This is a genomic window from Jejuibacter sp. L23 (assembly GCF_050815825.1).
In the GTDB taxonomy this organism is placed as follows: Bacteria; Pseudomonadota; Gammaproteobacteria; order Enterobacterales; family Enterobacteriaceae; genus Jejubacter; species Jejubacter calystegiae.
Genome location: NZ_CP138199.1, coordinates 3,099,879 through 3,150,425, shown reverse-complemented (window position 1 = coordinate 3,150,425; position 50,547 = coordinate 3,099,879). Strand labels below are relative to the sequence as shown.

Here is a 50,547-nt window from a genome sequence, read left to right as displayed (position 1 = left end):
AGGCCACAAAAAAATATAGAGCAGCAATGAGTATTACTGTTGATCCATTAGTCTGATGTTTTTCACGATGTCTTGCATGATATCGCTATCAATGGCTGATAACTCATCAGTAATTACTTTTCTCTTCTCCGGCATGTGGGCAAGAATACACATTAGGACATTCTTTATAGCCACAATTTCAAGCGCTGTATGAGTTGGGATTTCTGGTGACATCGTGAATCCGAAATTAACAAATTTTTTATCCATTTCTAATCCTTAATCAGAGGTAATCAGCCATCCCTCCTTTTGCTGTGTGCGCCCATGTGTCGGCATGGGCGGGCTGAGTCCTTACCTTATCCAGGGATACCTAAAAGCAACATCCTGATATTCAAACAGTGGCCACCCATGCGGTGGCCTTTTTTATGGGCGCAATATGGCTACAGCAACTGCTATCAAAGGCCGCAAAGGTGGCGGATCAAAACAGCGCACACCGGTTGAACAGCCGGACGATCTCCAGTCCGTAGCAAAAGCAAAAATTCTCCTGGCGCTGGGTGAGGGTGAATTTGCTGGCGCGTTGACGGCACAGGATATTTACCTTGACGGGACGCCGCTACAAAACGCGGATGGCTCTGATAATTTCGGTGGGGTAGCTTGGGAGTTTCGTGCTGGTACGCAGGCACAAAATTACATCCAGGGGATACCCGGCACAGAGAACGAAATAAACGTCGGTACTGAGATATCAAGTGTTACTGCATGGACGCATACATTTACGAATACCCAGCTATCTGCGGTGCGGCTGCGCCTCAAATGGCCGAGCCTGTTTAAACAGGAGGATTCCGGGGATCTGGTTGGTTACTCCATCAACTATGCCGTCGATTTGCAGACCGATGGCGGTACCTGGCAGACGGTGCTGAATACATCCGTAACAGGCAAAACCACATCCGGTTATGAGCGTAGTCACCGTATCGATTTGCCGCAGGCTGGCAGCACCTGGACTATTCGCGTTCGCAAAATCACGGCAGATGCCAACAGCGCCAAAATCGGCGATAAAATGTCCCTGGAGAGCTACACCGAGGTTATCGACGCGAAGCTGCGCTATCCGAACACTGCATTGCTATACGTCGAATTCGACTCCAGCCAGTTCAACGGCTCCATTCCTCAGATTTCGTGCGAGCCGCGCGGGCGTGTAATCCGGGTGCCGGATACCTATGACCCGGAAACCAGAACATATAGCGGAACCTGGACCGGTAATTTTAAATGGGCGTGGACTGATAACCCCGCCTGGGTTTTTTACGATCTTGTTGTGTCTGGCCGGTTCGGCCTGGGTAATCGCCTCACTGCTGCAAACATCGATAAATGGATGCTTTACCAGGTGGCGCAGTACTGCGATCAGATGGTGCCGGATGGGAAGGGCGGTAGCGGCACAGAGCCGCGCTATACCTGCAATGTGTACATTCAGGACCGCAACGAGGCATATACCGTTCTGCGCGATTTCGCCGCGATATTTCGCGGCATGACGTACTGGGGCGGCGATCAGATCGTCTGTCTTGCTGACATGCCGCGTGATGTTGATTTCTGCTATACCGCAGCGAACGTTATTGATGGCCGCTTTACATACTCCAGCAGCACGACAAAAAGCCGCTATACCACGGCGCTGGTTTCCTGGTCAGATCCGGCGAATGCCTATGCAGATGCCATGGAACCGGTATTCGAGCAGGATCTGGTACGCCGGTACGGTTTCAACCAGCTCGAAGTTACGGCTATCGGGTGTACGCGCCAGTCAGAAGCGAACAGGAAAGGACGCTGGGGGGTTCTGACGAACAATAAAGATCGGGTGGTGACGTTTGATGTGGGCCTCGATGGGAACATCCCGCAGCCGGGCTATATCATCGCCGTATCAGATCGCAACCTGTCCGGAAAAGACCTAGGTGGACGCGTATCCTCGGTCAATGGCCGGTCAATTACCCTGGACAGGGCGCCGACGGCGGGCAATGGCGATCGACTGTTAATCAACCTGCCCAGCGGTGTATCTCAGGCGCGCACGATTCAGGTCGTATCCGACAACGTTGTAACGGTAACTACTGCCTATAGTGAAACTCCGGCCAATGGCGCTGTGTGGGTGATTGAGTCGGATGCTTTGTATGCGCAGCAATATCGCGTCGTGACTGTCACCGATAACGATGACAACACTTACACGATTACCGCCGCATATCATGACCCTGACAAATACGCCCGCATCGATACCGGCGCGATTATTGACGAGCGACCGATCAGCGTTATTCCCCCGGGTAACCAGTCGCCCCCGGCAAACATCGCCATCGGTAGCTATTCGGTCGTGAGCCAGTGTATCAGCCTTGAAACGATGACTGTCACCTGGGACAAGGCCGACAATGCTATCGCATACGAGGCTCAGTGGCGCCGGAACGACGGCAACTGGGTGAACGTGCCGCGCAGTTCTACAACGTCGTTCGAGGTTCCCTCTATCTACGCCGGGCGTTACCTGGCGCGCGTGCGGGCGATTAATGCCGCTGAAATATCGTCAGGATGGGGATACTCGGAAGAGAAGACGCTGACCGGGAAAGTAGGCAACCCGCCGAAGCCGGTCGGCTTTCGTGCCTCCGAGGACGTCGTGATGGGTATCGAACTGAACTGGGGATTTCCGCCCAACACCGCGGATACGCTGAAAACTGAAATTCAGTACAGCTATACCAGTTCAGATGAAGATGCGATGCTGCTGACCGATGTCCCGTACCCGCAGGCTCGCTACCAGATGATGGGGCTACAATTCGGCCAGGTGTTCTGGTTCCGGGCGCAACTGGTGGATAAAACCGGGAATGAATCAGGCTATACCGATTGGGTTCGCGGCCAGTCCAGCGCCGATGCCTCTGACATCCTGGATGTTATCGGCGATGACATAATGACGACAGAAACCGGCCAGCAACTGGTAGAGCAGATCAACACCAACACCGACGCGATTATCTCCAACGCTCTGGCGAACGACGCAGATATCCAGCGCTGGCGAAAACAGGCCGGTAAAGCCTGGGCCGAAATACTGGAAATCCGCACTGTGCAGGCGACAGACCAAAAGGCCTTTGCAGAATATCAGCAGCTTGTTACGGCGCAGTTCAACGATACCAACGCTGCTGTGCAGACGACAGCATCAGCGCTGGCCGATCTGGATGGTAACCTGTCGGCGCAATATAACGTTAAAGTCGGCGTTACCTCCGGCGGTGTTTACTATGCAGCGGGGATGGGGATCGGTGTTGAGAGCACTCCCAGCGGAATGCAGACGCAGGTTGTATTCCTGGCCGATCGTTTTGCTGTTATGTCTGATGTAAACGGCACGCCAAAAACGTTTTTTGCGATTCAGTCCGGCCAAACCGTCATTGCAAATGCATTTATTGGTGATGGCACGATTACTAACGCAAAAATCGGTAGCTATATTCAGTCGAATAACTACGTAGCTGGGAAAACAGGATGGAAGCTGGATAAAAATGGAACGTTTGAAAATTATGGTAGCGACTCATCCGGCGCAATGAAGCAGACTAATACCAATATTTCGGTTCGTGATGCTAACGGAAGATTGCGTGTCCAGGTTGGTAAAATCACAGGAGCTTGGTAATGGCTTGGGGTATTCAAACATGGGATGCAAATGGTAATGCCAATAACTATGGGATAAATCCCGTTAACGTTGTTGGCACATTTCGTCTTAATAAAAATCAAATCACCGGGGATTATAAATTTACGGTCCCGCTTGGCTGTAAACTTGATGTAATGCCAGTGAGCCTGAATTTTGCATTTGATACAACTGCGCGCCGCCGGTTCGTGATCAGTGGCGGAACGGTCAGCGTCAAGGATGGTGCTGGATATTATGGCGTTGATGCGGATCAGGCTTCGGAGGTTTTTTGTCTGGTAATTGCTGTGAGAGTGTAAGTGATGAGTTTTGGAGCATACCTAACAACAGTAGACGGCGGGGTGTTTGTCACCCCTGATTCTATGCCTCTTTCCCTAATCGAAAAGAAAACCCTTGCAAATGGTACGTTTGAGGTTGCTGTTAACTATGACGCAACTCGCCCAATGATTCCATTCATCACCCACAACCGGGCAGCACCAGAAACAAACACCGCATCCACAGCCATCACTGCTTCGCTGGATAATGGCGTTTGCACGCTAAGCGCGTACTATTTGGGTGTCGAGGGCGGAACTATAGATGCGTATTTTTTTTCTGTTGAGCCTCAGACACCACCAGAATGGGGAATGGCAATCTGGGATTCTAACGGGGTTTGTATATTGACTAATGAAACAAAGGTATTAACTGATGTTGAGGCTATCGGAGATCCTTCTAATGAAAATAATAGTGGGACAAAGCTTGATGTAACTAAATCTGGGAAATGGGCCGTAATGCCACGAATGGTAGGTTATATTATTGGCATGGCCGGATCAGCCCAGCCGATACCATTTCAAACAATACAAACATCAATGGCGTACTACTCAGGAGGCAATACAAGAATAAAAGCCGTTGTAGGCATATCACCAGGTTCCGGGTTACTTAACCCAGGTTATATTAATTACCGAAACAGATATTTAATTACTGACGTTTCCCGCTATTAAACAAGATTGATCGATGAAAACGATCAATCTTGGCCCATTGATCTACCAAACCAATTGGATGAATTCGTGCCTGGCTGTTAATTTCGTATGAAATAACAGAATAAGGAACTACCGTGAGAGCGATTATTTTATCTCTGGTGATTTTTGCTGCTGGTTGCTCGTCGCTTGTAGAGCAACAGACGCCGGTATGCGATGCGGTCGCGATGATTGGCGGCCAGCACACGACTGTGCACATTTACGGCGTCCGCAGCGTGGCGAACCAGACGCAATACAAGGCTGGCTACCCATTTAACTGGCGATGGGTGAGCAGGGGTAATTTTGTCAGTTCGACATGCCAGAAGTAACCGAATTCTGACCCGCTACGGCGGGTTTTCTTTTTTCCAAAAACGACCGTTTTTGCAAAGCCTCCTTCGCGGGGCTTTTTTATTGGGAGAATTTCACTATGTCGATGTATGAAACCGGCACCGTATCCGCGACCGCCGACGCCACCACGATCACAGGTTCCGGTACGAAATGGGCGGACCAGAAAAACGGCATTGGCCCGCAGTGCACAATCGCGATTTACGACGCCGGGACCGTCGATTTGTACGCTATCGCCAGGGTGGACAGCGATACTCAATTAACGGTAACGCGTCCGGTATCAAAGGCGTTCTCCGGCGCCGCTTACGGCGTCATGGTGGCCGAAACCCAGTCGGTACAGTACTGGTCAAACATGCTCGCGTCACAGCTCGGCTACTACCAGTCACAGATGGACGGCTGGCAGGAAATCATGACCGGCACCGGTGAGGTGACCATCACAGCGCCGGACGGGCGGGAAGTTACGATCAGTTCGTTCAAGAAATTAACAGACGACATGGCCGGGAAAGCGGGGCTGGTTGACGGCGCCGTTCCGGTTGCACAGGGCGGGACTGGGGCAAAGACTGCAGCTGACGCTCGAACAAACTTCGGTTTAGGAAACAGCGCAATCAGGGACGTTGGCGCAGTGGCGGGAACGGTCGCCGCCGGCGATGATGCACGCCTAAGTACGGTGAACGGTAAAACTGGAGGTACGATTTCGTCTGCTGTGACAATCAAAGGTGTTGGTGGCGGAGCAACTGACTGGCATACAAATGCCGGTGGTGGTTTAGGTGTTAGGAAAGGAAATGGAGGTGACAATTCCATTGAGATGAACAATACGACAACGGATTCATCTCAGGGGAATTATGTAAACCAGATAGTCGGTAAGTGGTATAGCGGCTCCTGGGCGTTTGGTGCAATACGTAGCGGCTCAACCCAACTTGATCGTGTTCAGTTAAATGTGGTGGCAGAATCTGGAGGGGCTGCAGCATCTTTTATGTTTTACCCGGATGGGCGTGGCACCGGTGGTCAATGGGTATCACTCTCAGATGCGCGTATCAAAAAAGACATCGTGCGCATATCTGACCCACTCGTAAAGATGAGAACTATTAAGGGCTGCTTTTGGGAGCGTATTGACAATGAAACAACAGGTTACGGCTTTATTGCCCAAGACGTTGAGCAAGAGTTTCCCGAAGCGGTTAAAGGCGGCTATGACATTTCCCTGAAGGATGGCACAGTGATTTCTGATGTGAAAACTGTCGATACTTATGGGGTTGCTGCAGCTCTTCACCATGAAGCGATCCTTGCTCTCATGGATGATATTGAAAGGCTTAAAGCACAGGTCGATAACTTATGACGTTGCCGTATGTACGCTTTATAAAAAATTCCCCGCTTCAAAACAGGCTTAAATCTGCTCACATAGAGTTGCGGACATAAAATTTACAAAAATCATAATTCGAAGCGACATAGAAACTTAGAAGCGAAGCGGCGAACCTTTAAGCAGTGACGGTAGGGCCTGTATCTTGCGGACACTTACAAATAAAACTACTGTATATAAAAACAGTATTTGAGGTGTGTGCAATGGAATTCATCAGGCCAACAGAACTGCGAGAAATTATCGCTCTCCCGCTTTTCAGTGACTTAGTACAGTGTGGTTTCCCAAGCCCCGCAGCTGATTACGTTGAACAGCGTATCGATCTCAATGAGTTACTTGTCGCTCATCCGAGCTCCACCTATTTCGTCAAAGCCGCAGGTGATTCAATGATCGAAGCCGGGATTAGCGATGGTGATCTGCTGGTGGTGGACAGCTCGCGCACAGCTGAGCACGGAAACATTGTCATCGCCGCGGTGGAAGGGGAATTTACTGTTAAACGCCTGCAGTTACGCCCGACAGTCCAACTCATCCCAATGAATAGCGCCTACAGTCCGATTGTTGTAGGCAGCGAAGATACGCTGGACGTTTTCGGCGTTGTTACTTTCATCGTCAAATCGGCGAGCTGAGTATGTTTGCGCTCTGTGATGTGAATTCGTTCTACGCATCATGCGAGACCGTATTCAGGCCTGACCTGAGAGGGCGCCCGGTTGTCGTTCTCTCGAATAACGATGGCTGTGTAATCGCACGCAGTGCCGAGGCTAAGGCCGCTGGAATTACAATGGGAGAGCCTTTCTTCAAGCAAAAGGACTTATTTCGGCGCGCTGGGGTTGTTTGCTTCAGCAGCAACTACGAGCTGTACGCAGACATGTCGAACCGGGTAATGACGACGCTTGAGGAAATGAGCCCCCGCGTAGAAATTTACAGCATCGACGAAGCTTTTTGCGACCTCACAGGCGTGCGTAACTGCCGGGTGCTCGAGGAGTTCGGTCACGAGCTGAAAGATGCGGTGCGCAGGAATACCGGCCTGGCCGTCGGCTCGGTGAATGAAGTAGGGCTGTTTTTTGTCGCCGTCCTTCTTCCACTCGAACCATCCATCCGCAAAACAGATCGCCCTGCCATGCTGCCAGAGAGGTTTAAACATTCGGCTTGTGGACGCAGTCTCGACGCGCGCGTTAATCAGTGGTGCCTTGTCCCACCACCCGGGCGCGTATGACCACAGGACCGGATCGAGATGCAGTTGCTCGTCTCGTTCGCTCAGTAGCAGGACTTTTGTACCGGGCGCGACGTTGTACTGGCCTATGGGTTCCGGGTCGTATGCGATGTCGCGATCGGCTTCATCGGCCAGGTAAGCCAGATATTCTTCACGGGTTTGGGCTTGTGCAAAACGTCCACACATAGAAACCTCCAGCCAGATATCAGACTGAAAGTATAGGGCAGGGAGAAAAAAACAGGTGCGCACCGAAAGTCTATGATTTTGAAACATGGGTATGATGATGGAAGTCAGCAAGGCGGTAAATCGGGGGTTTGCGAAACTGGAAGGAGCTACGCAAAGTTGGGGAGGTTGTGGATCGAACTGATCCCGAAGTACACTCGTCGACCACTCGAAAAACGTGGCAACGGTTTGATCTTGAATGGATGTATTGGTAAGCATTGAAACCCGTTTTTAACGGGTTTCTGATGTGTAAGTGCCTGAATGGTATCAAGAAAGGCAGATTGTAGCGGAAACAGGAATCGTATTCGGTCTTTTTTTATCTGTATGTTTTTAAACGTGTTTTTATCGTCTCTCACGAAAGGACACGAAAATCTCCCGAAATCTTCATATCCTGTCTAAACCATATCATACTCAGCACCCCTGGAGTCCAGGTATTTTTGCGTCATTGTTAAATTCTTGTGACCAAGAAGTTTCCTTGCAAATTCTTCCCCACGCTCCCTTTCATACAACCTACTGGCGAGACTCCTGATTTCGTGGAAAGATGGCGGGTTGGGGCCAAATCGCAATCCTGACATGTCCCTCATATCAGAAAAAGCCTGGGTCAGTCCATCTGGCGTTAGTGGCCCTGGCTTTCTTCCTCCGCGACGCACCGCTGAGTAAATCATATAGTCCGATGGGTTGTTAGTACGACATTGGTCTATGACATCCTGCAATACCAGCCCTGCGGAGTCTAGTGTTAAATCAAGGGGAATCGCGAGTTTGTGGCCAGTCTTCTCCTGCTCTACAAACAGACGCCCATCTTTTATGTGGCTGAATTGAAATTTGGCTACATCTTCTCGCCTCTGCCCTGTTACCAGCGCCAGATTGAAAGCGTTGGCGGCCCAGGATGAGTTTCTGATGGCTGCATCCCTGATGATTATGAATGGCTCAAGAAGAAGTCTCTCCCTCTTAACCTCTGGCGTCGGAGTTCTTGTCGGCTCTACAGGATTTCTTTCAAGATGGCCTTCCACCATCGCCTCCCTGAATATGTCCATCAGAACAGATCTGAGACCGGCAGCCATGCTTTTCTTCCCGCATGAGACGTATGACTCCAGAAATTCAGCGATGTCCTTTGTCGATATTGCGGACAGAGGAAACCGGCCAAATTCATCATCTATGGTTTGTAGTTGATTGTTCCTGACCTTCATCGTGTTGGGCTTCAATTCACGGCGCTCCAGAATGACCCTGTACCGCTTGAGCCATTCAGTCACTGTGAATGTGGGGACATCTTTGATGCGGTCGAGCAGTGTGGAGGGGATGTAGTTCTGCTCTATATAGTTGTTGGCTTCAATAGCTTGGGCGATTGCATCCTTGCGTGAGATGCGCCCCAGTGATATCTCTTGCTCGGTCATCGGATTGCGCCATGAGTAGATTTTGTTGCGTTTACGATAGGTCAGGTTACGGGGTAAGTTAGCGTCGTAACGGGCTGGCCTGTTCGCCATGTTTTAATCTCTCCAGTAGCGTGCCTTTGCTCGGCAGTTTCACATGTTTTGGCTTGAGGTTCTTCTTGCTAGGGTCCACATACACCGCATCATGCTGAACCTTATACTCCCTGCCATGCAGTTCCGGGGCGGGGTAGATACGTCCCTCCCTGGTCCATCGCTGCAACGTTCTCAGTGAGGGTGGAGTTTCATAGTGCGCGTCAGCCCATTGCAATAACGTAAGCAACTTTGCCATTTGTCTCTCCTGTGTATTTTCCACATTTGCTATGCAAATCAACGCAAAATAAAAAGGCCGCCGATTGGCGACCTTGTGAGTAGGTGGTTTGTTTTCTACTTAACAGGCTCTGATTTTCGCCTGATTTCTATCATCCTGATGTAAAATTCGTACAGCTCCTTTTCTTGCCTGTCTCTCATTTCCTTCGGCAACAATTCCCGATTACTCTGCCATTCTTTAATCACGGAGTCGCATTCTTTGTATGCGTCATCGACGATTTTACGAGCATCAATATCAGACTTGATGTACGGGATAGTGTGATTGTTGAGGCAACGAGAAACGGGATCCCCATAGCCAGAATCGTCAGCAAAAGCTGCGGTAGAAATTGCGAGTAGTGCCAGCGCTAACAGCCTCATTTTTTGGCGTTATCCTCTGCCATTTTCAGATAGCGAGGGTCTGACGCATTCGGCAGCTTAACGCTCTGCTCTCGATAGTGGCGTAGTCGTTCCATGAAATACTCCTGATACTGTTCTGGCTGCTCCCTCATGACCTGCTCAGCGATAATCGGCATATTGAGGCGCTCTTTGTAAGCAACGCCTGACGCTGCGAGGTCAACATTAACCTTATCCTGCTCTTCGACACTACGTGCCGCGATGTTCCACTTAGACATGACTAAACCCTCCAGTTGCGGAGAGTATAAATCGTTGTGGGATAGGGGAGGGATTATTTGATCAAATGATCAACTGATTATTTCACCTTCGGAGCCGCTTTTATCATCGCTTCATAGATATCGCTCATCACACCACCTCGCCATTATTAGCCACCTGATTGCGATTAGAGCGGCATATCAGAGCCCAACAATTCATATCGCAAATCAGAGCCACGCGCATTTCCGCAGTAAAGCGGAAGCCCAGCTTATTTGATTTTCCAACTGACCTGCGACGTGTCCGCATTATCTTGCGAACGTGGGCCGCCTGTACTTCATCGCGCCGTTGTTTAGAAGCGTAAACACCTTTCGCAGGCATCTTCCGGGTCTGTTTTTGATACGCATTAAACAAATCATGTACATCAGATGATTTAGCCATATCACACCACCTCGCACTCTATTCCAGCAGATTTGCATGCCAATATGAATGCATCCCGGCATCTGACTATGGCCCAATTACGAATACCCGCGTTTATAGCTACCTGTGCATCAGAGCCGTCGTCAGGCTCCAGAGGCGCCAACTCAACCCGCACCCGGCGTGATTCCAGTTCTGCTATGCGACTCTCAAGCGCATTAATGACAAACAGGGCGTCAGTGCTGTTAATGACATTATTTCTCTCTGCGATATTTTTAATTAACTGTATTTTTTGTTTCACGCTTAATTCACTCATCGCCAGTCCCCTCAATATAAATCCCAGTCGCCATTCCACGCATCAGCAGGAGACAATCCACGATCAAATTCATCTCGCCATTTGCTCGGGTCGCCAGCGTTATCGAATCCCTTATTCCGTGCGATTTCGTTGAGTTGCTGCCACCAGGAACTAAAATCAGTGTTATTCGCCATTGCTGCGGGCCTCCTTCATTTCCCCTGTTGCGATGTAATAATCAATGTCACTCTCTTTCATTGTCGGCTGTGGCCATCCTGCATCCCTCCAGATATCGCCAGGCACGCGAGTTTTAATGATTCCGTTGTGTAAAATCCATTGGCGGTCATTATTTATTGAGCCGTAAATTACGCCCGGCATCATGCCGCCCCCTTGCCGCTGCGCAGTTGCTCTGCACAATGCAGGAGGGCGTCGGTAGCCTCAAATACGCTGACAATGTCACTATCGCTCATCCCTGCGAGCCGGGCGCGTTTAACGAATTCTTGGTACAGTTCGTTGCGTGCCGTATCGCGCATATCTGCAATCACTGCGTCGGTGGCGGGGGTTTTTACGTTAACTATTCTCCCCATCACTTCCTGAGCTCTCCGGTCGCAATTGAAAAACACTTCATCTTCCATGAATGTGATATTCGCTATCTCTGATTTAAGTCTCGCGCTCTCCGCCGCCAGCGCTTCAACTTTTGCATTCAGGTTCTGCACTGTTGCTTCATATGCTGTAAGCGCTTGCATATGCTCTTCTTTAAGCTTCTCAATCTCGCTCATAAACCCTCCGTTAATTTCCTGCTGATATTGCGATTAATATTTGAATAATGTCCGGTTTGCTTCTGTCGAGCTTTTTAGCCAGGCTGGCTAATGTTGTTCTCGGGTTGCGCTTAATAAGGAATTCGACTTCATACGGCTCCCACGCCTGCTTATGCGTTTCCTTTTTCTATTCGGTTTCTTCTGCAATGCGATGGGCTTTGAGTGGGTTTTTAGTGAAAGTTTTATCAGGGAGCATCCATCCGCCATACGCTGAGTAATAACGAATGACGGTGCTCCCACATCTGATATTGTCTGTGGGAGAGTGCATGATTTATTTCCATTGTTCGCCGAAAGAAAAACCAATTTCACTGAGCGCCTCATCCATTTTCTCTATGAATTCTGGAATCAGTTCGTTGAAGTCAGCCATGTATTTTTCATCACGCTCAACCACAACATGATGGATTCCCTCCCGTTTCATGCGAGGGTCGTAATTAGCAAAGAACCAACTATCCTTTCCGGTAACCCACATGCTGTACTGAACCTGAGCCATGTACGCTGATTTTATTGCCTCAAATCCACCAAGGCGGAATTTCATAAAGTCGCGAGAGGTGAAAGGGCACTTCAACTCCAGACCGTATCCATTGCTGCACAAGCCGTCAGGAGAGCAGGAAGTTCTCATGCCATCGTCTCGGAAAAGTATTGGCGATTCGACCACGTTAACGCCGGTAGTGAATTCGAAAAGAACTCTGGCGTCGTCTTCAAATTGTTTCCCCCAGGCCAATGCCTTTGCATTAACTTCAGGCGAAACCCCAGTGCAAACCTCAGCAAGCAGAGTATGAAAGTATGACATTTTCATATCTGTCCATTTCTTTCCTGAGCGAGGTTTTGATATAACATTGTGAACATCAGATGCGGTGATAACACCGAGTCTCAGCTTATGCCACGCTTCATTACCTTGCTCAATATTTGTAACGTCAATGCCAGTGCGTTCCATTATTATTTCAGGTGTCATGCTGCCGCCTTTTGCTTCAGGAAGCCGAGAGCCTTAGCAGCTTCAATCTGGCTAAGTTCTGATGCACCTCTAATTTCTCTGCGGAATATTTTTGAACACAGGGGTAAGAGGTCTTCATTCCACGTCTTGTTCATGGAAATAAGAACATCGTTAATTTCTTTTATTATTTCCTCTCCTGCCGGAGTGACATCCCTCTCTGTCTGTCGTTCATTTGAAAAGTTAATACCTTCCTCACCCTCGGTGTTAACGTGGTCGATTGCGGCATCCAGGCGTTCACGGCGAGGCCAGTATTTGGCCGCCTGTTTAACGACAGTCTTGAGAATCATTTGCTCTTCGTCGGTTACCCAGGGGCATGACTTACCTTTGCTTTTGTATGCCTTCCAGGCCTCAGAGCGGTCACGAATTGCGCAGATATCATCAATTCGCATGGTGTGAGTTAAGTAATCGCCATCGTCTGTCTTTATGACTACATATGCACCGACGATGTCACCTCGCTGCTCTGCCGTGTCGAAGTCGTTGTATATGTGTACTGGTGGCTTATCCAGCCCCTCACGGTGGAAGCTGTCGTTCTTTCTGACAATAGATGACTGGCACCACTTTATTGCCCCTGATTGCTGAGCAATATGCATCAGCCCCATGTAGCTAATATCAAGACAGATAGCGCCTTTCCTTGGGACCAGGTAAGCTAACTTCTGCGCTGGGTTCAGAGTAACGCCTATCGCGGCCACATTCATAACCGCGCTTCTGGTACTCACTTGATTGTCAACCGCAACCTTTGCCAGATAATCATTATTAGCAAAAATCTGCATGGCAAACTCAGCTTCCCGCTTGAATGTTACGCCAGGCTCAGTACAGATTTGCTCAAACTCAGATTTCAGTGGGTTTATTAGATTATGAACATGATTTACCAACTGATGATTCATGCCGCCTCCTGATGTCTGCGTTTAAATATTTCCATCACGTACTCATTGGTCACTCTGAATGTCAGTAAGTCCCATAACATTTCCGCCGCCCGTTCCTGATATTCGATATCGTGGTCTTCCATAAACGAAACCGCGTCCTCTGTGTTTGAATCAGGCTTTATATTTCTGAGTAGGGCGGTGATTGGGTTTGATGATTTGGTTAGTGCCTCAACTTCGGCATAAATTCGTTCTCTGTCGTCTTCGGTGAGCATTGCTTTAATGCGCTTCAACTCTTCGATGTCTCGGATGCTTAATCTCATGACTGCCCTTCCTGTGTCAGAAACTCAACAAGTTTTTGCAGCAGACTTTTCCAGCGCGGCGGCGGTACAAATGACGCACTTGACACGCGGAATGACGGGTGATGCTGCATGAATTTAATGTAATTAACTGAGCCACCCGGCACGGTGGCCCCTGCATTAACAAACTGCATGGGTGTACTCCTTATTTATTGTGTGCATATCGCAGCTAACGTTATTAGCTCTGATATGCGCGCATAAAAAAGCCCCGGACACGGGGCAATAACTTCAAGGGATAACGAGCTATGCTCACATAGCGCACTGGTTAATGCGCTATATGTGCTTACTCGTCAGTTATTTCTTTGTATCCCCAATCCATTCTTTCCCAGGCGACATCCTTCATTAATTCATCCCGTTCGCGTTCGTTCATATTTTCCCATTCTTCCGATGAAACACCCAGGAAATCCAAGTCAACTTCATCTTCGTATCTGGATTCAATATTCGCACCAGAATCCAGCCAAACTTTAAACTTTCTTCCCATTACTCACCTCCCAGCGCTTTAGATATTGCCGCTCGTGCTTTGTCGTAGCCACATGTACACTCATATCCATTGTGACCGCATGATTTATTCATTCCGCTATGTTCAGCCACGATTAATTGCAATGCCTCAAGAAGCTCAGGGGCCGCAGAGATTAGCCTGGCATCCGCTTCTTCGTAAACAGTGTCGGCAATACATTCTCCTTCGCTCCCGAAATTAATCTCTATATTAGTCAGTAATGAATTATTCCAGTGTGGTCCTGACTTTCTGTATGACCAAGGACCGGGCGTCCCTTTAAATTCCATAATCCCCTCCAGTAAAAAACGAATTATTCGGCGGTCTCAAATTCGCCTGACTCATTTAACTGATACCAGACATCAGGCTCGATTCCATTTTCGCCAACCTTGCTTGCGCAGATGTGAATTAACTCTCCATCTTCATCGCGATAGCAGAGTACGATTGCGCCGTTTTTAGATGCGCGAGCCTTCCCTTTAATTCCGAGCGATGCGGCTACAGATTGCGATCCAGATACTTCCGCTGCTGACCGGTAGCCAGTGTTCGTTGCTGCTGAACAGTCGCCAGTGTTCGTTGCTGCTGAACAGTCGCCAGTGTTCGTTGCTGCTGAATAGTCGCCAGTGTTCGTTGCTGCTGAACAGTCGCCAGTGTTCGTTGCTGCTGAACAGTCGCCAGTGTTCGTTGCTGCTGAATAGTCGCCAGTGTTCGTTGCTGCTGAACAGTCGCCAGTGTTCGTTGCTGCTGAACAGTCGCCAGTGTTCGTTGCTGCTGAACAGTCGCCAGTGTTCGTTGCTGCTGAACAGTCGCCAGTGTTCGTTGCTGCTGAACAGTCGCCAGTGTTCGTTGCTGCTGAATAGTCGCCAGTGTTCGTTGCTGCTGAACAGTCGCCAGTGTTCGTTGCTGCTGACCGGTGGCCGGTCATGTTCTGCTGTTCCAGAGATCTGTCAATTTTACTCCAAATCCAGTCAATTCCCCGCTGAATGAATTCGGGTAGGGTTAGCTCTGTTTTAATAGTGATGCTGGCGCTGGCGATTTTTGTATCACCATTTTCTTTACGGTCAGTGACGCCAAACGAAATAGTTTCTGCGTAGCGGCTTTCTGCTGGAGGGTAATAACTAAACACATCGAATGGGCATTCACATGCATGAAATCCAGAGCCGCATGCTTCAACTTTTCCTTCGTGATTATATGATTTTCCGATTTCGAACTGAAAATCACGGCAGGTTAAATCTTTGTTGAGTCCCTTATAGGTCACAATTTTGTTGCTCATTTTATTTTTCCTTGAATTTGGCAATAAAAACCCGCCGTAGCGGGTCATAGTTCGTTAAACGTTTCAAATCAGCGGCTTCTCGCCAAGCTTCATCTTCTGTCTGCCAACCGCACTGATGCTTATCAGTTATTCACGCCCCATAATCTGAACCACCAACGAAGAAATATAACTACTGGTGGCGTCGCTATGAGAATGGCAACACCGGTAAGAGTGCCGATAACCCACCCCTGAATTGCGGCTGGGAATTTGCTAAAGAATTTCTTCATTTAAATATCTCCGGTTGCGCCTGTCTTTTCACCACTTCAGGCTCGGTGGTTCCTTGCTTTCCACAGCCAAAGGAAAGGGATAGACTGATGTTTCCACAGTCAAAATAAGGATTTTTTATGTCAGCTAACGTCTTTACTGGCGGAAGGACTACTGAGTCCGTAGCCTATGATTTGGCACTTTCCCTTGCAGCAAAAGACCCGAGCATCACCACTCCTGAAGCAATGATTCGTCGTATCTCAGATTTGTTGCCGCTATGCAGGGAAGTGGCTGAGAAGAAGCACAGGCAGGAGTCCCCGCCCGCCATGGGGGTTCTTTCCTAGTCTGCGAATTTCAGTGATGCAAGAGCGGACTCTAGCGCCGCTCTTTGCAGCTTTACCAGGTTAACAATATCTTTAGCATCGATCTCGCTTTGAAAAACTTGCTCGGTAGCTGCCAATGCAGCATCTGCTGCCATAATGGTTCGGCTTCGGCTCTTGATGGACCTCGCATCTCCAGAAACAGCGATTGTTTTAAGTTCTCTCATTGGTTATCTCCTTCACTTAATTATATGCGTTGCGTCTTTACGTACTGTCCGGTGTCCTGCGCGATAGATGGCTACCTCTGGCAGCATGCAGGAACCTGCCTCAGCGGCTTCCTGCTCGCGTTTCTCACGCAGAGATGGTAGCGACATGGCTTTAACCGTTCTCTCGCTACAGCCAGTGGAGAGGCGGGTAAAGGCGCGGTTGATTTTGCGTGCATAATCTTTGCGTTCAGACGCCTCACGATTGAATGACGCCATGCGCTTGGCTCTGTATCGCTGTCTGGAATTCATAGTTACCTCCGGTAAGTGCTTTGGTGGTGTGGTCGGTGGGAGACCCATTTCGACCCGATTCGGCCTACTTCAATTCGGCAATAGTCCCTCGGGCCTCGCCGCTTTACGTGCGACATATTCCCGTCCATGAACCCTTCACCACACCCCAAAGCACTTTCGCTTTGGCCCTCCCGTCTTCGGGAAGGAATCATCTTGTTAAAGAGCAATGCCAATCTGTTCCGTTTGGCTACCAGCGTCCTGCTGATGGGATGTATATTGAACCAATAGTTCGATATATGCAAGAACCATTAGTACGAAATTTTAATCCAATGATCGTACTTGTAGTTTAATTTATGTTTTATAAGGGAATTTATTTTTGTAAACGCCTGTCTTGGGTGGTGTGGTGTTGCCCGGGTAGGGAGGGGATCGGAGTGGTGCCCGGGTGGCGGTCAAATCGAAGGTTTAATGTGTATTGATGTTTAATATCAGTTGGTTATGGTGGCGGGTGGGGGGGGTGCCTATGTGGGGATCGGGGATAAATGGCAAAAAAAACCCGGCGTGGACCGGGCGGATAATAAAAAAACATCAGATTGAGGTGGCGGGCTTGGTGCATCCACCGGCAGCAGTCCTGGACTACTGGACCCGCCGCAGGTAAATACTACATTCACCAAACATTATTTCAACCATTGGTTAACCATGGTTATCGGGTAGGGCAAAAGAAAACCCGGCGCGGTGGCCGGGTTATTGTTTGTTCTGCTGCTTGGATTCTAAGATAGCCTGTATTTTCATTAGGCTGGATGATGTTTCTTTGTAGTTTGAGTCTATCTTGTCTTCCAATCTATCAATTCTGGTTGTTATTTCAACCTTGCTGTTTTGGATGTTCCCGGCCAGCTCCCGCCTTGAGTCATTGACTCTATCGTTTATTGAGTTTGATATCGTCCATGTTGCAACGATACCTGCACCAATGATTGTGACAATTGATGCACAGATGCCAACCCAGAACTCCAGTCTTGTTATGGTTTTTCCACTCATGTCGTCTCTCCCGGGAATGGAGTTATCATAACCGTTGTGAGGTGCATTATCCAGTTGAAGGATAAATCCTCTCGTTGATGGTGAAAACGACGAATTGGAGTGATGCCTTTTTAGGTTAATCTGATGATTTTGTCTGAGGACATCTGTCGCTGGCGAAAATGAATCAGTTTCCCGGTGATTCATCATCTTCTCCTTGTCTGCTGGAATCTGATTCTTTTTCTTCACTATTACTTATGTTTTTCAAAACTTTTGCATAGGAGAAAAAATTCATATACCCACAGTTTTGACACTCCATTATGAGTACGTCCAAAACAGAACCGCCAAGAAGATTACCCTTCTCCTTACCATCTTTTGATGAATAGGTGGCGAATGGGATGGTTGGTTGCATCCTTCTGTTATTACTCTGATCTTCCAACTCTTTCGGGGTGTATAGCGTCCATTTCTCTTCTTCGCACATTGGGCAAATATGCTCACCTTTTAGCCCATTAAGGTATTCTGCGAATTCATCAAACGATATTAACTTTGGCTCTTTTTTGCTCATTTCTAGCCCTTAAGGAGGCGACCCTCAATTTTATGTTGATGCAGAAAAGTCACACGCAGCAACACGATAGAGTTTACATCAAACGTGGCTACGATAGAAACCTGACAAATGATCAGTGATTAATGGCATCAAATACCCCATCACTCAAACGTCTCATCATTCCCCTTGCACCGCGTACCCACCTACTACAAACCACGCCATAAACGCCACAGCAACAATGAACACTATCACCGGGAAAACTATACCTATCCTCATGCGCACTCCGTGTTAACCAAACGTCTCATCAGGCCCTCAGATACTCGCGAGCTTCATCATCGTCCATGAACAGAGTCTTCTTGAAGATTCCAGCTACGAACTCTATCTTCTTGATATCAGCGTGACGGTACGTTACCGGCCGGTGGTCCTGGTTAATGCTCACGAACTGATATTCCCCGTCTCTGTCATACCCGAGAACCTTAATCATGTTGTGATCGTCTTTAGTTCTGACGAAGACCTCATCGCCAGGTAGCACGGTAGCGGCAGGCTCGATAAGCACATAGTCACCAGACTTAATGCGCGGCCACATGCTATCTCCGGACGTGTGAATGGCATATGCATTCGGATCACGGCTGTAGGCCCTCAACCAGCCTTCATTGCGCTCAGTCATGTCTATAGCGCCATCAACCCCCAGGCTGGCGTCGCCACGAACAGGGACGATGCCGGATCTAATCTTTCCTGCATATTCGACAGGATTTTCTTTAGTCGATTGGATATGTCCATGCTGCAACCACACGACATCAACCTTAAGCAGCCTTGCTAAGGCATTCATCTTTTCCTGTCTGGGGAGGGATTCGGCATTAAACCACTTACTAACGCCTTTTGAGGACAAGCCAAGAGCCCTGGCTATAGCCATTCCTCTTCCGTGTTCATCGTATCCAGCATCCTTACAGGCCTGCGCTAGCCGCTGGGCGAATTCTTGACGCATTTTTTCATTTTGTACCATAGGTTCGATAGTAAACCACTTGCAAAAACTTTCAGTTCCATCATAATGCGTACTGAAAGTACGAAAAGGAGTTATCCCTATGCTCAGTATCGAAGAGCCAATTAAAGGGGTCGGGATTTCCGAAGTTGCCAAAGCCTGCGGAGTAAGCGAGCGAGCCGTTTATAAATGGCTAAAAAATGGCTTCTTACCAAAGACTGAGTTCTTCGGAAAGACAGAGTACGCCAAAACCATTGAGGGAATCTCCCGAGGTAAATATTTGGCAGAAGACCTACTGGATGTGAGTCGCAAGAAACTCTTATCCGCCTAAGCAATATCGCTCTTTAACAACCAGCTCCGCCAAACCGAAGACGGGTGGCAAACCTAAACGCATACACCCGTATGCGTCACATAACCACATATTCAACACGGAAAATATTACGAAATGGAAAACGCAAGCTACAGCAAACCAACTGCGCGTGAAGTAGATCGCGCTGAAACCGACCTGCTAATCATGCTCTCGCAGCTCACCGGGCGGAAGTTTGCCGACCTTGCCGGGTGGCATGAATCGAAGGTCAGCCGGATGAACTGGCGGGATATCGCAACGGTATTCTGCATCGCCAGGATGGCGGTAGAGGTCAGTCCATTGGGACGGGCTATTCAGGATGCCTATCAGGCTATCGGAAAGAAAAAATCCCCGGTGTGCAAGACCGAGGATTTAGACCAGATATCGATGGATTTTTAAAGCAACTCACAGAGGTAATTATGCCCTTAAATGACGATCTTGTAAAAGAATGCGGGTATGAATTTATAAAGGAAGAAGTAAGAAGGCTGGAATCAAAATACTCCATGCCAATAGATATTAGCGGGCCAGTTAAAGAAAGCATCAATACAAAAGGTTGGGTGTACATATTGTCCAACCCATGCATGCCTGGGCTGTTGAAAGTTGGCATGACAACCACCTCGCCAGAAATGAGAGCCAAAGAGATATCTTCTGCAACCGGCGTTCCGGATAAATTTCTCGTAGAGGCATCTTACTTTTCTGATGACCCTCGCGGCGACGAGGCCCGCATACATGCAGCGCTGAACGATTACCGGATTAATAGCGGGAGAGAGTTTTTTCGCTGCTCATTGGATGTTGTCGATGAGATATGTCGCTCATTTTGCCTTTGCGAATCCAAGTCAACACTGGAAGAAGTTGCAGATAACTACTCCATTATCTGCGCAGCAAAACCAATACAAATGAACCTTCACGAATGGTTTGAGGAGCTCTGCGTAACATCTGTTGGGTGCAAGACAAACGCACTAAGGCTCATTTTTGAGCTCGGATGTGAGCGTCTTGATGAAATCTCCAGGGATGGCATTTCGATAATTATCGAAGACGGCGGCCCAAGAGGAATCCTGACCGAATCTCACCAGAGCAACCTTGCCTACCTTGAAGAGCTTCACGAAAAAGCAATGCAAACGGGCATTTATGGCCCAAGACTGCCGGGAGGATTTTAATGGCTCGCTCAAGAAACATAAAACCTGGCTTTTTCACTAATGATGAATTAGCCGAGTGTTCTCCATATGCCCGCCTTCTTTTTGCCGGGTTGTGGACTATTGCTGACAAAGAAGGGCGATTGGATGATCGCCCAAAAAAGGTTAAAGCGCTTGTCCTACCGTTCGACAACGTTGACTGCGATGAACTCCTTCAGCAGTTATATCAGCGTAAATTCATCAACCGTTACCAGGTTAATGGAGATGGATTTATCCAGATCTCAAACTGGAAGAAGCACCAGAATCCTCACTGCAAAGAAGCTGCAAGTGAGATACCAGAACCAGTAGAGAACAATGACAGCACCGGACAAGAACAGTGCAAGGACGATAAAGAGGAAGATAAGAAGGATGCAAAATCACCTCAAGTCATTGAAAACAATGAGACACCAGAAAAGCACCATGCAAGTACAGTGCAAGAACCAGTAGAGAACAATTTAAATCCTGCTGATTCCCTTAACCTGATTCCTGATTCCCTTAACCTGATTCCCTCTGTTAACACCCAAGCCGCTGACGCGACTTGTACCGATGAGTCAGGGGCAACAATTCATCAGATGGCTAGCCGATATGCCTTCGAAGGGAATGTGGTGAGACTAAACCAAAAGGACTTCGACTCCTGGAAAGCTCTGTTTTCAAATATCGATCTCGTTGCTGAGCTTACCCGACTGGACATGGAGTTCACCCGCGAGAAACCTAAAAGCTGGTTCAACACTGCCAGCGCCAAGCTGAACTACCAGAATAAAAACGCATACCGAGCCCCTGCAAAGCGGGCCGTTAACGAGAGCTTTGCCACTAAAGACTACGGCCAGACTGAAATGCCATCCTGGGCGACGGAGTGACCATGGACATCAACGAGAAAATTTCCAACGTGGAGAGAAAACTCTCCGAACTGAGCAAGCCGCCTGCGGATATCCCGCACAGCACAGTTGAAATCGTAGCTGCTCACTGTGAGTCGCACGGTGAGTACGAGCAGCGAGTTAGGACGATTACCGGGATGATCAAGATTCCTCCAAACCATACGGAATGCCCTGGCTGCCTGAGAGAGCAACTGGACGAACTACACAGAGAGCGGGAGCAGATTGACGCTGAAGCACGACGCCGAACTATCGAGCGCCTGAAGTTGGATTTGCGCGTTCCTGAGCGATTCGCTGATTGCACTCTGGATAACTACGTTCCTGGTTGTGATGACGCGAAAAAGGCACTCAGGGTATGTCAGGCATACGCCTCAAAGTGGCCTGATCGCCTCAAGCGCGGCGGCGGACTTGTTATGTGCGGCAAGCCTGGCACTGGCAAGAATCACCTGGCGCTGGCTATTGCACAACACGTCATCGAGAAGCACCAGAGCACGGCGGCATTCACTACTGCCCTGAAAATTGCCCGTGAGTACAAGGCGACATGGTCGAAAAGCGCGACTCGCTCCGAAGACGATGTTATACGCCAGTTCACCCGCCCAGACCTGCTGATTATCGATGAAGTCGGTGTACAGTTCGGTAGCGAAGCTGAGAAGCTAATCATGTTCGAAATCATCAACACCCGGTACGAACGCATGCGCCCCACGATTCTGATTAGCAACCAGAGCAAAGAGGAACTATCCGCATTCATCGGTGAACGGGTGATAGACCGCATGAACGACGGAGGCGGATGCACGCTGGCATTCACCTGGGACAGCTACAGGGGGAACAGGGCATGACACCGGAAATGAGAAATGCCCTGCGTTGCTGCGCAAGGGAAGCTCTGAACGAGGCAAAGAAGGCTTTTGCCGAAAATCCCGGCGTCAACAAAGACAAGCTGAGCCGCCCGATTCTGCTCAAGCACTACGAGCGCATCAAACCCCTGGGTATATCGTTTGTCTGGCTACTGTACACCATAGGCGTACTGAATGGCGTTCTGGAGGATCGCTCGTGAACAACTACGAAACAATCATCAAATTCATCACCGAGAATCCCGGCAGCGGCCTTGCTGAATTGCAGAGGCATACCAGTATCAGTAAGCCGTCGTTGACCTCGACACTGTGCAAACTGGCAGAGCGCGGATATCTCTGGCGCACAAGAACAGGCGGGCGGTTTATCTATTTCGAGAGCCGATCCGTGGCGATTAAGCGCGGGATGGCTACCGGAACAGTTCTGAATAATCCGATGAAATTCGGATGCGCCAACGAACTAACCATGATGTTTAACCGCTGTCTGGCGGCAGCAAGGAGTGCTGTATGACCACATATCTGATATTCAGCGGAGCAATAGCCAATATCATTCTGGCAGCTATTGCAATCCTTCTGGTGTGGGTGTGGTTCATCTGGCCCGCAGTCGAGGCTATTAGCATGACCCGGTTTTCTATGGCTGTCAGCAAAAAATGCCGCCTCAAAACATCGGCAAAGACTCTGCTTCATGCGTTCCTCTGCTATTACGAACCATTTGGCCGGAGCTTTGACTCACTGGGTAACAGATACGGCAAATGGGAAGGTGTCGGGCGCTGGAAATTGTTTGATGAATGTGAAGACGAATAACAGGCTCGCAAAAGCGAGCCTTTTTAATGGAGGGGAATATGTCAACACACAGAGAACTATTTGAGGCAGACGTTGCTGAAAGCCGCGCAAGATTTAAAAAATATTACAGGTCATCTTCACTGCCAATGCGCGAGAAATTCAAGCATCGCCCGAAAGACAGAAAATACCGCAGAGATCGTGTTCTGCATGAGATTATCACTCGGGGTATGAAATACAGGATTAGCCAGATTATTGACACGGTTAATGGAGGGGAAAGTGGAAAAGATGCTGTGCAACACCGTCACCATGAATCTGTTAGTGCTGGCGGTCAGGGTTATCAGGAACAAGTCGAACAAACACTTACCGCCGTAGGCATCAAGGTGGAGGCTAAGTGATGGCAATCATAACCTTAGATCGTGTTCGACGCGTGCGTCACCTGCTGGAGACATACGGCATGCCGCTGCTTTACTGCCCGGAATGTGGTGAATACCTGGAGGGTGGTAGCGGAGAGCTTCAGGACTGCCATTGCGGATGGAAGCAGCCAACTTACGAGGATAGCGACATTCCCTCTGGAGCTAATCGCTAATTTCCCTCACGCAATGACGCTATCGCCGAGTCACGATGAAATAGAAGAGTTGGCGCGTGGCATATCAACAGTTATATCAGGAGGAGAAGTGGAAAAGATTCGCGGAGCTTTTGAGGAGTGGTTTGAGGAATGCACAGGCTGGGAGCCAGTAGAATATCCAAACCATAAAATAGTAGCTATGTGTTGGCTGGCATGGAAGGCGAGCAGGGAGGCTATAGAGATAGTTCTGCCTGAGCCTCACGCCCACTTAATCTGGATTCAGGCTGGACATGCACCCGATGATTATTGGGATGATGTAGCGATATCCCGTAGCGAAAAAGACCGCTGCTGTGATGGTTCTGAACGTTACCCAGTATATGCCGGTTGGGAAATCGAAGAGACTCTTCGCACAGCTGGACTCAAGGTAAGGAGTTAGCGATATGGCGCAACGAACAATCACACTATCCCGCCGTCAGTATCGTCTGATATGCGACGCCCTGGTTAACGCCGTCAACATGAAACAGCAGTTGTTGGCAATCGTCGATGACGGAACCGAGCATTCTAAAAACGCATCACATAACGCTTTAACCATGCTGCAAGTTATTGAGAAGCAGCTATGGGAAGGAACCGGCTTAAGGGAGAAATAACATGAGATTCTCGTTTGAAGTCAGAAGTCCGCTAGTACAGCAAAACGCCATTCGCACCATTCAGCAACTCCCCCTCAACACCGAAAAGCCCTACGTCGTCGAAATCAAAGAGCGCACCCGCAGCAGCCAGCAGAATCGCAGGCTTTGGGCAACTTTGCGCGATGTGGCTGAACAGGTTGAGTGGTACGGGCAGAAATTATCACCGGATGACTGGAAGGCGATATTCACGGCGGCGCTAAAGGGGCAGCGCTCGGCGCCAGGTATTTACGGTGGGTTTGTTGTTCTCGGCCAGTCAACGTCAAAGATGCGCGTAGGTGAGTTCAGCGACCTGCTGGAGCTGATCAACGCATTCGGTGCTGAGCATGGCGTGTCGTGGAGTAACGACGCACAGGAGGCGCTGGAGTGGGCTAAACGAACTGGGAGAAAGGCGTCATGACCATCAAATCAAATACGCCACCTCATGATAAAGATTGCTGGCAAACGCCGCTGTGGTTGTTCGACGCACTGGATATTGAGTTTGGATTTTGGCTCGACTCGGCAGCCAGTGACAAAAATGCGCTATGCGCGCACTGGCTAACTGAGGCCGACGACGCGCTTAACTCTGAATGGTTAAGTTACGGCGCAATCTGGAATAACCCGCCATATTCCAATATCAGGCCGTGGGTGGAGAAAGCTGCTGAGCAGTGTGTAAGGCAGCATCAGCCGGTAGTGATGCTGGTTCCCGAGGATATGTCTGTTGGCTGGTTCAGTAAAGCCCTGGAAACTGTTGATGAAGTTCGAGTCATTACTGATGGAAGGATTAATTTTATCGAATCGTCTACAGGGATGGAGAAAAAAGGGAATAGCAAAGGCTCCATGCTTCTGATATGGCGACCGTTCATCAGTCCGCGTCGAGTGATAACTACCGTATCTAAAGTGGCGCTAATGTTGATGGGGCAGAAAATCAGGAGGGCGGCATGAAGCGGCGGCGAAGCCCAACCCAGATAGCCATAGACAACACGATATTCCGACCCACCAAACTCTCCCGCAATAAACCCAAACCAATTCCAACCGCCAGCGAAGTCCAGACGTTCGATTACGTCTACGGCCTGCTGCGTGCGAAATGGGACAGGATGAGAACCAGGAGGCATAGATGCTAACCAGTGACCAAACGGAACAGCAGCAGAGCGAGCGCAAAATAACTCATCGCTGCACTGAATGCGGCATACCGCTGGCACCTGATGAGTGCTATGTGTGCGACAGTTGCGCGATTTTTCTGTACGCCGACCCTAACTCGATGATGTACGAGGGGGATGACGATGATTCGGTCTAAAAGAGATTATCCAATCGGTTGGTATTATGGAAGGTGCCAAAAATGTTCCTATTGGTTTATGGGGCCCAAGCTCGTAAGGTTCTGTGCATTATGTTCCCGGAGGGTGGAGAATGGCAAATCTTCGCAAAGCAGCCAGGGGTAGGGAGTGTCAGATTCGAATACCCGGCGTTTGCAACGGAAATCCTGAAACATCTGTACTGACTCACTACCGGATGTCTGGAACCTGTGGTGTTGGATGCAAGCCGGACGACACTCAGGGCGCTATCGGGTGTAACTGCTGTCACGATGCTGTAGATGGCCGGATAAAGACGCCGTTCACTCATGATGAATTGAGGCTGATGCATGCTGAGGGTGTGCTTAGGACGCAGGCCATCTGGATTAAGGAGGGGCTGATAAAGGCATGAGTGAATACCAGTTTGCTCTACCGTACCCGCCGTCTGTTAATAACTACTGGAGACGGAAAGGACCGCAATATTTCATCAGCAAAAAAGGGCAAGAATACAGAAAAATAGTGCAGCAAATAATTTTTGACCAAGACCTTGACATATACACCAACTCCCGCCTCCGAATAAAAATCATCGCAAACGCTCCAGATAACAGACGCCGAGATATCGACAACATTTTAAAAAGCCTCCTGGATTCTCTCATCCACGCCGGGTTTGCGGAGGATGACGAGCAATTTGATGACATTCGCGTAATTCGTGGCGAAAAAGTGCCTGGTGGCAGGGTTGGAATAAAAATCACTGAACTGGAGGCGGCATGAGGCAATTCACAACCATACCCGAATTACTCATCTCTACACGCGGGAGCATGAAGGCAGTAGCAGAGAGATTAGGGTGTGACCGGGCAACCGTCAGAAAATATGCGCGAGACAGAGAAGCCCAAAGTCACGCCGTGGTGAATGGAAAACTGATGGCGGTATTCGGCAAGCGTGGTAAGCATCGACATGAATCGGAGGCGGTATGACAGTCACGAGGCACGTAAAAGATTTACTTGAAGGATGGGGAAACTGGAGCTTCTGTCGTCTTGGGACGGAATACAAGGGAATGTCTTACATGTCTCAGGCGTCAGGCCGAAAGGATGGCCCGTCATTGAGCGATGACGAGGGTCTTATTGTCGATGCCGCAGTCTCCAGCCTGAAAAGGTACGACATCGACGGATATAACATCATTTTTCTTCACTATCAGCAGCACATATCCTGCCGGGCCATCGCCCGGCATATGAACCGCAGGCCGGACTATGTGACCGCGTATCTTGGCAGGGCAGAGGCATATATTGCCGGATGCCTGAGAACGTTACTGGAGGCCGCTTGACGCTGAATGATATTCGGGGCTATATTCCCTGTGCAGCCGCAAAATCGGTTGTCGGGAATCTCACCCCGGATATCTAACAGGCGACACCAGACGCGCCAGCGTCTTTTTTATTGTCGCAACCTGCGCATACCTGAATTATGGTGGCTCGGGTGGGGCCAACTTCGGTTGGGCCGGTACCTGTTAGGCCGGTAGTGAGATCCCCATTCGGGCCACCGCCAAAATCTCACTTGCGTGGTGGCTTCTGATTAAGCTAACAGGAGCTATATCATGACAAACCAACTCATCCCCGTATTCAACGGCACCATTTCCAACGAATCCGCTTTGCTCGTCAATGCTCGTGATCTGCATGAATTCCTTGGTGTCGGAAAACGCTTCGCATCGTGGATAACAGAACGCATAGCTGAGTATGGATTCGTTAAAAATCAGGACTTTATTATTATTTCCCAAATTCGGGAAAAAATAGGGAGAGGCAGGCCAGCAAGGGATTACCATCTTACTCTCGACACCGCAAAAGAACTGGCGATGGTTGAGCGCAATGAAAAGGGTCGCCAGATCCGCCGCTACTTCATTGAGTGCGAGAAACAGCTGATGAAAGCGAGGCAGCCAAAACCTCAGTCTGAGGTTATATCCTCTGACCACATGGCGAAATTAAAGAACCTTGTCTGGTGCGCGGCTCATAACATGCACTTCAAAGAAGCCTGGACGCAGGGCATCTGGTATTCGCTCAGGGCAGCAGCTGGACGACCGTCACCACAATCATTCACCGTTGATGATTTACCTGTAATGGCTGAGGAACTCCGCCGCATATTAAAAATCACAGCCGCCGTTCATTCTGCTAATTATGATTTCGAGAAAGAAGTTATTCGTATCGTTTTGCGCAGGCGTGGTGATATTGAACCTGTTCTGGGAATGATGGAGTCCCGACTTGAAGAACTAAAACAGAATGAAGCGGCCGGAAGATTAACGGTGGATAAAATTTATGGTCAGCGCCTGAATAGTTTAAGTGTAAGTGGTTGACTGTCCGGATGTCCGTACAGTAATATTATGTATAAGCGTTATTGCGTTCGCGATTTCGCTACTGGTTCCGCTAGCGCGTGATAATGGGATGGGATAGCGACCTGTCCCGCCAGATTAAATTTCAAGCCACTGATTCTCCGGTGGCTTTTTTATTTCAGCATCACAGAAAAGAGCATTGAAGTGTCCAGTCAGACGCTGGCGATTAGCAAGGGCGGTGCCGCCTGTCAGTGCTCTTCTCTGTGGTGATGCACCAATTATTCAGGCTCGCTTCGTGCGGGCCTTTTTCGTATTTGGCCGCAGACATAACCCTTTAGATAAACCTTTCCCCCTGTGTCTGACGGCCTTCCTACACACACAACAGAAGACAATCCTCATGCCTTCAAATGACCCTGGGTTCTGGGCCAGCCTTCTTGCATGGCTGTACACCCACAAAAACGAATCCGGGTATGCCGTGTTAGCCGCTGTAATGGCGATTCTCCGTTCGACGTATGTAGGGCGAGACTCATGGCCCCGGAGAATCGTAGACGGCTGCATGTGTGGCATGTTCGCCTTCTTTCTTAAACCAACTTGCCAGGCGCTGGCGTCAATCATCGGATTTTCGTTCAACAACGACTTTGCCTGGGTGGTTGCAATTGTTATCGGATATCTCGGAGTCGATTTTATAGGCACGAAACTCCGCAATCAGATAGATAAACGCTTAGGTGGTACCGATGCTAACGGCTAATCAATTTCAACAGGCAGCCGGTATCGGCGATTATCTGCGTGACGTGTGGTATCCGCACATCGTGGCCGCAATGAACAAATTCGGTATTAACACACCGCTACGACAGGCCCACTTTATCGCGCAGATCGGGCATGAGTCTGGCGGATTCTCCCGCATACAGGAAAACCTGAATTACTCTACCGGTGCTCTGTGCTCTCTGTTTAGCCGACGAATCAGCAAAGCCGACGCGGACAGGTTGGGCCGTCAGCCTGGGGAAAAGGTGGTGCCAAAAGTCCGTCAGCAGGAGATTGCCAACATTATCTACGCCAACCGGAACGGTAACGGCGATAAGGCGTCTGGTGACGGGTATCGCTATCGCGGGAGAGGCCTGATTCAGGTGACCGGGAGAGCTAACTACGCGGCTCTGGTTAATCAACTGGGTGTCGATATTGTCGCTGACCCTGACCGGCTTACCAGTTATCCGCTCGCCGCTGAATCTGCGGCGGCATGGTGGAGCAATCACGGACTTAACAAACTAGCCGACTCTGATGATGTTGACCGCATCACCAGAATCATTAACGGCGGAACTAATGGACTGGCAGACAGGAAATCCCGCCTCTCAAAGGCTAAGGGGATTCTATGTTCAACGTAATCAGTTTTATCCGTAACTACTCACACATATTCATCATCGGGCTGTTCTGCGTTGCTCTGTGGGGGCTGAATGCACGAAACAGTCAACTCACCGCGACTAACGAACGGCTTGAGAAACTCACTAACAGCAAAGACGAACAGATAAACAGTCTGCGCGCAAAGAATGACGACCTGGCATCCAGTGTTACCGAGTTAACCAACGCAGTGAAGCAGCAGAACGAGGTGATGAAGGATGTTACCGAGCAGCGCTCAGAGGCCACACAGCAGAACAGGAAACTACAGGATGAAATCAGGCGCTATCTCTCTACAGACAAATGCTCTGTGGCTCCTGTTAACCATGACGCTGTTAACCGGCTGCGCAAGGCAGCTGAGTCCGCAAGTGGAGTATCAGCAGGTGAAAGTGGCAAAGCTTCCAATACCCGCTGAACTGACAAGCCCGATCATCCCGCCGCAAATCAGTGACGGGATGACATACGGGGATAGCGTTGCTCTTAATGCTGAATTGCTCGGGTTGTTGGGTCAGTGCAATATCGACCGTGCAGCAATTAGGAAAATCGAGCAACCCAGCAAATAGAAGGGTTGCAAGACTACATCAGCACTCAGTGCCTCAAATAACAAGCCTCGGTTAGCCGGGGCTTTTTTACATCCGAATTTCACCGCGCACTCACCGCGCATTCCAACCCCGAGACCATTCACAAAAGCGACCTCTGAGAACGCCATCGTAGCATGGTGCGCTCGGGTATGGCCGTTCTGGTGAGCAGAGGTCTCTTTTTTGAAGGTAATCACCATGCAATATCCAACTGTAATTGTTAATGGCGTATCTGTTCGAGTAGATGAAGAAGGGCGCTACAACCTGAATGATTTGCACGCAGCAGCGGTATTGAAAGGCGAGGCTACAGAGGCGCAGCGACCAAGTAAATTCATGCGTAGCTCTCAAATTGGGCGATTTGCCGAATCATTAACCAAAGCCCAAAAAAGGGCTTCGGTAAAAATAATTAAGGGTGGCATTGAATCAGGCATTTGGGGGCTTGAGCTAATCGCCATCCGCTATGCAGCCTGGCTGAACCCTGACTTTGAAATTCGGGTATATGAGACATTCCGCGAGGCCGTGCTAAATGGCATTTCCAGCATGACCATGCTTAATCGACTCGACTTGCTGATCACGAATGAAAAGCAGGAAGTAAGCGAGTGTGCTCGCAAGATGAATCGATGGGGGGTCGGTGGCCGGAAGAACATGCTTGAAACCACCCGACAGAACCTAATTGACCAGATGGACCCCGACATGGTCGCAATCATGCAGGGAGCAGCGTAATGAAATATGAGTTTAGCGGTCTGAGTACCGGACAGGTGGTGTTAGTCGCATCACTGGTATTTATTGCATTCGTTTTCGCATATCTGGGGATTGTCACTCTGGCATTAATGGCGTGGAACGCAATCGCAGGCGCTGCCGGTTGGAGCGCTTCCATCCCCGTGACGCCAACCACTGTTATCTGTGGGGCGTTTATCTGCTGGTTTGCGAAGTCAGTTTTCTCGCGAAAAGGGAAGGAATAAACGATGAACGAACAGGCAAACAAAGTGCTCGCGGAACTGCTACAGAAGGCGAGCAGTGGCATTGATGCGGCAGTGTCATTCAGCCAGGCGCAGATACCAGACGTTATTCACCAACTACTGCTGTGGAATTTTGTTCAGAGTCTAATTATGACAATCATAGCCCTCGCCTCGATTCCCCTGGCGGTCTGGATAATCAGAAGCCAATGCAAAAAGGTTGAAATAGGGATAATTGGTGGTGAGGGGTGGTCGTGGGAAAAAGGAAATCCAAAATACGCGTCCACTCTGGTTTGGAGTCATAACGGTGAACTCAACCCGCTTGTTCTCCCATTTGGTGCGGTGCTATTGGCATGGCTCTCATCCGTACTTGCCGTGCTGGCGAATCCGGCGTGGCTGAAAATCTGGCTGGCCCCGAAGCTATACCTGATTGAGTACGCCGCAAGCCTGATGAAATGAACATAGCCGCCTACGGGCGGCCATTCCTCAGTCTCCTCCCGAGGAGATTCAGGAATGAACAAAGAGTAAGGAACAACTATGGCAAAACCAGACTGGGAGGCCATCGAGTCGGCTTACCGGGCTGGCTCGCTGTCCATTCGTGCAATAGCCGAAAAGTATGGAGTAAGCGACACTGCGATAAGGAAGCGAGCAACGCAAAATGGTTGGCTAAGAGACCTGACAGAAAAGGTCAAGGAAGCGACCAGATTGAAATTGGTTCGCAGCGAGGTTCGCAATGACGGTTCGCGCGAACATGTGCGAACTGACGATGAGATTATCGATGAAGCATCCGAAGCTGCTGCTGATGTAGTTCTTGGTCACCGGGTGGATCTAACCCGATGGCGGCGCATAGCTAACCGACTTGGCGACTTCCTGGAAAGTGTCGATTTTACCGAAGATAACCACGCTTCTCTTTCCCGCTCTCTCGTTGCTGGCGTAGATGCTCAGGTGAAGATAATCAAAGCCGAGCGCGAAGCCTACAACATCGACTCTGAGAAGAAGAGTGACGAGACAGAATCCTTGTCTTCAATGATGGATGAATTAGCTAAGGGGTGAGCATGAAGGCGGAACATCTCGCGCTGCTTCGTGACAAGCTCTGGCGGCTAAATCATCTCTACTGGATAACCAACAAAGAAGGAAAGCCGACCCGCTTCAGGATGACACCTGAGCAACTCGAATACTTCGAGGGGATGCATACCAGGAATATCATTCTGAAAGCCCGGCAACTTGGGTTTACCACCGAGGTTTGCATTATCCAGTTGGATGCGGCGTTGTTTGAGGCTGCGAAATGCGCTCTGATTGCTCACACCCTCAATGACGCCAAGCGGTTATTCAGGGAGAAGATTAAGTACGCCTATGACCGGCTCCCCAATGAGATAAAGGCGGCAAACCCGGCAAGCAACGATGCGGCAGGTGAGCTTGTTTTTAAGAAAGGCGGTTCTCTCTATATCAGTACATCCTTTCGTGGTGGCACGTTGCGATATTTGCATGTTTCCGAATTTGGGAAGATATGTGCCAAGTTCCCTGATAAAGCGCGTGAGATTGTCACCGGCGCATTTGAAGCGGTGTCTACCGATTGCTTTACTACGATTGAGAGCACCGCAGAGGGAAGGGCGGGGTACTTTTTTGATTACTGCCAGTCGGCAGAAAAAGCCCAACTACAGGGTAAGCAACTATCCAACCTGGACTGGAAGTTTTTCTTCTTTTCATGGTGGAAGAATCCGCAGTATGCAATCGACCCCGTGGAATCAATACCGCAGCGCCTGAGCGATTATTTCGCTGAGATTGAGACAAAACACGGCGTTAAACTAAATGACCGCCAGAAAGCCTGGTATCTCGCTAAAGAGAAGACGCTCGGCGATGACATGAAGCGGGAATACCCATCCATCCCCGCAGAGGCATTTCAGCAATCAGTCGAAGGCGCTTACTACGCCAAGCAGTTCCGGTGGCTGTATCAGAATAAGCGCATTGGGGACATCCCTGATAATTCTCATCTTCCAGTTCACACGTTCTGGGATATTGGTGTTGGCGACTCAACAGCTATCTGGTTCGTAAGGGAAGTTGGTGAAGAATTCCACGTAATAGACTACTACGAAAACAGCGGTGAAGGCCTGCGCCACTACATGAAGGTGCTGAAAGACCGTGGCTATGAATACGGTGAGCACTGGGGGCCGCATGACATCGACAACCGCGAATTTGGTAGCGATGCGAAATCACGCCGCGAACTTGCCCGGGAAGGGTATGAAATCGACGGGAAAATATACTCCCTGGTATTTAGTGTGGTGCCAAAATCAGGCGTTGACGAGGGAATTGAATTGGTTCGCGAAATCCTTCCCGCTTGCGTGTTTGACGATGTTAAGTGCGCAGATGGGATTAATGCGCTGGAGAACTATCGCAAAGAATGGGATGACAAAAGGGGGTGCTGGAAGGATAGACCACTGCATGACTGGACATCCCATGGCGCCGATGCGTTTCGCTATTTCTCTGTAACTAGAAAACGAACTAAACCGGCTTTCTCTATCTCTCTGGATACCACTTTCTGATGGCAAATTACGATATTACATTTGTTCGCCCTGAGCAGAAGGCGGCGTGTGAGGTCTGGAAGAAGATCCGCGACGTCTGCAAGGGGGCGGAGGCAATAAAATCGGCGGGGCATGAGTATCTGCCTAAACTGGCCCCCTCGGATAAATCAGCGCGAAACCGGAAACGTAACGATGACTACCTCACGCGCGCTGTTTTCTACGCGATAACCAGCAATACCAAAATCGGCATGCTCGGACTGGCGTTCCGGAAAGATCCCACGCTGACGGCACCGGAAAAGCTGGAATATGCGCAGAGCAATGCCGATGGTGCAGGAACCAGTATCTATCAGCAGGCACAGCAGGTGCTGGATAACGTGCTGGAGGTGGCCCGCGAGGGGCTTTACGTCGATTACGCCGATGGTGCTAACCAGGCGATCATCCTCCGATACCAGGCTGAAAACATCATCAACTGGCGCACCGACCGTATTAATGGCCGGGATCAGTTGGTGCTGGTGGTTCTGCGTGAGTGTATTGAAGAGCCGGACGGATACGGATTCAAGAATGTTATTCAGTACCGAGAACTGGCGCTGGAAGAGGGGCGGTTCGTTTGCCGGGTCTGGCGGCGCAGCGGGGAAACCGGTAGTGGTGGTTACGAAATAAGTAGCGAATACTGGCCGAAACCGAAAAGCGAAACATCCTGGGACGAAATCCCGTTCACGTTCGTCGGCGCCCAGAATAACGACCCGACGATTGACGAATCACCGCTGGCAGCGCTGACTGAGATTAATCTCGGGCATTACCGGAACAGCGCGGATTATGAGGATAGCGTGTGGTTCTGTGGGCAGGTACAGCCGTACATTTCCGGGATTGATTCCATGTGGCGCGACTGGTTGGAAAAGAACGGCGTTAAAGTTGGCTCCCGTGAGCCATTGCTTCTGCCGAAAGAGGGCTCGTTTGCTTATGCCCAGGCCGCACCGAATATGCTCGCTAAAGAGGCGATGGACAGTAAACGCGACTATATGGTGCAGCTCGGCGCCCGGCTGATTGAGCAGAATTCGGCGGCCAAAACGGCCACACAGGCCAGCGGCGAACAGACATCATCGACCTCTGTCCTGGGGATCTGTGTATCGAACGTTACCGAGGCATACGGGCGCGCGCTGGCGTGGTGCGCCCGGTATCTGGGGATGAAAGGCGAGGAACCAACCTTCGTTATCAGCCAGGAATTCATCGCGAAAGTGGCCGAATCCGGCATGGTAACGGCCATCGTTTCGGCGTGGCAATCCGGCGCTATTCGTGATTCGGACATGGTGCGCGCGCTCCAGCGCCTGGACATCATCGATCCGGGCGACAGCATCGAGGACGTGATCGACACAATTCGCAATCAGGAGCCGACGCTGATCGGCAGTGGTGGCGGAAATGGCGACGATTAATGAAAACCTGCGGGATGAGGCTATCGCCCATTCCATCTGGGTAGCTCGCTACAGTACCGGCGTTGCAAACCGCATGGTGAAAACGCTGAACGAAACCGATGCTGACCTGACCGGCCGCCTGCTGGATGCCCTAGACCGACTACCGGCCGACAGTTTCACGGTCAAACGCCTGGAGAGCCTGCTGGGTAGCGTTCGGGAACTGAACCGGCAGGCGGTATCTGCGTTGCAGAGCGCGCTGCAGGGCGAACTGCGGGAGTTTGCAGAGCATGAGGCAGGCTATCAGCTAAGTCTGTTCGATTCGCTATTGCCTGGCCCGGTAGCCTCCCGCTATCCGTTGCAGGGCATTACGGCTGATATGGTTTATGCAACGGCGATGTCCCAGCCATTCCAGGGGCGCCTGTTGAGTGAGTGGGCCAGCAACCTCGAATCGGATCGCCTGACGCGCATTATCAACGCTGTACGCCGCGGATATCTGGCCGGAGATACGACTGAAACGATAGCGCGCAACGTGCGCGGTCACGCGAACCAGCACTACCGTGATGGTGCAATTCAGATGAGCAGGGCGAACGCCGCCAGTATTGCCAAAACGGCGGTAAACCATATCGCAGCAACGGCGCGTAGCAGCTTCGCTAACGCTAACAGCGACATCGCGAAGGGGAAGCAATGGCAATCCACTCTGGACAACAAAACCAGCCGCGACTGCATCATTCGTGACCGGCTGCGGTACACCCTGGACGGCAAGCCGATCGGCCACAAGGTTCCCTATTTGCAGGGACCTGGCCGGATTCATTTCTGCTGCCGTTCTACCGAAACGTTGATTCTGAAGTCCTGGCGCGAACTGGGTCTCGATATCGACGAAATGGATGAGGGCACCCGCGCAAGTATGGATGGTCAGGTCGCAGCAGAGACGAACTACCGGGACTGGCTGGAACGTCAGCCGTACCGGCGGCAGGTAGAGGTGCTGGGCGAGAAACGCGCCCGACTGATGCGTGACGGAGGCATGAGCCCGGATGAGTTCTATACCGACCGTGGCGAATGGCTAACGCTTGAGCAGTTGCGCCAGCGCGATGCGCGAGCATTTGAGGAGGCAGGAATTTGAGCCGTGAAAGATTGATGCCAGCGCGAAAATTGGTTTTAAAACGGTTTCGCGGGGGGATAGCGCTATTTGATAAAGAGAGCGGACAGCTTTTGTCCAATCAGTCTGAACTGAGGATTGATAGCCACCCTGGAGAAGTAGGAAAGTTGGTTGTCACCTTCGTTCTTGCGTCCGACGGGATCACGCTTTCCGACGAGGTGATTCTCCCCACAGGTTAACGTGCAAATTTTTATCTAAAACACAGGTCGCCCAGGGCGGCCTTTTTTATTGGGCTAAGCCCGCAACTTTCCCAAGGGGAATACCATGCTTTTTCGAAATATGTTCATTAAATATTACTCTGCGGCAGGCTCTGAAGGCGGCGACGGTGGTGGCGCTGGCGGCGGCGAAGGCACGCCGGAAATTACCCCTGAAATTGAGAAAATTATCAATGAGCGGGTGAATAGTGCCGTTACCGGCTTGAAGACCAAAAATAACGAATTGCTGGGGAAGCTCAAGGAGTCCAGTGAGTCGCTGAAACAGTTTGAAGGCATCGACCCCGAAGCCGTTCGCGGCATTTTGCAGCGCTTTTCCGATGACGAAGAGGCAAAGCTTATCGCTGCCGGGAAAATCGATGAGGTGCTGAACAAACGCACCGAGCGCCTGCGCGCCGATGTCGATAAGCAAATCAAAACTGCCAATGAACGCGCTGAAAAAGCTGAGGCGTTCTCCAACAAATTTCGGGATCGCGTTCTGGCCGATGCCATCCGTTCTGCCGCAGCGAAAGCTGGCGCGCTGGCGGAGGCATCCGACGACCTGATCCTGCGTGCCAAGGGCACTTTCCAGCTCAACGAGGACGGCGAGGCCGTAGCTGTTGATACAAATGGTGATGTTCTGTTCGGCAAAGATGGCAAGTCACCACTCACCCCCGAAGAGTGGGCCGAGTCTCTCAAGGAGACGGCTCCCCACCTGTTCCCCCGCGCTGAAGGTACTGGCGCCGGAGGTCACAAACCGGGGGCTGGTGGTAATGCCCTCAAGCGCTCAGAAATGTCCGCCGCAGACAAAGCAGCCTATGTCCGCAAACACGGACAGCAGGCATTCCTACGACTTCCCAAATAAGGATTTTTTAGATGGATACTACCGTCAATTCTGACCTGATTATTTACGACGACCTGGCGCAGACTGCGTTCCTGGAACGTCGCCAGGACAATCTGGATGTTTTTAACCAGGCCTCTAACGGGGCGATTATTCTGGACAATGAACTGATCGAAGGCGATTTCCGCAAACGCGCTTTCTATCAGGTCGGTGGCTCCATTGAGTCCCGCGACGTCAACTCCACCGATCCTGTTACTGGTAAGAAGATTGGCGCCGGTGAATCGGTCAGTGTTAAGGCCCCCTGGAAATATGGGCCGTATATGACTACTGAGGAGGCGTTTAAGCGTCGAGGTCGTTCTGTAGACGAATTCTCCGAAGTGGTTGGTGTCGATGTGGCTGACGCCACGTTGGAAGGTTACATCAAATACGCGCTCCAGGGGGCAGTCGCGGCCATCGGCGCTAATGCTGATATGGTTGTCACAGCCGATATTGCCACTGATGGCAAGAAAACCCTGACTCGTGGACTGCGGAAATATGGCGACAAATTCAACCGAGTTGCACTGTTCGTCATGCATTCCACCACGTATTTCGACATCGTCGATCAGGCTATCGACAACAAAATCTACGAAGAGGCAGGGGTGGTAGTGTACGGCGGCCAACCGGGAACCCTGGGTAAACCGGTTCTGGTTACTGACACCATGGATGCAGATGCCATCCTCGGCCTGGTAGCCGGTGGCGTGTCTGTAACTGAATCTCAGGCTCCGGGATTCCGTTCATACGACATCAACGACCAGGAAAACCTCGCGATTGGTTATCGTGCTGAGGGCACGGTCAACGTTGAACTGCTGGGCTATAGCTGGGACACCACGGCAGGCGGTAGCAACCCGGATCTGACTAAGATCGGCACCGGCGCGAACTGGAAGAAACACTTCACCAGCAACAAGTCCACCGCTGGCGTTCTGATCAAGCTTGGCGGCGGCAGCTAATCATCACAAAGGGGCTTCGGCCCCTTTTTTATGCGCATCGCACGCGCACATTCTACTCAGAACCTTTCAGGATGACCCTTGAGGAACCGGCTGGCGTCGGAGCCTTCTGAGGGCCGGATCTCCTGTGCGACAAGGTTCATCACTAAAAGGTAATTCCGATGAGCGGACTTGTTAGAAATGCAGGGAAAACCTGTTCCGTTAATTCATGTGAACGGCCAGCGCATTGCAAAGGCATGTGCCAGATGCATTATCTGCGACTCTATAAAACCGGATCCCACGAAGCAAAATCACCACTCGATAGATTGAGAAGCAAGTATATGGTTGATGAGTCAACCGGATGCTGGAACTGGCTTGCATACATAAATCCAGACGGCTATGGAATGTTCAAACATAAAGGGATGATGACCCTGGCTCACAAAGCCAGTTATGAACTACTGGTCAAGGATGTTCCTGATGGTTTTGAAATTGATCACACCTGCCATAACCGAAAGTGTGTCAACCCAAAACATCTAAGAGTGGTAACACATACAGTAAATGTTTGGAACCGAGTAAAGCCAGTTAGCTCCACTGGAGTGATGGGTGTATCTCTCAGGGAAAGCGGAAAGTTCAGGGCAAGACTGACAAGAAATGGCGATATCATTTTCCAAAAGGAATTTGAAACATTATCAGAAGCAACGGCTGCGGTTGAAAAAGCACGTTGCGAATTTGAGGGGAAATAATGGACGTCATTGTTGATGGGGTTCCTTATGTCCGCGCCGATAGCGTTTCTCACAATAAAATCGGGATCGCGATAACTACGCATAACAGGCCGCAGGTACTCGCAAATTCACTTGAGCAACATCGTAAACATTTACCTACCGGCGCTGTGGTATTCGTCATCGATGACGGGTCCAACCCTCCAGCAAAAGTGCCGGATTGGTGCAAGTTAATCCGGCACGATAAGTCACTTGGGATTGTCGCATCGAAAAATGCCAGCCTTGAATGCCTTATGGACTCAGGATGCGAACATTTATTTTTGTGGGATGACGATGCGTATGCCATCGCCGACAACTGGCATCTTCCTTACATCGAATCGCCCGAGCCTCACCTTGCGTATCAGTTTCTCGACCTGGCTGGCCCACGCAAACTGAGGGATATCGCCGTTTTGTATCAGGATGAACAGCACATCGCATACACCGGACAGCGCGGGGTGATGCTGTACTACCACCGCAGCGCTATCGAGCGGGTCGGCGGTTTCGATCTGATATATGGGCGCGGCATGTACGAACATGGCGACCTGGCGATGCGCATCCACAACGCGGGTCTGACGACGTGGGCGTTTGCTGATGTAGTTGGCTCTGAAAAGCTGATTCACTCACTTGATGAACATGAAGCGGTTAATCGGAGCGTTTCCCGCGATGACCGGGAGGAACTTGTCAAACGGAATGCAGGCATCCATAACTCCCGCCGTGATAGTGGCTATACCGGCTATGCAGAGTACCGGCGCCAGCGCGATGTAGTGATTACATCGCTGCTGACCAGTCAGCCGGACCCGCAGCGCGGAACGAAGATGGAGCCTGATCCCTCGCTACTGGAAAAATGGGCCAAATCCATCCGTGGCGCTGATAGGGTGGTGCTGGCTGATGAACTGAAGCAGGCGACGCATGGCGCTGAGGTAGTTACGGTTCCCGACGTTGAAATGAGCGTCTATTTTCAGCGTTGGTTGCACATCTATCGCTATCTGAGAGAGCACCCTGAATATCGGTTTGTGTGGTGCACTGACGGTACTGATGTCGAAATGCTGCGTGAGCCGTGGCAGGACATGCAGCCCGGTGTTATCTACGTTGGCTCAGAGGCAAAAACCTACGCTGACGAGTGGATGAGGAAGAGCCACCACGGCACTGCTTACAGTGAATTCATGGAGGCGAACCGGCATAGCACTCTGCTGAACGCCGGGTTGTTAGGCGGTTCACGCGCTGATGTGATGGAGTTTGCGCACCGGGTTATCAGGCTTTATTTCAGTATCGAAAGCAACAGGTTCTGGGGAAAGGAGGCGGCGCCAGCGACACCGTTCGACATGTGCGCCTTCGGCATTGTGGCCCACTCGTTCGGTGATCGTGTCGTGCATGGGCCGGTAGTGAATACGGTATTCAAAACCAGCGGATTTGGTAAGGAGTGTGCGTGGTGGATGCACAAATAGTCATTGTTGGGCACCACGCCCGGCGCAGCCAGGCCGTGGCGCTGGCCTCTTATCTTGACTCTCATCTGCTGGTGGATGAAGGGAACCACGGCGCAAACTGGAATCACCGCCGGGCGCTGGAGTGGGCCGCGCAGCAGAATCGCCGGGTGATAGTGATGGAGGACGATGCCATTCCTGTGCGCTCGTTCTCGGAGCTTGCTGGCGATGTGCTGGAGCGCTTTCCTGGCTCTCTCGTCAGTTTCTATCTTGGTACCAGCAGGCCGCCGCAGTGGCAATCCACCATTGCAGAAAAGCTGTCGTCTGGCTCAGATACTATAACTCTGCCAACCCTGATTCACGGCGTTTGCTATAGCGTCCCACCAGGCGAGATTGCGAGCATTCTGGAGCGTTGGCCGCACCATCTCGCTGCTGATTTTGCTATCGGTCGGGCGTGGGGGCGGGAGGTGGTTTATCTGTCGCAATCGCTGGTTGAACACGCCGACGGCCCCAGTGTTGAGCGCCATCCTGATGGAAAAAACCGGACTGAGGCCCGGCGGGCGTGGGCGCTGGCCGACGTTCTGGAGGAACTATGATTAATACCGACCCCACAAGTCCGGGATTCAATAGCTACGCCAGCGAGGCCGATCTTGCAGCGTTCGCTGATTTGCGTGGCATAGAACTGCCGGATAAAACAGCCCCGTTGCTGATTAAGGCGATGGACTATCTCGAAGGGCTTAACTGGGCAGGACGCCGGGTCAATCCCGCGCAGCCTCTGGCATGGCCTCGCAGAGATGTCTACATCGAAGACCATGAGTTGCCGCACGACAAAATTCCCCGGCAGGTTATCACTGCGCAATGCATGCTTGCGGTCGAGGCCATCGATGGCGAACTGCTGGGCAGCGTGCGCGAGGCTGCGGTTAAAACTGAGCGGGTAGAGGGCGCCATTACCATGACCTACGCCGTGGCTGAGGGCGAGACGTTTACCCCGTCCTATCCTGCCGTTACAGCCCTGCTGGATGGTCTGGCGATTGCCCGGGGATTTGCGATCAACACATTCGCGGAGCGTGCGTAATGGCTATCAACTACCAGCGCATGCGCGACCGCTCCACCAGGATGATAACCGCCAATGGCGTAGAGTTTCAGGCTGTGCGCCCCGGCTCTCTGGAAGTCATCGGCGGCGTGGAGCATGAGCGCCCCGAAACGCCGTACACGGCCACTGGCGTGCGCACAGACTATCAACCGGGTGAAATAGATGGCACGGTCATCAAATCAGGCGATGTGCGGATCGTGTTTACCGCAGAGCAGGAAATTAGCGTTGGTGACCTGGTGGAAATCGACGGTAAGCGGCATCGCGTCGTTGCGCCGAACCCCGTAAAACCGGCCAGGCTGGTGATTTGCTACCGGGCGCAGTTGAGGGCGTAGCACATGGGCGAGAATACAGCGTTCGTGGAGTCAATCACGGCATTCGTGAACCAGGCTAAATCGAACCAGGAGCAGGTGGTGCGTGCCACCAGCATAAAAATCCTGAACCAACTGATTATGATGTCCCCCGTTGGTAACCCTGAGCTATGGCAGGTGAATAAGACGGCGGCGGCCTATAACGTTGCGGTAGCCGAACACAATGAAGGGTTGCGAACTGATCCCGCTAACCTGACCAAAACCGGGCGCCTGAAGAAAAAATCCAGGGTCAACGACAGCATGGATATTAAGGCGCCGCCCGGGTATACCGGCGGCAGATTCCGTGGCAACTGGCAGGTGTCGTTCGATGCCCCAACAGAGGGGGAAACCGGAGTCATCGACAAGCAGGGGCATCTGACCCGCGCAGCCGGTGAGTACCAGCTATCTCTGTTTAAGGTGGGGATGCAGGCGATCTATTTCTGCAATAACGTGCCGTATGCCTACCCGCTGGAAATGGGGCATTCAACCCAGGCGCCAGCGGGAATGGTGCGTATCACCGCCGCCGAGTTTCAGCGGTTTTTTGACGAATCGGCCAGGGAGTTAAAAACGTGATTCCTGATATTTCTGCGGCGCTGGCGGCTCGACTGGGGAGGTGGGCCGATTCGGAGGGGATCCCGGTCGCCTGGGATAATGTCGTCTTTGATCCACCATCGGGCGCACCTTACCTTGCCGTGCATGACATGCCCGCTACGCCGCGAACGCTGGATTTATCGCTAAAGTGCCGGATGTTTCCCGGCGTATATCAGATTAATGTCGTTGTTCCGGCTGGCTCTGGCAGATCCTCTGCTGGCGCGCTGGCCCGCCAGGTTGCCGCGCTCTTTCCTGAAGGTCAGGAACTGGCAGGAGACGGATTTACATGCTGGATAAGTGGTCCCCCTGCCATTTTTGCTGGCATAACCACCGATACCACCTATACCGTGCCCGTCAGCCTGAATTATCGGGCCGACATCGTCAGCTAAACACCAAACCCCACAAACCTCATAACCAACCGGCCGCGAGCCGGTTTTTTTCGTACAGGAGAAAGGCCATGGGCTTTGCCTTACCCAATGGATCGCACGTTTATCTTGCGTCCGAATACGCTGATGCGGTGCCATTTACCGACATCACCAACGCCGAAAACGCCGTGATTACTGTCGCCAGTGCTACCGGCCTGCAGGAAGATGACATTGTTCATATCACCTCTGGCTGGTCCGGAATCAGTGACGTGGTGGCTAAAATCACAGCGGTCGATGGTACGTCCGTCACGCTCGGCAATATTGACACGACCAACGTCAATAAATATCCGGCGGGCAGCGGCGCCGGTTCCATTCGGGTTGTCAGCGAGTGGACCGAGTTACCTCAAATTACCGAGGTTGCTAACGCTGGCGGTGACCAGAACACCACCCAGATCCAGTTTCTGAGTGACGATCGCCAGCGCAATCTGAACACGTTCAAGGCGGCCAGTTCACAAACGTACACCATCGCGCATGATTCCTCGCTCCCTGTTTACCCACTACTGGACAGACTGGACGAAAACGGGGACACCGTGGCCGCGTATATGTACATCCCGAAAGCGAAGGAAAACCGCTACTGGTCCGCCACCGTGTCGTTTAACAAAATCCCGGCAACCGCCGTAAACGAGGTGGAAACGGTGACCGTAGCGCTCCAGCTCCAGTCCCCGGCCATGACGTTCTACAAAATTGCTGATGACGGTAGCACTCCTGGCAGCTAATTGATAACCACCATCGCCCCGAAAGGGGCTTTTTTAGGGACGCATAATGAGCACCAAATTTACGCTACAGCCGAAACCCACGTTTAAAGCAAATGTAAAAATCCCGCGCGCTGGCGCCGAGGATGGCGAACTGACGATCACTTTCAGGCATAAGCCGCTCAAAGAACTGTCCGCGATTGAAAAACTCGACGGAAAAACCGCCGTGGATTTCATGATGGAAATTATCGACGGCTGGGCGCTGCCTGATGAATTCAATGCCGAAAACCTGGAAATCCTGCTGGAAAACTACCCGTCCGCATTAAGAACTATCCCTGAAACCTATTATCGCGAACTGACGGGGAACCGCGAAAAAAACTGATAGCGGTTGCCTCGCAGTTCTATACGCCTGAGACGTCAGCCGAGGAAATGGCGGCGTTTGGTCTGACCGCCGACGATTACGAAGAAGTGATTGTCGAAGTCTGGCCGGATATCTGGCCAGCATTCCTCGTGTTCCAGTCTGCCAGCACGCAGTGGCGTACGGGAATGGCCGGGGTAACCGGGATGGATTACAACGTCCTGCCCTGGTTGATGCGGATTCATGACGTACAGGACGAGGCAACCGCGCTATCGGATATCAGGATCATGGAACGAACCGCGCTAAAAATAATGCATAAGGAGAAAGGGCATGGCTGACATCGCTACCATTTCCCTGCGGGTAAATACAGGTGAGCTTGAGCGTGGTAGTAAAGAACTCGACCGGTTCCAGGAAACAGCGACCCGCGCTGCCGGTAAAGCTGACGACTTGAACTATACGTTCAAAACAGGCATCGACCGGCAGAAGAAGAATGCCGAAAGCCTGCGCCAGCAGAAGCAGGAACTCCAGAATCTCTTGAACAAAATCAGCCCGGTTAACAAAGCTCTCGACGAACTCGATACCATCCAGCAGAGCCTGGCGAAATTTCGCGGAAAGGGACTGGTAGGCGATGAGGATTTCGCGCGCTATAACGGCGTTCTGGACACCACCCGGGCCAAACTGGCACAAGTGATGGAGGCGGAAACGGCGGAGGGGCGCGAGCGACTCGAACAAGCCCGCTCAGCCCAGCGCGCAGCGGCGGCAGGCAGGACGTTTATCGACTCGCTACAGGAACAGGCCAATGCGATCGGCAAGACTCGCAGCGAACTGCTGGAACTGAAAGCGGCGCAACTGGGAGTGTCGCAGCAGGCAGCTCCGATGATTGCGAAACTGCGGGAGCAGGAGAACGCATGGAAAACCGGGGCCATTAGTGCCGGTCAGTACCGGAACGCTATGCGCTATCTGCCGATGCAGATAACCGACATCGTCACATCGCTGGCCTCGGGTATGCCTGTTTACATGGTGGCTATTCAGCAGGGCGGCCAGCTTCGTGATTCGTTCGGCGGCATCGGTAACACGCTGAAGGCGGTTTCCTCGCTGATTACGCCAGCACGTCTGGCTATCGGCGGACTGGCTGGTGCTGTGCTGGTGGCTGCGAAGGCCGGGATCGACTATTTCAACACGTTCGATGAGATAAACCACGCGATCATACGTACTGGTAATATCGCCGGGGTGACGGCGGGGCAGGTCATGGCCGCCGCTCATGATATTGCTGGTGCTACCGGCGCTACGGTGGGAACAGTGCAGGATCTAATGACGCAACTGGTTAGCACTGGAGCGCTGACGCAGCAGCAGCTTGAAAAAGCGGCCAGTTCGACCGCGATGGCCGTACAGACAGGTGTTGTGTCAGCGCAGGAAATCGTAAAAGCTTACGCCGATATCGATAAAGACCCGGTAAAAGCGCTGCAAAACCTGAGCGCCCAATATAACTTCCTCACGGTTGACCAGCTTAAGCACATTGACCAACTGGTGAAACAGAAAGACCAGACCGCCGCTGTAACCCAGGCGATAAATATATTCGGAAACGCCATGGAAGAGAGGGGAAAGCAGGCAAAGGATGCTTTAACCCCTTTTGGTCGGCTTTGGATGGATGTTAAGCGATGGGCTTCTGATGCGATGGAGAGCATCGGGAAGTGGGTGGCTGAACTGGCTGCCAACACCATGAAAGAGTTCAACGCCATTTACTACAGCGTGGCGATTGTCTTTCAGAAGTTGAACCAGATTATTTCGCAATCCGTCGCCAGCGCGATTGATCTTATCCCTGATTGGGCGAAAACAGACACTCTGAAGGGCTGGCAGAGCTATAACGAGCAGATGGCCGGTGCCTACGGTAATAGCGTTTCTCAGCTCAAGAAAGACTGGGACGCTGCCGATAAGAGCGCGGAAAAATACCTCGGTACAGCGAAGAAGGTGCAGCAGAGTACCACCCAGAAAGACCGGGCCGAAGTGGCTGCTTATGGCAAAAAAACACCGAAGGAAAAAGGCATCGGCGCTTCGTCCGGCGACCGGGCTACAGATACCGCCCAGGCCGAACTGCTGGCGCTTCAGGCTCAACTCCGCACACTCCAGCAACACCAGGGGCTGAATGACAAAATAAGCCAGCAGCGCAAGGAACTATGGACCACCGAAGCCAAGTTTCAGGTACTGGAAGATGCCGCGAGCACTCGCAAGCTGTCGAAACAGGAAAAATCCCTGCTTGCGAGCAAAGAGCAGGTTCTGCAACTGGCGCGGCAAAAGGCTATTCTTGGCGACCAGATTACGGCGCAGGAGCAACTGAATAAGCGCATGGACACGGCGCAAAAGTACGTCACTCAAATGGCCGAGAAGCAGCAGGCTCTCGGTGTCGGCTCGGTCATGAGTGACCGCCTGGCACAGCGGGAACTGGCAAAGGCGCAGCTCGCTTCTGGCTGGCAGAATGCCGGTGGTTCCCTGAGCGATGTCGGTTATCAGAAGGAATTAAAGGCCGCCAGTGATTACTATGCGGCGGAAGATGCATTGCGTAGTGACTGGCTGGCCGGGGCCAAAAAAGGCTGGGCAGAGTTCGAAGATAGCGCCACCAACGTCTATTCGCAGGTCCAGGGTATTTCCGCCCAGGCCTTCAGCGGAATGGCGTCCACACTGACCGACTTCTTTACCACCGGAAAGGCTGATTTCAAGGATTTCCTTACCACCTTCCTGAAGGGGATCGCCCAGATGCTGACGCAACTGGCGCTGGTCAACAGCATGAAATCGGCATTTGGCGGGACCGCAGTCGGTAGTTTCTTTGGCATTCAGGCCTGGTCTGGCGGCTATATACCTGAGTTTGCAGTAGGCGGATACACCGGAAATGGTGGGAAGTACCAGCCTAAGGGCGTCGTTCACGGCGGGGAGTTTGTTTTCACCAAAGAGGCAACGGCGGCGATTGGTGTGGAGAATCTCTACGCCATGATGCGCGGCGCCCAGGGGTATGCCGATGGCGGCTATGTCGGAGGTCGGGCGCTCATGTACGGATTGCAGGGGGGAACTGGCGGCGGCGGGGTAAACGTTAATGTTGGTGATGTGGTGATCCAGAACAATCAGCAGCAACAAACATCATCCCAGGGGGATACGACAGCGGCAAACAGACAGTTGCGCTCTGCCATCATTCAGACGGTTACCACCGAAGCAGGGCGGCAGGGAACGCCCCTATGGAAGCTGATTAACAGTAAGGCTCGATAACCCGCTGCGGCGGGTTTCTTTTTATCAGGAGTCAGGATGGCTATCGATACATTTACCTGGCCTACGCAAATTCAGGGTGGTATGCAGGGCGAACTGTCATACACGGCCAGAACGGCAGCATTTGGCGATGGGTACGAACAGATTGCCGGTGACGGCATTCACCCCGAAACGCAGTCCTGGCCGATTACTATGATCGGCCGCCGGGCGGAAATGCTGAAGGTGCTGACGTTCATGCGCGGCCACTTCATTCGCTCCTTCATCTGGACATCACCGATCGGGGAGGTCGGCCTCTACCGGGTGGTGACCGACTCAGTGAAGGCAACGCCACTGTCGAGCAACGTATTAACTATCAACGCGACATTTAAACAGGCATATGCACCATGATAACCGCAGATTTTCAGAGCCTCGAGCCCGGCAACAAGATCCGGCTGTTCGAAGTGGACGGTAGTTCGTTTGGGCTGGATGATGTTTTGCGCTTCCATGCCTGCAACATCCCTCATACGCCGGAGGAAATCGCGGCGGCCGGTGGCGACGAGTCAAAACTACCGGCTAAATCGATCTGGTGGCAGGGGAACGAATACGGCGCATGGCCGTGTCAGATAGAGGGGATGGAGACATCGACCGACGGCAGCGCCGCGCAACCTACGTTATCCGTTGCCAACCTTGACGGTTCGATCACTGCGCTGTGTCTGGCCTACGACGACCTGCTGCAGGCGAAAGTGACAATTCACGATACTTTCTCCCATTACCTGGACGCGCGTAATTTTCCCGATGGTAATGACTCATCCGATCCCACCCAGGAGGTTAAGCGGGTTTTCTATATCGACAGTAAAAATAGCGAAACAAACGAGGTAGTCGCGTTCACACTTTCCAGCCCGATGGACCTACAGGGCCTCATGATACCGACGCGCCAGCTTCATTCGCTATGCACCTGGTGCATTCGCGGTCAGTACCGCAGCGGAGACGGCTGTGATTATGCCGGTACCCGGTATTTCGACAAGCACAATAACCCGGTTGATGATCCATCGCTCGACGAGTGCAATGGCACGCTGAGCGCCTGCAAACTCCGGTACGGAGAGAGCAATGAACTTTCGTTCGGCGGCTTCCCAGGAACGAGCTTAATCCGGAGTTGATGATATGCGTGATAAAACCATAGCGGATATCATGACCCACGCCGCCGCCGAGCATCCGCGCGAGGCATGTGGCTTGGTGGCGCAAAAAGGGCGCGTAGAGCGCTATTTCCCGTGCCGTAATCTTGCCTCTGACCCTACGGAACAATTCCACCTGGCGCCGGAGGATTACGCCTCTGTAGAGGACTGGGGGACGATTACTGGCATAGTGCACAGTCACCCGGATGCCACCACTCAGCCCAGTCAGTTGGATATGGCTCAGTGTGATGCAACGGAGCTACCCTGGCACATTGTCAGTTGGCCGGAGGGTGACATTCGTACTATTCAGCCACGCGGCGAACTTCCGCTTATCGGCCGCCCGTTCGTACTGGGCCACACTGATTGCTGGGGGCTGATTATGAGCTACTTCCGGCAGGAGCATGGGATAGAACTGCGGGATTACCGCGTCGATTACCCGTGGTGGGAGTCCGGCGCCGAAAATCTCTACCTCGATAACTGGTATGAATGCGGCTTCCGGGAGTTTTCCGGACAGCCGCGCCCGGGTGACATGGTCATCATGCAGGTATCGGCACCGGTCGCTAACCATGCCGGCATCCTGTTGGAAGGGAATATGCTGTTACACCACCTGTACGGGCATTTAAGCCAACGCACGCCGTATGGTGGGTACTGGCGGGAGCGAACCGTAAAAGCGGTGCGGCATAAAGAACTTTTCTCTGCCTGATTCAGACGGGAACGTTTTCTCACCCACAAAACCAAAGGCCCAGATCGTTGCAAGCGATGCTGGGCCTTTTGCTTTCCACCGTTACCGTTGCTAACGAGGAACATGTGATAGATTTTAGCAAACTGATGCGGGAGTTGCGACTAATGATTAAGCAATTACCAAACTGGAAATTTATCCTGCTCTGGCTTGTGGCGATTACCGCCGCACTTGGGTATTTCATCGGGCAGGTGCGATGGTGGTAGCCCGCGCTGTAACCACCCTCGGTGATTGCAGGTTGCCACTATGTATCGTAGACTTCTTGCAGGGCAACAGTCCTCTGGAGGGGTCATGAGCAGAATTTTTACAGCAAACTTTGATGGAGTCGATGTTAGATTTGTTAACATTGGCGATGATGTCTTTGTTTCACAAGGTGACTTCGTTCAGGCGGTGAGGAAATGCATGACTGATGACATGAAGCATCTTGCTGATATGATTGTGTCAGGCGGGGTGAAAATCATGGGGGATGGGCTGGATAGTCGCCAAGCGGGAGGATGTAGAGAAACAGCTTGCCGGAGCGCTGCTGGCGTTCTGATAACGAGTATTCACCACCTACCGAACCCGCTTAACTGCGGGTTTTGTTGTTTTCCCCGTATTTGATAGGATTACTCTGAATACCATCAATGGGGATATGGAAGTGAAAAAAGTCATAATTGTTCTTATTCTTCTGGCTGCCGGTTTGGGTATTACCTATCTTAAAGATAGCGCACCACATTCTGATGTAGCGGAATCAGGCGAAGAAAAAGATACAAAGGTTAAAGATCGGTATGCAATTACCTATTGCTGGGAACAATACGAGAGAAAATCTCTGACCGATGAAGAAAAACGGTTTATCGCCGGTTCCTGCGAAAAAATGGAAGCTAAATTTGAAGACAAATACGGTACAAAACCCTGAGAAAGAACGATTTCCTTTTCATAATTAGCTTACAACCCGCTTCGGCGGGTTTTTTTATGGAGAAAGTATGGCTGCATTAACCTATGAACCAATGCGCACGATACGTCTTTATGGCGTACTCGGTACCACGTTTGGGCGCGAGCACCGGCTCGCCGTAGCGTCGCCACGCGAAGCTATCCGCGCGCTGTGCGTCATCATTCCGGGGTTTGAGCGCTTCCTTAATACCAGCAAACAGCGCGGGCTGACATATGCAGTATTCAGCGGCCGCCGGAATTTGGTACAGGACGAGCTGGAAATGGATAAGGGCGATCAGGACATCCGGATCGCGCCGGTCGTTATTGGGAGTAAGCGTGGCGGCCTGCTGCAAACGATTCTTGGTTCTGTGCTGGTCGCTGTTGGTGTGGCTATAGGGTATTTCTCAGCTGGTACGCTTTCGACCGTTGGCTATGGCATTGCCCAGTTCGGTGCCGCGATGGCGATCGGCGGTGTTGTCCAGATGCTTTCCCCGCAGACTACCGGACTTGCCAGTAAACAGGATCCGGATAACCGGGCTTCGTATGCATTCGGCAGCGTGACCAATACAGCGGCACAGGGGTATCCGGTAGGGTGTTTGTATGGTCGGCGACGAATAGGCGGGGCTATTATTTCGGCGGGTATTTATGTCGAAGATGAGCAGTAAGTTAACTAACCAATTGCCGAAAGGCGGGAGCTTATTATGACTTTAGAACAACGAATTGAAGCACTGGAGCGGGAAGTGTCTGAGTTAAAGCAGCAGGCACGGGAATCAAACGAACTGGTTACGGTAGTGCAGCATGC

Annotated in this window: 83 protein-coding genes and 3 pseudogenes (2 of these 86 running past the window's edge); 61 read left to right on the top strand and 25 right to left on the bottom strand. The window is 51.3% G+C overall.

What is annotated here, in order from left to right:
• Positions 1 to 56, top strand: the final stretch of a protein-coding gene (locus SCU88_RS14830; protein ID WP_175341772.1) for a hypothetical protein. Its footprint begins 148 nt before the window's first position; 56 of the gene's 204 nt are visible here — the last part of the coding sequence; its start codon lies off the left edge, out of view; its stop codon occupies positions 54 to 56.
• Here SCU88_RS14830 and SCU88_RS14825 read toward each other — a convergent pair.
• Positions 34 to 246 (bottom strand): hypothetical protein, encoded by a 213-nt coding sequence (locus tag SCU88_RS14825; RefSeq protein WP_175341771.1) that lies wholly within the window; start codon positions 244 to 246, stop codon positions 34 to 36. The genes SCU88_RS14830 and SCU88_RS14825 overlap by 23 nt on opposite strands.
• A 166-nt stretch (positions 247 to 412) precedes the next feature.
• Between SCU88_RS14825 and SCU88_RS14820 the strand changes: the two genes are divergently transcribed.
• The 7 genes and pseudogenes from SCU88_RS14820 to SCU88_RS14790 form a co-directional block, all read left to right on the top strand.
• Entirely contained in the window at positions 413 to 3,601 is a 3,189-nt protein-coding gene (locus SCU88_RS14820; protein WP_175341770.1) for a TipJ family phage tail tip protein, read from the top strand.
• Positions 3,601 to 3,912, top strand: coding sequence for a hypothetical protein (locus tag SCU88_RS14815; RefSeq protein ID WP_175341769.1), 312 nt, complete (start codon positions 3,601 to 3,603; stop codon positions 3,910 to 3,912). Before SCU88_RS14820 ends, SCU88_RS14815 begins: the two co-directional genes overlap by 1 nt.
• Positions 3,913 to 3,915: 3 nt before the next feature.
• Positions 3,916 to 4,590: a hypothetical protein gene (locus SCU88_RS14810; protein ID WP_175341768.1), complete on the top strand. Its 675-nt coding sequence runs from the start codon at positions 3,916 to 3,918 to the stop codon at positions 4,588 to 4,590.
• A gap of 113 nt (positions 4,591 to 4,703) precedes the next feature.
• Positions 4,704 to 4,934: a phage exclusion lipoprotein Cor gene (gene cor, locus SCU88_RS14805; protein WP_175341767.1), complete on the top strand. Its 231-nt coding sequence runs from the start codon at positions 4,704 to 4,706 to the stop codon at positions 4,932 to 4,934.
• A 98-nt stretch (positions 4,935 to 5,032) separates the two neighbouring features.
• Positions 5,033 to 6,283: a tail fiber domain-containing protein gene (locus SCU88_RS14800; protein WP_175341766.1), complete on the top strand. Its 1,251-nt coding sequence runs from the start codon at positions 5,033 to 5,035 to the stop codon at positions 6,281 to 6,283.
• A 224-nt stretch (positions 6,284 to 6,507) separates the two neighbouring features.
• Positions 6,508 to 6,927: a translesion error-prone DNA polymerase V autoproteolytic subunit gene (locus SCU88_RS14795; RefSeq protein WP_175341765.1), complete on the top strand. Its 420-nt coding sequence runs from the start codon at positions 6,508 to 6,510 to the stop codon at positions 6,925 to 6,927.
• A 2-nt stretch (positions 6,928 to 6,929) separates the two neighbouring features.
• A pseudogene (locus SCU88_RS14790) lies at positions 6,930 to 7,274 on the top strand (DNA polymerase V subunit UmuC); the annotation flags it as partial.
• A 51-nt stretch (positions 7,275 to 7,325) separates the two neighbouring features.
• Here SCU88_RS14790 and SCU88_RS14785 read toward each other — a convergent pair.
• From SCU88_RS14785 to SCU88_RS14700, 18 genes and pseudogenes are all read right to left on the bottom strand, one after another.
• Positions 7,326 to 7,697: pseudogene (locus SCU88_RS14785) on the bottom strand (SOS response-associated peptidase family protein); the annotation flags it as partial.
• A gap of 431 nt (positions 7,698 to 8,128) precedes the next feature.
• The gene (locus SCU88_RS14780) at positions 8,129 to 9,214 is read right to left on the bottom strand and encodes a tyrosine-type recombinase/integrase (RefSeq protein WP_175341620.1); all 1,086 of its coding nucleotides are present in this window, start codon (positions 9,212 to 9,214) and stop codon (positions 8,129 to 8,131) included.
• Complete coding sequence (locus SCU88_RS14775; RefSeq protein WP_175341619.1) at positions 9,183 to 9,449, bottom strand: excisionase; 267 nt, start codon at positions 9,447 to 9,449, stop codon at positions 9,183 to 9,185. Before SCU88_RS14775 ends, SCU88_RS14780 begins: the two co-directional genes overlap by 32 nt.
• A gap of 95 nt (positions 9,450 to 9,544) precedes the next feature.
• The gene (locus tag SCU88_RS14770; protein WP_175341618.1) at positions 9,545 to 9,844 is read right to left on the bottom strand and encodes a hypothetical protein; all 300 of its coding nucleotides are present in this window, start codon (positions 9,842 to 9,844) and stop codon (positions 9,545 to 9,547) included.
• Complete coding sequence (locus tag SCU88_RS14765) at positions 9,841 to 10,098, bottom strand: DNA polymerase III subunit theta (RefSeq protein ID WP_175341617.1); 258 nt, start codon at positions 10,096 to 10,098, stop codon at positions 9,841 to 9,843. The genes SCU88_RS14770 and SCU88_RS14765 overlap by 4 nt, the downstream gene beginning before the upstream one ends.
• A 127-nt stretch (positions 10,099 to 10,225) precedes the next feature.
• Positions 10,226 to 10,513: a hypothetical protein gene (locus tag SCU88_RS14760; protein ID WP_175341616.1), complete on the bottom strand. Its 288-nt coding sequence runs from the start codon at positions 10,511 to 10,513 to the stop codon at positions 10,226 to 10,228.
• A 1-nt stretch (position 10,514) separates the two neighbouring features.
• The gene (locus SCU88_RS14755) at positions 10,515 to 10,805 is read right to left on the bottom strand and encodes a hypothetical protein (protein WP_175341615.1); all 291 of its coding nucleotides are present in this window, start codon (positions 10,803 to 10,805) and stop codon (positions 10,515 to 10,517) included.
• 11 nt (positions 10,806 to 10,816) lie between these two features.
• Positions 10,817 to 10,978 (bottom strand): hypothetical protein, encoded by a 162-nt coding sequence (locus SCU88_RS14750; RefSeq protein ID WP_175341614.1) that lies wholly within the window; start codon positions 10,976 to 10,978, stop codon positions 10,817 to 10,819.
• A complete protein-coding gene (locus SCU88_RS14745; protein ID WP_175341613.1) occupies positions 10,968 to 11,162 on the bottom strand; it encodes a hypothetical protein in 195 nt (64 codons plus the stop codon). Before SCU88_RS14745 ends, SCU88_RS14750 begins: the two co-directional genes overlap by 11 nt.
• On the bottom strand, positions 11,159 to 11,560 hold the full coding sequence (locus SCU88_RS14740; protein WP_175341612.1) for a hypothetical protein: 402 nt from the start codon (positions 11,558 to 11,560) through the stop codon (positions 11,159 to 11,161). The genes SCU88_RS14745 and SCU88_RS14740 overlap by 4 nt, the downstream gene beginning before the upstream one ends.
• Positions 11,561 to 11,726: 166 nt before the next feature.
• Entirely contained in the window at positions 11,727 to 11,867 is a 141-nt protein-coding gene (locus tag SCU88_RS14735; protein WP_175341611.1) for a DUF1317 family protein, read from the bottom strand.
• Positions 11,868 to 11,870: 3 nt separating this feature from the next.
• A complete protein-coding gene (locus SCU88_RS14730; protein WP_175341610.1) occupies positions 11,871 to 12,551 on the bottom strand; it encodes a YqaJ viral recombinase family protein in 681 nt (226 codons plus the stop codon).
• Positions 12,548 to 13,474 carry a recombinase RecT gene (locus SCU88_RS14725; protein WP_175341609.1) on the bottom strand — a complete coding sequence of 309 codons (927 nt, stop codon included), beginning with the start codon at positions 13,472 to 13,474 and terminating at the stop codon, positions 12,548 to 12,550. The genes SCU88_RS14730 and SCU88_RS14725 overlap by 4 nt, the downstream gene beginning before the upstream one ends.
• Positions 13,471 to 13,773, bottom strand: coding sequence for a hypothetical protein (locus tag SCU88_RS14720; RefSeq protein WP_175341608.1), 303 nt, complete (start codon positions 13,771 to 13,773; stop codon positions 13,471 to 13,473). Before SCU88_RS14720 ends, SCU88_RS14725 begins: the two co-directional genes overlap by 4 nt.
• Positions 13,770 to 13,943 carry a hypothetical protein gene (locus tag SCU88_RS14715; protein WP_175341607.1) on the bottom strand — a complete coding sequence of 58 codons (174 nt, stop codon included), beginning with the start codon at positions 13,941 to 13,943 and terminating at the stop codon, positions 13,770 to 13,772. The genes SCU88_RS14720 and SCU88_RS14715 overlap by 4 nt, the downstream gene beginning before the upstream one ends.
• 149 nt (positions 13,944 to 14,092) lie before the next feature.
• Positions 14,093 to 14,290 (bottom strand): DUF7167 family protein, encoded by a 198-nt coding sequence (locus SCU88_RS14710; protein ID WP_138097960.1) that lies wholly within the window; start codon positions 14,288 to 14,290, stop codon positions 14,093 to 14,095.
• Positions 14,290 to 14,592 (bottom strand): hypothetical protein, encoded by a 303-nt coding sequence (locus SCU88_RS14705; RefSeq protein WP_175341606.1) that lies wholly within the window; start codon positions 14,590 to 14,592, stop codon positions 14,290 to 14,292. The genes SCU88_RS14710 and SCU88_RS14705 overlap by 1 nt, the downstream gene beginning before the upstream one ends.
• Before the next feature lie 23 nt (positions 14,593 to 14,615).
• Positions 14,616 to 15,572 carry a DUF7666 domain-containing protein gene (locus SCU88_RS14700; protein ID WP_431810018.1) on the bottom strand — a complete coding sequence of 319 codons (957 nt, stop codon included), beginning with the start codon at positions 15,570 to 15,572 and terminating at the stop codon, positions 14,616 to 14,618.
• A gap of 383 nt (positions 15,573 to 15,955) precedes the next feature.
• Here SCU88_RS14700 and SCU88_RS14695 point away from each other — a divergent pair, with 383 nt between their 5' ends.
• Positions 15,956 to 16,159, top strand: a complete 204-nt coding sequence (locus SCU88_RS14695) for a hypothetical protein (protein ID WP_175341826.1) — start codon at positions 15,956 to 15,958, stop codon at positions 16,157 to 16,159.
• Here SCU88_RS14695 and SCU88_RS14690 read toward each other — a convergent pair.
• The 6 genes from SCU88_RS14690 to SCU88_RS14665 form a co-directional block, all read right to left on the bottom strand.
• Entirely contained in the window at positions 16,156 to 16,362 is a 207-nt protein-coding gene (locus SCU88_RS14690) for a hypothetical protein (RefSeq protein WP_175341825.1), read from the bottom strand. The two genes, SCU88_RS14695 and SCU88_RS14690, sit on opposite strands and share 4 nt — an antisense overlap.
• A gap of 12 nt (positions 16,363 to 16,374) precedes the next feature.
• Entirely contained in the window at positions 16,375 to 16,650 is a 276-nt protein-coding gene (locus SCU88_RS14685; RefSeq protein ID WP_431810017.1) for a hypothetical protein, read from the bottom strand.
• Between the two features lie 720 nt (positions 16,651 to 17,370).
• Positions 17,371 to 17,661, bottom strand: coding sequence for a hypothetical protein (locus SCU88_RS14680; protein WP_175341823.1), 291 nt, complete (start codon positions 17,659 to 17,661; stop codon positions 17,371 to 17,373).
• A 163-nt stretch (positions 17,662 to 17,824) separates the two neighbouring features.
• Positions 17,825 to 18,202 carry a hypothetical protein gene (locus SCU88_RS14675; protein ID WP_175341822.1) on the bottom strand — a complete coding sequence of 126 codons (378 nt, stop codon included), beginning with the start codon at positions 18,200 to 18,202 and terminating at the stop codon, positions 17,825 to 17,827.
• Positions 18,203 to 18,358: 156 nt separating this feature from the next.
• Positions 18,359 to 18,457, bottom strand: coding sequence for a YoaK family small membrane protein (locus SCU88_RS14670; protein WP_175341821.1), 99 nt, complete (start codon positions 18,455 to 18,457; stop codon positions 18,359 to 18,361).
• Positions 18,458 to 18,485: 28 nt separating this feature from the next.
• Entirely contained in the window at positions 18,486 to 19,184 is a 699-nt protein-coding gene (locus SCU88_RS14665; RefSeq protein ID WP_175341820.1) for a S24 family peptidase, read from the bottom strand.
• Between the two features lie 79 nt (positions 19,185 to 19,263).
• Here SCU88_RS14665 and SCU88_RS14660 point away from each other — a divergent pair, with 79 nt between their 5' ends.
• The 52 genes and pseudogenes from SCU88_RS14660 to SCU88_RS14405 all read left to right on the top strand — a co-directional run.
• Positions 19,264 to 19,491, top strand: coding sequence for a helix-turn-helix domain-containing protein (locus tag SCU88_RS14660; protein ID WP_175341819.1), 228 nt, complete (start codon positions 19,264 to 19,266; stop codon positions 19,489 to 19,491).
• A 114-nt stretch (positions 19,492 to 19,605) separates the two neighbouring features.
• Positions 19,606 to 19,905: a CII family transcriptional regulator gene (locus SCU88_RS14655; protein WP_175341818.1), complete on the top strand. Its 300-nt coding sequence runs from the start codon at positions 19,606 to 19,608 to the stop codon at positions 19,903 to 19,905.
• Positions 19,863 to 20,663, top strand: a complete 801-nt coding sequence (locus tag SCU88_RS14650) for a GIY-YIG nuclease family protein (RefSeq protein ID WP_431810016.1) — start codon at positions 19,863 to 19,865, stop codon at positions 20,661 to 20,663. The genes SCU88_RS14655 and SCU88_RS14650 overlap by 43 nt, the downstream gene beginning before the upstream one ends.
• On the top strand, positions 20,663 to 21,535 hold the full coding sequence (locus SCU88_RS14645; protein WP_175341817.1) for a hypothetical protein: 873 nt from the start codon (positions 20,663 to 20,665) through the stop codon (positions 21,533 to 21,535). The genes SCU88_RS14650 and SCU88_RS14645 overlap by 1 nt, the downstream gene beginning before the upstream one ends.
• 2 nt (positions 21,536 to 21,537) lie before the next feature.
• Positions 21,538 to 22,386, top strand: a complete 849-nt coding sequence (locus SCU88_RS14640; RefSeq protein ID WP_175341816.1) for an ATP-binding protein — start codon at positions 21,538 to 21,540, stop codon at positions 22,384 to 22,386.
• Positions 22,383 to 22,601, top strand: a complete 219-nt coding sequence (locus SCU88_RS14635) for a hypothetical protein (protein WP_175341815.1) — start codon at positions 22,383 to 22,385, stop codon at positions 22,599 to 22,601. Before SCU88_RS14640 ends, SCU88_RS14635 begins: the two co-directional genes overlap by 4 nt.
• Positions 22,598 to 22,906 carry a hypothetical protein gene (locus SCU88_RS14630; protein ID WP_175341814.1) on the top strand — a complete coding sequence of 103 codons (309 nt, stop codon included), beginning with the start codon at positions 22,598 to 22,600 and terminating at the stop codon, positions 22,904 to 22,906. The genes SCU88_RS14635 and SCU88_RS14630 overlap by 4 nt, the downstream gene beginning before the upstream one ends.
• On the top strand, positions 22,903 to 23,199 hold the full coding sequence (locus SCU88_RS14625) for a hypothetical protein (RefSeq protein WP_175341813.1): 297 nt from the start codon (positions 22,903 to 22,905) through the stop codon (positions 23,197 to 23,199). Before SCU88_RS14630 ends, SCU88_RS14625 begins: the two co-directional genes overlap by 4 nt.
• 38 nt (positions 23,200 to 23,237) lie before the next feature.
• The gene (locus SCU88_RS14620) at positions 23,238 to 23,573 is read left to right on the top strand and encodes a DUF7301 family protein (RefSeq protein WP_175341812.1); all 336 of its coding nucleotides are present in this window, start codon (positions 23,238 to 23,240) and stop codon (positions 23,571 to 23,573) included.
• An 87-nt stretch (positions 23,574 to 23,660) separates the two neighbouring features.
• The gene (locus tag SCU88_RS14615) at positions 23,661 to 24,179 is read left to right on the top strand and encodes a hypothetical protein (protein WP_175341811.1); all 519 of its coding nucleotides are present in this window, start codon (positions 23,661 to 23,663) and stop codon (positions 24,177 to 24,179) included.
• A 4-nt stretch (positions 24,180 to 24,183) separates the two neighbouring features.
• Positions 24,184 to 24,390: a hypothetical protein gene (locus SCU88_RS14610; protein ID WP_175341810.1), complete on the top strand. Its 207-nt coding sequence runs from the start codon at positions 24,184 to 24,186 to the stop codon at positions 24,388 to 24,390.
• 1 nt (position 24,391) lies between these two features.
• On the top strand, positions 24,392 to 24,826 hold the full coding sequence (locus tag SCU88_RS14605) for a recombination protein NinB (RefSeq protein WP_175341809.1): 435 nt from the start codon (positions 24,392 to 24,394) through the stop codon (positions 24,824 to 24,826).
• Entirely contained in the window at positions 24,823 to 25,350 is a 528-nt protein-coding gene (locus tag SCU88_RS14600; protein ID WP_175341808.1) for a phage N-6-adenine-methyltransferase, read from the top strand. The genes SCU88_RS14605 and SCU88_RS14600 overlap by 4 nt, the downstream gene beginning before the upstream one ends.
• Positions 25,347 to 25,529, top strand: coding sequence for a NinE family protein (locus SCU88_RS14595; RefSeq protein WP_175341807.1), 183 nt, complete (start codon positions 25,347 to 25,349; stop codon positions 25,527 to 25,529). Before SCU88_RS14600 ends, SCU88_RS14595 begins: the two co-directional genes overlap by 4 nt.
• The gene (locus SCU88_RS14590; protein WP_175341806.1) at positions 25,523 to 25,702 is read left to right on the top strand and encodes a protein NinF; all 180 of its coding nucleotides are present in this window, start codon (positions 25,523 to 25,525) and stop codon (positions 25,700 to 25,702) included. The genes SCU88_RS14595 and SCU88_RS14590 overlap by 7 nt, the downstream gene beginning before the upstream one ends.
• A gap of 110 nt (positions 25,703 to 25,812) precedes the next feature.
• Entirely contained in the window at positions 25,813 to 26,106 is a 294-nt protein-coding gene (locus SCU88_RS14585; protein WP_175341805.1) for a nuclease domain-containing protein, read from the top strand.
• Positions 26,103 to 26,465, top strand: coding sequence for a RusA family crossover junction endodeoxyribonuclease (locus tag SCU88_RS14580; RefSeq protein ID WP_175341804.1), 363 nt, complete (start codon positions 26,103 to 26,105; stop codon positions 26,463 to 26,465). Before SCU88_RS14585 ends, SCU88_RS14580 begins: the two co-directional genes overlap by 4 nt.
• Complete coding sequence (locus SCU88_RS14575; RefSeq protein ID WP_175341803.1) at positions 26,462 to 26,668, top strand: protein ninH; 207 nt, start codon at positions 26,462 to 26,464, stop codon at positions 26,666 to 26,668. Before SCU88_RS14580 ends, SCU88_RS14575 begins: the two co-directional genes overlap by 4 nt.
• On the top strand, positions 26,665 to 27,015 hold the full coding sequence (locus SCU88_RS14570; protein ID WP_175341802.1) for an antiterminator Q family protein: 351 nt from the start codon (positions 26,665 to 26,667) through the stop codon (positions 27,013 to 27,015). The genes SCU88_RS14575 and SCU88_RS14570 overlap by 4 nt, the downstream gene beginning before the upstream one ends.
• Before the next feature lie 267 nt (positions 27,016 to 27,282).
• Positions 27,283 to 27,636, top strand: a pseudogene (locus tag SCU88_RS14565) (antA/AntB antirepressor family protein); the annotation flags it as partial.
• A 769-nt stretch (positions 27,637 to 28,405) separates the two neighbouring features.
• Positions 28,406 to 28,756 carry a phage holin, lambda family gene (locus SCU88_RS14560; protein ID WP_175341801.1) on the top strand — a complete coding sequence of 117 codons (351 nt, stop codon included), beginning with the start codon at positions 28,406 to 28,408 and terminating at the stop codon, positions 28,754 to 28,756.
• Positions 28,743 to 29,387, top strand: coding sequence for a glycoside hydrolase family 19 protein (locus tag SCU88_RS14555; protein ID WP_175341800.1), 645 nt, complete (start codon positions 28,743 to 28,745; stop codon positions 29,385 to 29,387). The genes SCU88_RS14560 and SCU88_RS14555 overlap by 14 nt, the downstream gene beginning before the upstream one ends.
• The gene (locus tag SCU88_RS14550) at positions 29,375 to 29,812 is read left to right on the top strand and encodes an Rz lytic protein (protein WP_175341799.1); all 438 of its coding nucleotides are present in this window, start codon (positions 29,375 to 29,377) and stop codon (positions 29,810 to 29,812) included. The genes SCU88_RS14555 and SCU88_RS14550 overlap by 13 nt, the downstream gene beginning before the upstream one ends.
• A complete protein-coding gene (gene lysC, locus SCU88_RS14545; protein WP_431810015.1) occupies positions 29,724 to 29,960 on the top strand; it encodes an Rz1-like lysis system protein LysC in 237 nt (78 codons plus the stop codon). The genes SCU88_RS14550 and lysC overlap by 89 nt, the downstream gene beginning before the upstream one ends.
• Before the next feature lie 213 nt (positions 29,961 to 30,173).
• Positions 30,174 to 30,698 (top strand): KilA-N domain-containing protein, encoded by a 525-nt coding sequence (locus SCU88_RS14540; protein ID WP_175341798.1) that lies wholly within the window; start codon positions 30,174 to 30,176, stop codon positions 30,696 to 30,698.
• Positions 30,698 to 30,937, top strand: coding sequence for a hypothetical protein (locus SCU88_RS14535; RefSeq protein WP_175341797.1), 240 nt, complete (start codon positions 30,698 to 30,700; stop codon positions 30,935 to 30,937). The genes SCU88_RS14540 and SCU88_RS14535 overlap by 1 nt, the downstream gene beginning before the upstream one ends.
• A 3-nt stretch (positions 30,938 to 30,940) precedes the next feature.
• Positions 30,941 to 31,390, top strand: coding sequence for a hypothetical protein (locus SCU88_RS14530; protein ID WP_175341796.1), 450 nt, complete (start codon positions 30,941 to 30,943; stop codon positions 31,388 to 31,390).
• 78 nt (positions 31,391 to 31,468) lie between these two features.
• Complete coding sequence (locus SCU88_RS14525; protein ID WP_175341795.1) at positions 31,469 to 31,984, top strand: hypothetical protein; 516 nt, start codon at positions 31,469 to 31,471, stop codon at positions 31,982 to 31,984.
• 2 nt (positions 31,985 to 31,986) lie between these two features.
• Positions 31,987 to 33,471, top strand: a complete 1,485-nt coding sequence (locus SCU88_RS14520; protein WP_175341794.1) for a terminase — start codon at positions 31,987 to 31,989, stop codon at positions 33,469 to 33,471.
• Complete coding sequence (locus SCU88_RS14515; RefSeq protein ID WP_175341793.1) at positions 33,471 to 34,880, top strand: DUF4055 domain-containing protein; 1,410 nt, start codon at positions 33,471 to 33,473, stop codon at positions 34,878 to 34,880. Before SCU88_RS14520 ends, SCU88_RS14515 begins: the two co-directional genes overlap by 1 nt.
• Complete coding sequence (locus SCU88_RS14510) at positions 34,867 to 35,979, top strand: phage minor head protein (RefSeq protein WP_175341792.1); 1,113 nt, start codon at positions 34,867 to 34,869, stop codon at positions 35,977 to 35,979. The genes SCU88_RS14515 and SCU88_RS14510 overlap by 14 nt, the downstream gene beginning before the upstream one ends.
• A 300-nt stretch (positions 35,980 to 36,279) precedes the next feature.
• Complete coding sequence (locus tag SCU88_RS14505; protein WP_175341791.1) at positions 36,280 to 37,071, top strand: hypothetical protein; 792 nt, start codon at positions 36,280 to 36,282, stop codon at positions 37,069 to 37,071.
• Between the two features lie 11 nt (positions 37,072 to 37,082).
• Positions 37,083 to 38,033, top strand: a complete 951-nt coding sequence (locus tag SCU88_RS14500; RefSeq protein WP_175341790.1) for a major capsid protein — start codon at positions 37,083 to 37,085, stop codon at positions 38,031 to 38,033.
• Positions 38,034 to 38,191: 158 nt separating this feature from the next.
• Entirely contained in the window at positions 38,192 to 38,752 is a 561-nt protein-coding gene (locus SCU88_RS14495; RefSeq protein WP_175341789.1) for an HNH endonuclease signature motif containing protein, read from the top strand.
• Positions 38,752 to 40,212, top strand: a complete 1,461-nt coding sequence (locus SCU88_RS14490; RefSeq protein ID WP_175341788.1) for a glycosyltransferase family 2 protein — start codon at positions 38,752 to 38,754, stop codon at positions 40,210 to 40,212. Before SCU88_RS14495 ends, SCU88_RS14490 begins: the two co-directional genes overlap by 1 nt.
• The gene (locus SCU88_RS14485; RefSeq protein WP_175341787.1) at positions 40,194 to 40,784 is read left to right on the top strand and encodes a hypothetical protein; all 591 of its coding nucleotides are present in this window, start codon (positions 40,194 to 40,196) and stop codon (positions 40,782 to 40,784) included. Before SCU88_RS14490 ends, SCU88_RS14485 begins: the two co-directional genes overlap by 19 nt.
• Positions 40,781 to 41,263, top strand: coding sequence for a DnaT-like ssDNA-binding protein (locus tag SCU88_RS14480; protein ID WP_175341786.1), 483 nt, complete (start codon positions 40,781 to 40,783; stop codon positions 41,261 to 41,263). Before SCU88_RS14485 ends, SCU88_RS14480 begins: the two co-directional genes overlap by 4 nt.
• Positions 41,263 to 41,613 (top strand): hypothetical protein, encoded by a 351-nt coding sequence (locus SCU88_RS14475; RefSeq protein WP_175341785.1) that lies wholly within the window; start codon positions 41,263 to 41,265, stop codon positions 41,611 to 41,613. The genes SCU88_RS14480 and SCU88_RS14475 overlap by 1 nt, the downstream gene beginning before the upstream one ends.
• 3 nt (positions 41,614 to 41,616) lie before the next feature.
• Entirely contained in the window at positions 41,617 to 42,201 is a 585-nt protein-coding gene (locus tag SCU88_RS14470) for a hypothetical protein (protein ID WP_175341784.1), read from the top strand.
• The gene (locus SCU88_RS14465) at positions 42,198 to 42,608 is read left to right on the top strand and encodes a phage tail terminator-like protein (protein WP_175341783.1); all 411 of its coding nucleotides are present in this window, start codon (positions 42,198 to 42,200) and stop codon (positions 42,606 to 42,608) included. Before SCU88_RS14470 ends, SCU88_RS14465 begins: the two co-directional genes overlap by 4 nt.
• 68 nt (positions 42,609 to 42,676) lie before the next feature.
• Positions 42,677 to 43,360 carry a phage tail protein gene (locus tag SCU88_RS14460; protein WP_175341782.1) on the top strand — a complete coding sequence of 228 codons (684 nt, stop codon included), beginning with the start codon at positions 42,677 to 42,679 and terminating at the stop codon, positions 43,358 to 43,360.
• A gap of 46 nt (positions 43,361 to 43,406) precedes the next feature.
• The gene (locus SCU88_RS14455; RefSeq protein ID WP_175341781.1) at positions 43,407 to 43,718 is read left to right on the top strand and encodes a phage tail assembly chaperone; all 312 of its coding nucleotides are present in this window, start codon (positions 43,407 to 43,409) and stop codon (positions 43,716 to 43,718) included.
• A 47-nt stretch (positions 43,719 to 43,765) separates the two neighbouring features.
• Positions 43,766 to 44,032, top strand: a complete 267-nt coding sequence (locus SCU88_RS14450; RefSeq protein ID WP_175341780.1) for a DUF1799 domain-containing protein — start codon at positions 43,766 to 43,768, stop codon at positions 44,030 to 44,032.
• Positions 44,025 to 46,949 carry a phage tail tape measure protein gene (locus SCU88_RS14445; protein WP_175341779.1) on the top strand — a complete coding sequence of 975 codons (2,925 nt, stop codon included), beginning with the start codon at positions 44,025 to 44,027 and terminating at the stop codon, positions 46,947 to 46,949. Before SCU88_RS14450 ends, SCU88_RS14445 begins: the two co-directional genes overlap by 8 nt.
• Positions 46,950 to 46,985: 36 nt before the next feature.
• The gene (locus tag SCU88_RS14440) at positions 46,986 to 47,333 is read left to right on the top strand and encodes a phage tail protein (RefSeq protein WP_175341778.1); all 348 of its coding nucleotides are present in this window, start codon (positions 46,986 to 46,988) and stop codon (positions 47,331 to 47,333) included.
• Complete coding sequence (locus SCU88_RS14435) at positions 47,330 to 48,082, top strand: phage minor tail protein L (RefSeq protein ID WP_175341777.1); 753 nt, start codon at positions 47,330 to 47,332, stop codon at positions 48,080 to 48,082. The genes SCU88_RS14440 and SCU88_RS14435 overlap by 4 nt, the downstream gene beginning before the upstream one ends.
• A gap of 4 nt (positions 48,083 to 48,086) precedes the next feature.
• Positions 48,087 to 48,800: an NlpC/P60 family protein gene (locus SCU88_RS14430; RefSeq protein ID WP_175341776.1), complete on the top strand. Its 714-nt coding sequence runs from the start codon at positions 48,087 to 48,089 to the stop codon at positions 48,798 to 48,800.
• A gap of 47 nt (positions 48,801 to 48,847) precedes the next feature.
• Positions 48,848 to 49,042 carry a hypothetical protein gene (locus SCU88_RS14425; protein WP_175341707.1) on the top strand — a complete coding sequence of 65 codons (195 nt, stop codon included), beginning with the start codon at positions 48,848 to 48,850 and terminating at the stop codon, positions 49,040 to 49,042.
• Positions 49,043 to 49,127: 85 nt separating this feature from the next.
• Positions 49,128 to 49,436, top strand: coding sequence for a hypothetical protein (locus SCU88_RS14420; protein WP_175341775.1), 309 nt, complete (start codon positions 49,128 to 49,130; stop codon positions 49,434 to 49,436).
• 31 nt (positions 49,437 to 49,467) lie between these two features.
• A complete protein-coding gene (locus SCU88_RS14415; protein ID WP_175341774.1) occupies positions 49,468 to 49,731 on the top strand; it encodes a hypothetical protein in 264 nt (87 codons plus the stop codon).
• A gap of 67 nt (positions 49,732 to 49,798) precedes the next feature.
• Entirely contained in the window at positions 49,799 to 50,410 is a 612-nt protein-coding gene (locus SCU88_RS14410) for a tail assembly protein (RefSeq protein ID WP_175341773.1), read from the top strand.
• A gap of 36 nt (positions 50,411 to 50,446) precedes the next feature.
• Positions 50,447 to 50,547, top strand: the 5' end (the start) of a protein-coding gene (locus tag SCU88_RS14405; RefSeq protein WP_175341772.1) for a hypothetical protein. It continues 103 nt past the right edge of the window; 101 of the gene's 204 nt are visible here — the first part of the coding sequence; the start codon lies at positions 50,447 to 50,449; its stop codon lies off the right edge, out of view.

Bases quoted from the DNA above. Each gene is read 5' to 3' on its own strand.
- SCU88_RS14825 (WP_175341771.1), bottom strand. From the start codon at position 246: ATGGATAAAAAATTTGTTAATTTCGGATTCACGATGTCACCAGAAATC.
- SCU88_RS14820 (WP_175341770.1), top strand. From the start codon at position 413: ATGGCTACAGCAACTGCTATCAAAGGCCGCAAAGGTGGCGGATCAAAA.
- SCU88_RS14815 (WP_175341769.1), top strand. From the start codon at position 3,601: ATGGCTTGGGGTATTCAAACATGGGATGCAAATGGTAATGCCAATAAC.
- SCU88_RS14810 (WP_175341768.1), top strand. From the start codon at position 3,916: ATGAGTTTTGGAGCATACCTAACAACAGTAGACGGCGGGGTGTTTGTC.
- SCU88_RS14800 (WP_175341766.1), top strand. From the start codon at position 5,033: ATGTCGATGTATGAAACCGGCACCGTATCCGCGACCGCCGACGCCACC.
- SCU88_RS14795 (WP_175341765.1), top strand. From the start codon at position 6,508: ATGGAATTCATCAGGCCAACAGAACTGCGAGAAATTATCGCTCTCCCG.
- SCU88_RS14780 (WP_175341620.1), bottom strand. From the start codon at position 9,214: ATGGCGAACAGGCCAGCCCGTTACGACGCTAACTTACCCCGTAACCTG.
- SCU88_RS14775 (WP_175341619.1), bottom strand. From the start codon at position 9,449: ATGGCAAAGTTGCTTACGTTATTGCAATGGGCTGACGCGCACTATGAA.
- SCU88_RS14770 (WP_175341618.1), bottom strand. From the start codon at position 9,844: ATGAGGCTGTTAGCGCTGGCACTACTCGCAATTTCTACCGCAGCTTTT.
- SCU88_RS14765 (WP_175341617.1), bottom strand. From the start codon at position 10,098: ATGTCTAAGTGGAACATCGCGGCACGTAGTGTCGAAGAGCAGGATAAG.
- SCU88_RS14760 (WP_175341616.1), bottom strand. From the start codon at position 10,513: ATGGCTAAATCATCTGATGTACATGATTTGTTTAATGCGTATCAAAAA.
- SCU88_RS14755 (WP_175341615.1), bottom strand. From the start codon at position 10,805: ATGAGTGAATTAAGCGTGAAACAAAAAATACAGTTAATTAAAAATATC.
- SCU88_RS14750 (WP_175341614.1), bottom strand. From the start codon at position 10,978: ATGGCGAATAACACTGATTTTAGTTCCTGGTGGCAGCAACTCAACGAA.
- SCU88_RS14745 (WP_175341613.1), bottom strand. From the start codon at position 11,162: ATGATGCCGGGCGTAATTTACGGCTCAATAAATAATGACCGCCAATGG.
- SCU88_RS14740 (WP_175341612.1), bottom strand. From the start codon at position 11,560: ATGAGCGAGATTGAGAAGCTTAAAGAAGAGCATATGCAAGCGCTTACA.
- SCU88_RS14735 (WP_175341611.1), bottom strand. From the start codon at position 11,867: ATGCACTCTCCCACAGACAATATCAGATGTGGGAGCACCGTCATTCGT.
- SCU88_RS14730 (WP_175341610.1), bottom strand. From the start codon at position 12,551: ATGACACCTGAAATAATAATGGAACGCACTGGCATTGACGTTACAAAT.
- SCU88_RS14725 (WP_175341609.1), bottom strand. From the start codon at position 13,474: ATGAATCATCAGTTGGTAAATCATGTTCATAATCTAATAAACCCACTG.
- SCU88_RS14720 (WP_175341608.1), bottom strand. From the start codon at position 13,773: ATGAGATTAAGCATCCGAGACATCGAAGAGTTGAAGCGCATTAAAGCA.
- SCU88_RS14715 (WP_175341607.1), bottom strand. From the start codon at position 13,943: ATGCAGTTTGTTAATGCAGGGGCCACCGTGCCGGGTGGCTCAGTTAAT.
- SCU88_RS14710 (WP_138097960.1), bottom strand. From the start codon at position 14,290: ATGGGAAGAAAGTTTAAAGTTTGGCTGGATTCTGGTGCGAATATTGAA.
- SCU88_RS14705 (WP_175341606.1), bottom strand. From the start codon at position 14,592: ATGGAATTTAAAGGGACGCCCGGTCCTTGGTCATACAGAAAGTCAGGA.
- SCU88_RS14700 (WP_431810018.1), bottom strand. From the start codon at position 15,572: ATGAGCAACAAAATTGTGACCTATAAGGGACTCAACAAAGATTTAACC.
- SCU88_RS14695 (WP_175341826.1), top strand. From the start codon at position 15,956: ATGTCAGCTAACGTCTTTACTGGCGGAAGGACTACTGAGTCCGTAGCC.
- SCU88_RS14690 (WP_175341825.1), bottom strand. From the start codon at position 16,362: ATGAGAGAACTTAAAACAATCGCTGTTTCTGGAGATGCGAGGTCCATC.
- SCU88_RS14685 (WP_431810017.1), bottom strand. From the start codon at position 16,650: ATGAATTCCAGACAGCGATACAGAGCCAAGCGCATGGCGTCATTCAAT.
- SCU88_RS14680 (WP_175341823.1), bottom strand. From the start codon at position 17,661: ATGAGTGGAAAAACCATAACAAGACTGGAGTTCTGGGTTGGCATCTGT.
- SCU88_RS14675 (WP_175341822.1), bottom strand. From the start codon at position 18,202: ATGAGCAAAAAAGAGCCAAAGTTAATATCGTTTGATGAATTCGCAGAA.
- SCU88_RS14670 (WP_175341821.1), bottom strand. From the start codon at position 18,457: ATGAGGATAGGTATAGTTTTCCCGGTGATAGTGTTCATTGTTGCTGTG.
- SCU88_RS14665 (WP_175341820.1), bottom strand. From the start codon at position 19,184: ATGGTACAAAATGAAAAAATGCGTCAAGAATTCGCCCAGCGGCTAGCG.
- SCU88_RS14660 (WP_175341819.1), top strand. From the start codon at position 19,264: ATGCTCAGTATCGAAGAGCCAATTAAAGGGGTCGGGATTTCCGAAGTT.
- SCU88_RS14655 (WP_175341818.1), top strand. From the start codon at position 19,606: ATGGAAAACGCAAGCTACAGCAAACCAACTGCGCGTGAAGTAGATCGC.
- SCU88_RS14645 (WP_175341817.1), top strand. From the start codon at position 20,663: ATGGCTCGCTCAAGAAACATAAAACCTGGCTTTTTCACTAATGATGAA.
- SCU88_RS14640 (WP_175341816.1), top strand. From the start codon at position 21,538: ATGGACATCAACGAGAAAATTTCCAACGTGGAGAGAAAACTCTCCGAA.
- SCU88_RS14635 (WP_175341815.1), top strand. From the start codon at position 22,383: ATGACACCGGAAATGAGAAATGCCCTGCGTTGCTGCGCAAGGGAAGCT.
- SCU88_RS14625 (WP_175341813.1), top strand. From the start codon at position 22,903: ATGACCACATATCTGATATTCAGCGGAGCAATAGCCAATATCATTCTG.
- SCU88_RS14620 (WP_175341812.1), top strand. From the start codon at position 23,238: ATGTCAACACACAGAGAACTATTTGAGGCAGACGTTGCTGAAAGCCGC.
- SCU88_RS14610 (WP_175341810.1), top strand. From the start codon at position 24,184: ATGGCGCAACGAACAATCACACTATCCCGCCGTCAGTATCGTCTGATA.
- SCU88_RS14605 (WP_175341809.1), top strand. From the start codon at position 24,392: ATGAGATTCTCGTTTGAAGTCAGAAGTCCGCTAGTACAGCAAAACGCC.
- SCU88_RS14600 (WP_175341808.1), top strand. From the start codon at position 24,823: ATGACCATCAAATCAAATACGCCACCTCATGATAAAGATTGCTGGCAA.
- SCU88_RS14595 (WP_175341807.1), top strand. From the start codon at position 25,347: ATGAAGCGGCGGCGAAGCCCAACCCAGATAGCCATAGACAACACGATA.
- SCU88_RS14590 (WP_175341806.1), top strand. From the start codon at position 25,523: ATGCTAACCAGTGACCAAACGGAACAGCAGCAGAGCGAGCGCAAAATA.
- SCU88_RS14585 (WP_175341805.1), top strand. From the start codon at position 25,813: ATGGCAAATCTTCGCAAAGCAGCCAGGGGTAGGGAGTGTCAGATTCGA.
- SCU88_RS14580 (WP_175341804.1), top strand. From the start codon at position 26,103: ATGAGTGAATACCAGTTTGCTCTACCGTACCCGCCGTCTGTTAATAAC.
- SCU88_RS14575 (WP_175341803.1), top strand. From the start codon at position 26,462: ATGAGGCAATTCACAACCATACCCGAATTACTCATCTCTACACGCGGG.
- SCU88_RS14570 (WP_175341802.1), top strand. From the start codon at position 26,665: ATGACAGTCACGAGGCACGTAAAAGATTTACTTGAAGGATGGGGAAAC.
- SCU88_RS14560 (WP_175341801.1), top strand. From the start codon at position 28,406: ATGCCTTCAAATGACCCTGGGTTCTGGGCCAGCCTTCTTGCATGGCTG.
- SCU88_RS14555 (WP_175341800.1), top strand. From the start codon at position 28,743: ATGCTAACGGCTAATCAATTTCAACAGGCAGCCGGTATCGGCGATTAT.
- SCU88_RS14550 (WP_175341799.1), top strand. From the start codon at position 29,375: ATGTTCAACGTAATCAGTTTTATCCGTAACTACTCACACATATTCATC.
- lysC (WP_431810015.1), top strand. From the start codon at position 29,724: ATGACGCTGTTAACCGGCTGCGCAAGGCAGCTGAGTCCGCAAGTGGAG.
- SCU88_RS14540 (WP_175341798.1), top strand. From the start codon at position 30,174: ATGCAATATCCAACTGTAATTGTTAATGGCGTATCTGTTCGAGTAGAT.
- SCU88_RS14535 (WP_175341797.1), top strand. From the start codon at position 30,698: ATGAAATATGAGTTTAGCGGTCTGAGTACCGGACAGGTGGTGTTAGTC.
- SCU88_RS14530 (WP_175341796.1), top strand. From the start codon at position 30,941: ATGAACGAACAGGCAAACAAAGTGCTCGCGGAACTGCTACAGAAGGCG.
- SCU88_RS14525 (WP_175341795.1), top strand. From the start codon at position 31,469: ATGGCAAAACCAGACTGGGAGGCCATCGAGTCGGCTTACCGGGCTGGC.
- SCU88_RS14520 (WP_175341794.1), top strand. From the start codon at position 31,987: ATGAAGGCGGAACATCTCGCGCTGCTTCGTGACAAGCTCTGGCGGCTA.
- SCU88_RS14515 (WP_175341793.1), top strand. From the start codon at position 33,471: ATGGCAAATTACGATATTACATTTGTTCGCCCTGAGCAGAAGGCGGCG.
- SCU88_RS14510 (WP_175341792.1), top strand. From the start codon at position 34,867: ATGGCGACGATTAATGAAAACCTGCGGGATGAGGCTATCGCCCATTCC.
- SCU88_RS14505 (WP_175341791.1), top strand. From the start codon at position 36,280: ATGCTTTTTCGAAATATGTTCATTAAATATTACTCTGCGGCAGGCTCT.
- SCU88_RS14500 (WP_175341790.1), top strand. From the start codon at position 37,083: ATGGATACTACCGTCAATTCTGACCTGATTATTTACGACGACCTGGCG.
- SCU88_RS14495 (WP_175341789.1), top strand. From the start codon at position 38,192: ATGAGCGGACTTGTTAGAAATGCAGGGAAAACCTGTTCCGTTAATTCA.
- SCU88_RS14490 (WP_175341788.1), top strand. From the start codon at position 38,752: ATGGACGTCATTGTTGATGGGGTTCCTTATGTCCGCGCCGATAGCGTT.
- SCU88_RS14480 (WP_175341786.1), top strand. From the start codon at position 40,781: ATGATTAATACCGACCCCACAAGTCCGGGATTCAATAGCTACGCCAGC.
- SCU88_RS14475 (WP_175341785.1), top strand. From the start codon at position 41,263: ATGGCTATCAACTACCAGCGCATGCGCGACCGCTCCACCAGGATGATA.
- SCU88_RS14470 (WP_175341784.1), top strand. From the start codon at position 41,617: ATGGGCGAGAATACAGCGTTCGTGGAGTCAATCACGGCATTCGTGAAC.
- SCU88_RS14460 (WP_175341782.1), top strand. From the start codon at position 42,677: ATGGGCTTTGCCTTACCCAATGGATCGCACGTTTATCTTGCGTCCGAA.
- SCU88_RS14455 (WP_175341781.1), top strand. From the start codon at position 43,407: ATGAGCACCAAATTTACGCTACAGCCGAAACCCACGTTTAAAGCAAAT.
- SCU88_RS14450 (WP_175341780.1), top strand. From the start codon at position 43,766: ATGGCGGCGTTTGGTCTGACCGCCGACGATTACGAAGAAGTGATTGTC.
- SCU88_RS14445 (WP_175341779.1), top strand. From the start codon at position 44,025: ATGGCTGACATCGCTACCATTTCCCTGCGGGTAAATACAGGTGAGCTT.
- SCU88_RS14440 (WP_175341778.1), top strand. From the start codon at position 46,986: ATGGCTATCGATACATTTACCTGGCCTACGCAAATTCAGGGTGGTATG.
- SCU88_RS14435 (WP_175341777.1), top strand. From the start codon at position 47,330: ATGATAACCGCAGATTTTCAGAGCCTCGAGCCCGGCAACAAGATCCGG.
- SCU88_RS14430 (WP_175341776.1), top strand. From the start codon at position 48,087: ATGCGTGATAAAACCATAGCGGATATCATGACCCACGCCGCCGCCGAG.
- SCU88_RS14420 (WP_175341775.1), top strand. From the start codon at position 49,128: ATGAGCAGAATTTTTACAGCAAACTTTGATGGAGTCGATGTTAGATTT.
- SCU88_RS14415 (WP_175341774.1), top strand. From the start codon at position 49,468: ATGGAAGTGAAAAAAGTCATAATTGTTCTTATTCTTCTGGCTGCCGGT.
- SCU88_RS14410 (WP_175341773.1), top strand. From the start codon at position 49,799: ATGGCTGCATTAACCTATGAACCAATGCGCACGATACGTCTTTATGGC.